This is a genomic window from Azospirillum sp. INR13 (genome assembly GCF_015390205.1).
In the GTDB taxonomy this organism is placed as follows: Bacteria; Pseudomonadota; Alphaproteobacteria; order Azospirillales; family Azospirillaceae; genus Azospirillum.
In genome coordinates, this window is record NZ_VUOI01000020.1 from 1 (window position 1) to 57,671 (window position 57,671).

The window sequence follows — 57,671 nt, forward strand, 5'->3', positions numbered from 1 at the left end:
GGCAAGCCGGACAGGATGACGGCCATCGTTTCCGACCCGTCGGTATCCATGAGGTTGGCCGACACGTTCAGAGCGATGGCCGTGTCCTCTGCGCCCGTCGTGTTCTGAACGTTAACGTCCGGCGCGTCGGCGACGGCGGTGTAGGTGACGTTGAGGGTCTTGGACGACCAGGCCTCCGCCGCCGTGCCGTCCTTGGCGGCAGCGTCGACCGTCAGCGTCACCGTGCCCGCGAAGTTGGCCGGCGGCGTCAGGGTCAGGGCGGAACGCTGCGCCGCGTTCAGGCCGGACAGGTCGTAGACGCCGTTGCCAAGCAACGTGCCCGCCGACAGGGTAAAGCCGGCCGGAACCGTCACCCTAAGCGCGGTGATCACCTCGCCGCCGCCGACCAGATCGGTGACTGCCGCGGAGATCGACAGGCTGGCGGCGTGGTCCTCCTGCGCCGTGACCGAGCTGGCGGAAATCGACGGGGCATCGCTGACCGGCGCCACATCGACGGTCAGGGTCTTGGTCGTGGTCGCCCGGTCGGCGTTGCTCGTTTCCCGCGCGACGGCGGTCACGGTCAGCTGGTAGGTGCCGCTGGCGTCTGCCGGCGGGGTGAATTTCAGCCCGGCGAGTTGGTTGGGGGTCAGCACCCAGCGGCCGGTGGTGGAGTCGAGATATCCGGCCGACAGCGTGGCACCCGCCGGCACCCCTTCGATGACGATGCTGGCCAGGATTTCCGAGTCGTCGGTGTCCTCCAGGGCGGCGGCGATGTTCAGCGCGATGGCCGTGTCCTCGTTGCCGGAGGCTGCCTGGACTGTCAATTTCGGGCTGTCGGCCACGGCGGTGACGGTCACGTCCTGCGTCAGCGTGGTGTGGGCGTTGGTGCCCGAGGTCACATCGAGGGTGATCCTGAAGTCGGCATCGCTGTTGGCAGCCGGCTTCAACGTCAAGCCGGCCAACTGCTCCTTGGACAGTGTGATGGAGCCGCCGGTGATGGTCAGCGTGTCACCGGCCGTATTGGTCAGGCTGGCGCCCGTCGGGATGCCCGACAGCGTGACGAAGGTCACATTCTGCCAGTTCGCCAACCCGGCCTCGATGCCCAGGGCAACCGCCGAATCCTCGGCGGTGGTCACGGCCGCCGGCCGGGCGCTGCCGACGCTGGGATCCAATGTGGGAGGGTTGGTGGTGCCGCCATCGCCGCCACTGCCACCATCGCCGCCACCATCGCCGCCGCCGGACGAGCCGCCGCCGTTGGAGCCGCCGCCAGTGGTGGTCGAGGTGGTCCAGCTCAGCACGAAGCTGTCGGACACGCTGGTGTTGCGGTCGCCCTCGCTTTCGATGCTGTAGGGGTTGACAGTCAGCGTCACGCTGGCCGTGTCGATGTTGGTGGTGGTGTTGACGCTGTGGGCGATCCCTGCGGCATTGACATCCTTGACGGTCAGCTTCAGACCGCCTTCAGCCAGCGCCGCGGCATAATCCTCTGCGGTCAGCGTCCAGGTGCCGTTGCCGTTGTCGAGGCCGCGCGACAGCACCGTGCCCTTCGGCATGCCGGAGATGGTGACCGCCAGCTTCTCCGACTCGTCCGTATCCTGCAGGAAGGCGTTCAGGTTCAGAACCAGATCGGTCGGCACGGCACCCGTCACCGTGTGGTCGTCGACGTGGTAGGCCTCGACCGCGTCGTTCGCCCCATGCGACACCGGCGCGTCGGCCACCGCGGTGATGGTGACGGTCGGGGTGTAGGTCTTGGTCAGGGAGTCGGTGCCGTCGACCACGGTCACCTTGACGGTGATGGTGAAATCGTCGGCCCGGTGCTCCGGCACGATCAGCCGCAGGTTGCCGAGCTTGGTCGGATCGACGGTCCAGCTGCCGTCGGCATTGGCGGTCAGCGCACCCGCGTCCGTGCTGGTCAGCGTCACCCAGGACGGCAGGCCGGAGATGACGATCGCGGAGATCTGCTCCGAATGGTCAAGGTCGCTGGTGAGCGCCGAGATGGTCAGAGGAATGCCGCCGACGGCGTCCTCCAGCGCGCTGGCGCTGATGGAGACCTTCGGTTCGTCGGCCGTGGGATCGACGGTGACGATCAGGTCGCGGGTGTCCTTCAGCGTTCCGCCGGAGGTCACGCCGTTGACGGTAATGATTGGCGCGCCGTTGCTGTCGGTGGTGATGACATCCACCTTCAACGAAACGGTGCCGGCGAAATCCTTCTTCGTGGTCAGGGTCAGCTCGTCGCGATAGGCGACATCCACCGACCAGCGGCCGTTGCCGAGATAGACCAGCCCGCTCTCGTGCCCCGTCGCCAGTGACAGCCAGGAGTCCGCCGGCAGGTTGCTGATGACCAGCGACAGGCGTTCCGACGTGTCGTTGTCGAGCATCACAAGATCGCCGAGGCGCAGGTTGATCGCCGTGTCCTCGTTGCCGCGGGCGCTGAGCGCGCCGTTCGGCGTCACGGCGTCGGCGACGCCCTGCACCTCGACATGGACGGTCACCGGGGTGGCATCGGCAATGCTGCTGTTGGAGGCTTCCGTCGCCCGGGCGGTGAAGGTCAGGTTGAAGCCGGTGTTGGAATTCTCCGGCGGAGTGATGGTCAGGCCAGTCAGGTCGGCCTGGGTAAGCACCCATTTGTCCAGCGCGGCATCGTAGCGGCCATGGTTCAGCGTAGCGCCGGTGGGCACGCCGCCGACCAGGATACTGAGGGTCTCCGACCCGTCGCGGTCGGTCAGGGCGGCGACCACCGACAGCGGAATGGCGGTATCCTCGCGCCCCACCGCGTCGGAGGCGGACAGCACGGGCGTATCGGCGACCGCGGTGACGGTCACCACAAGGGACACCGGTGCCGAGGTGGCGGTGGTGGTTCCCTCCACCGAGGTGGCGGCGATCTTCAGCGTCACCGCGCCGGAGTAGTTGGACGGCGGCGTGAAGGTCAGGTTGCTCAACTGGGCCGGCGTCAGCGTCCAGCTGCCGTCGGCGTTGTGGATGCCGGCGGACAGCTTCGCCCCTTCCGGAACGCCGGTGATGGTGATGTGGTCCAGCGTCTCCCCCGTCAGGTCGGACAGCCGGGCATCGATGGCCAGCGCGATGGCGCTGTCCTCGTTGCCGCTGGCCGGCTGGGGGGTGACGATGGGAGCGTCGGCCACGCCGGTGACGGTGATCGTCAGGTTCGCCTTGGCCGAGTTGGCTGTGGAGCTGTTCTCCCTCTCAGCGGAGGTGGCGACGACGCCCAGCGTGATGGTGCCGGAAAAGTCCTCCGGCGGGATCAGCCGCAGGCCCGCCAGCTGCGCCGGGGTCAGCGTCCAGGTGCTGCTGCCGTCCGGCTGGGTGCTCGCCACCGTGCCCGCGCTGAGGCTCGCGCCATCCGGCACGCCGCTGATCGTGATCAGGCTGATGGACTCCGACCCGTCGGTATCTTTCAGGGTCGGCTTGATGGTGAGAAGGACCGAGGTATCCTCAGCGGTCGAGGCCGGAGCGGCCGTGACCTTGGGAGCGTCGGCGACGGCATCCACGGTGATGGTGCCGGTCGCCGTCTGCACGCGGCTGCTCGCCGTGGCGCCGCTGCCGTCGATCGTCCCGACCCTCAGCGTGTAGTTGAGGTCGGCATCGGAATCGGGATCGGTGACGATCTTCAATCCCTGGATCTTCCAGACCCCGGCGGCGGTGCCGTCGGCCTGCAATGCCGCGGTCGGGATCGTCCAGCTGTAATTGCCGCCGGTGGGGTCGTTGGGCGGCAGAAGCGCGCCGTTGAGGTAGAGCTTGGCGCCGCCGGCATCCAGTTGGTTCGACGGGATCAGCAGGGTGATGCTCTCCACCTTCTCCGGGCTGGCGGCATCGACGTCGCTCAGCGTGATGGTGGGGGCGATGGCGATGCCGCCAGCCAAATCCTCGTTGCCGCGCGCGTCCAGCGTGGTGATCTGGAACGGGTCGGCGACCGGGGCGACCGTGATCGTCTGAACGGCGGTGGACGTGCCGCCGAAGGCGTCCGTTACCGTGAAGGTGAAGGTGTCCGTCCCGCTGAAATGGGCGTCGGGGGTGTAGGAGAAGCTGCCATCGGCATTCACCACCAGCGTGCCGTGCGTCAGGCGCACCGGCTGGCCATTGTCGCCCGGTCCCTTGTAGGTCAGCGTATCGTCGGTGCGGCCGTTGGCCGTGTCCTGGTCGGTCGCCCCCAAGGTGCCGGTGACGGCGGTGTCCTCGTTCGTCGAGGTGGTGGCCGCCGTTGCGGCCGGAGCATAGTTCAGTGCGGTGCGGACGCTGACCGGCTGGCCATCGACGTAGAGTTCCAGCTTTTCGAAATCCGCCACCTTGATGCCGAGCGCGGACAGGGTGGCGGCGTTGGCGACGTCGGTGTCGGTCGTCGCGGCGGTCGGACTGGCCGCCGCCGTCTCGATCCGGTCGCGCAGGGTGCGCAGGTCGGCCAGGATCGAGGGATTCGACAGCTGAGCCGTGGTCAACATGACCCGGAAGGTATCGATGCCGGTATCGCCGTCCTGAAGTTCGGGACTGGTCGAGGTGCCGCCGTCGGTGCCGACGGTGAAGATCGACAGGTCGTCACCCGCCCCGCCCCACACGCTGTCGACGCCGGCCCCGCCGATGATGGTGTCGTTGCCGGCGCCGCCGATCAGGATGTTGGCGACGCTGCTTCCGGTGATCACGTCGTCGAAGGCCGAGCCGGTGACGTTCTCCAGGTTGCGGAGAACGTCGGCGCCGTCGCCCGTGCCGACACCGGTCGTCAGATTGGCATTCACCGGACCCGCGGAGGAAGCGTAGGTCACCGTGTCGTTGCCCTCGCCGCCGTCGATGGTGTCGTTGCCGGGACCGCCGGCCAGCAGGTCGTCGTCGGTACCGCCGTCCAGGCTGTCGTCGCCCAAACCACCGAGCAGGGTATCCTTGCCGGCACCGCCGAAGATGGTGTCGTTGCCGGCGCCGCCCTCCAGGCTGTCGTCGCCCTTCGGGGTATTGGTGAAGCTGATGGTCAGCGTCTTGGCCGTACTGTCGGCGGTGCTGGTGTTTTCCTGCTCCTTCGACGTGGAGACGACGGTGAGGGTGATGGAGTTGTTGGCGTCACCTTCCGTGGCGGTCAGCGTCAGACCGGACAGCTGGGCCTCGGTCAGGGTCCAGGTCCCATCGGCATTCCGGGTGCCGGCGCTGAGCGTTGCGCCGGTCGGTACGCCGGAGATCGTCACCTTGGAAATGGACTCCGACCCGTCGGTGTCCTTCAAGGCGGCGGTGATGGACAGAGCCGTGGTGAAGGTTCCGGAACCGTCGCCATAGATGACGTCGTCGCCGCTGCCGCCCAGGATGGTGTCGTTGCCCGCACCGCCGGACAGCGTGTCGGCATTGTCGGTACCGGTCAGCATGCCGTTCTGGCCGACGGCCAGATCGTAGGTGACGGGCGTGACGGAGACCGTTGGCGTATCGGCAACCGCGACGACGGTGACGGCCAGCGTCTTTTGGACCGGAACAGGGGAAATCTCCCGGTCAAGGGCCGTTGCGGTGACGGTCAGGATGAAATCGTCGCCACTGTCCAGCTTCGGCTTGATCTTCAGGCCGGCCAACTGCTCCGCCGTCAGGGTGATCGAACCGTTGGTGACGGTCAGCGTGCCGTTCAGCGTATTGGACAGGGTGGCGCCGCTGGGAATGCCGCTGATGACGATGCTCAGCGTTTCCGACCCGTCCAGATCGGTCAGGGCGGAGGTGATGTCCAGCGCAATGGACGCATCTTCGTTGCCGCTCGCCGGGTTTACGTCAAGCGTCGGCGTATCGGTGACGGGATTGACGGTCACGACCAGGGATTCGGTCTTGGTCGCTTCCTGCGCGCTGCCGTCCTTGGAGACCGCGGTCACGCTGAGCGTGAAGTCCACATCGCTGTTCGGCGGCGGCGTGATCGTCAGCCCGGCAAGCTGTTCCGGCGTCAGGGTGATCGAGCCGTTGGTGACCGTCAGCGTGCCGTTCAGCGTGTTCGCGAGCGTGGCGCCGGGGGGGATACCGCTGATGCGGATGGTCAGCACCTCCGACCCATCGGTGTCGGTCAGGGCCGGGCTGATCGTCAGCGGGATCGCGCTGTCTTCGTTGCCGGTGACGGCCTGGACCGTCAGCGTCGGGGTGTCCGACACCGGGTTCACCGTCACCACAAGCGGTTCGCTCTTGGTCGCCTCGACGGCGCTGCCGTCCTTGGCGATAGCGGTGACGGTGAGCGTGAAGTCACGGTCGCTGTTCAGCGGCGGCGTGATGGTCAGGCCGGTCAGCTGATCCTTGGTCAGCGTCCAGGTGCTGGTGCCGTCCGTCTGGGTGCTCGTCCTGGTGCCGGCGCTGAGCGTCGCACCCGAAGGCACCCCGGCGATGGTGATGCTCAGCGTCTCGGACCCGTCCGTATCCGTCAGGGCCGGGCTGATCGTCAGCGGGATCGCGCTGTCTTCGTTGCCGGTGACGGCCTGGACCGTCAGCGTCGGGGTGTCCGACACCGGGTTCACCGTCACCACAAGCGGTTCGCTCTTGGTCGCCTCGACAGCGCTGCCGTCCTTGGCGATGGCGGTGACCGTCAGCGTGAAGTCGATGTCGCTGTTCAGCGGCGGCGTGATGGTCAGGCCGGTCAACTGTGCCGGAGTCAGAGTCCAGGTGGTGGTGCCATCCGGCTGGGTGACGGACGTTCCCGCGCTGAGGGTCGCGCCCGAAGGAACGCCGGCGATGGTGATGCTCAGCGTCTCGGACCCGTCGGTGTCGGTCAGGGCCGGGTTGATGACCAGCGGAATGGCGCTGTCTTCATTGCCCGTCGCAGCGGCGACGGTCAGCGTCGGGGTGTCCGACACCGGGTTCACCGTCACCACAAGCGGCTCGCTCTTGGTCGCCTCGACGGCGCTGCCGTCCTTGGCGATGGCGGTGACGGTGAGCGTGAAGTCACGGTCGCTGTTCAGCGGCGGCGTGATGGTCAGACCGGTCAACTGGTCCTTGGTCAGCGTCCAGGTGCTGGTGCCGTCCGTCTGCGTGCTCGTCCTGGTGCCGGCGCTGAGCGTCGCGCCCGAAGGAACACCGGAGACGGTGATGCTCAGCGTCTCGGACCCGTCCGTATCCGTCAGGGCCGGGTTGATGACCAGCGGGATCGCGCTGTCTTCGTTGCCCGTCGCAGCGGCGACGGTCAGCGTCGGGGTGTCCGACACCGGGTTCACCGTCACCACAAGCGGTTCGCTCTTGGTCGCCTCGACGGCGCTGCCGTCCGTGGCAATGGCGGTGACGGTGAGCGTGAAGTCACGGTCGCTGTTCAGCGGTGGCGTGATGGTCAGACCGGTCAACTGGTCCTTGGTCAGCGTCCAGGTGCTGGTGCCGTCCGTCTGCGTGCTCGTCCTGGTGCCGGCGCTGAGGGTTGCGCCCGAAGGCACCCCGACGATGGTGATGCTCAGCGTCTCGGACCCGTCCGTATCCGTCAGGGCCGGGTTGATGACCAGCGGGATCGCGCTGTCTTCGTTGCCCGTCGCAGCGGCGACGGTCAGCGTCGGGGTGTCCGACACCGGGTTCACCGTCACCACAAGCGGTTCGCTCTTGGTCGCCTCGACAGCGCTGCCGTCCTTGGCGATGGCGGTGACCGTCAGCGTGAAGTCGACGTCGCTGTTCAGCGACGGCGTGATGGTCAGGCCGGTCAGCTGATCCTTGGTCAGCGTCCAGGTGCTGGTGCCGTCCGTCTGCGTGCTCGTCCTGGTGCCGGCGCTGAGGGTTGCGCCCGAAGGCACACCGGCGATGGTGATGCTCAGCGTCTCGGACCCGTCCGTATCCGTCAGGGCCGGATTGATCGTCAGCGGGATGGCGCTGTCTTCATTGCCGGTGGCGGCCTGGACGGTCAGGGTCGGCGTATCGGTGACCGGATCGACTGTGACGCGCAGCGTCTCGCTCTTGGTCGCCTCTGTCGCCGAGCCGTCCTTGGCGATGGCGGTAACGGTCAAGGTGAAATCGACGTCGCTGTTCAGCGGCGGCGTGATGGTCAGGCCGGTCAGCTGAGCCGGAGTCAGAGTCCAGGTGGTGGTGCCGTCCGGCTGGGTGACGGACGTTCCGGCACTGAGCGTTGCGCCAGCCGGAACACCCGCGATGGTGATGCTCAGCGTCTCGGACCCGTCGGTGTCGGTCAGGGCCGGGTTGATGACCAGCGGAATGGCGCTGTCTTCATTGCCGGTGACGTCCTGGACCGTCAGCGTCGGTTTGTCGGTCACGGCGTCGACGGCGACCCGCAGGGTTTGGGAGACCGAAACCGGGGCCGCGACGCCGTCCTTGGCGGTGGCGGTCACCGTCAGGTCGAAATCGACGTCGCTGTTGGGCGGCGGCGTGATCTTCAGCCCGGCCAGCTGCGCCGGCGTCAGGGTGATCGACCCGTTGCCGATGACCAGCGCTTCACCGGCCGTGTTGGACAGGCTGGCGCCGACCGGAATGCCACTGATGGTGATCGTCAGCGTTTCCGACCCGTCCGTGTCCGTCAGGGACGGATTGATCGAGAGCGGGATGGCACTGTCTTCATCGCCGGTCGCAGCGCTGACGCTGAGGGTCGGCGTATCGGTCACCGGATCGACGGTGACGCGCAAGGTCTCGCTCTTGGTCGCCTCTGTCGCCGAGCCGTCCTTGGCGATGGCGGTGACGGTCAAGGTGAAATCGACGTCGCTGTTCAGCGGCGGCGTGACGGTCAGGCCGGCCAGCTGCGCCGGAGTCAGAGTCCAGGTGGTGGTGCCGTCCGGCTGGGTGACGGACGTTCCCGCGCTGAGCACTGCGCCCGAAGGAACACCGGCGATGGTGACGCTCAGCGTCTCCGACCCGTCGGTGTCCGTCAGGGCCGGGTTGATCGTCAGCGGAATGGCGCTGTCTTCATTGCCCGTGACGGCCTGGACCGTCAGTGTCGGAGTGTCGGATACGGGATCGACGGTGACGCGCAAGGTCCGGCTCACCGGCACGGCGGCGGCGACACCGTCCTTGGCAATGGCGGTGACGGTCAGGGTGAAGTCGACATCGCTGTTCGACGGCGGCGTGACGGTCAGCCCGGTCAGCTGGACCGGAGTCAAAGTCCAGGTGGTGGTGCCGTCCGGCTGGGTGACGGACGTTCCCGCGCTGAGGGTCGCGCCCGAAGGAACGCCGGCGATGGTGATGCTCAGCGTCTCGGACCCGTCCGTATCCGTCAGGGCCGGATTGATCGTCAGCGGAATGGCGCTGTCTTCATTGCCGGTGGCGGCCTGGACGGTCAGGGTCGGCGTATCGGTGACCGGATCGACGGTGACGCGCAGAGTCTCGCTCTTGGTCGCCTCTGTCGCCGAGCCGTCCTTGGCGATGGCGGTGACGGTCAGGGTGAAGTCGACATCGCTGTTCAGCGGCGGCGTGACGGTCAGGCCGGTCAGCTGGGCCGGAGTCAAAGTCCAGGTGGTGGTGCCGTCCGGCTGCGTGACGGAGATGCCGGCGCTGAGGGACGCCCCCGCCGGAACACCCGCAATGGTGATGCTCAGCGCCTCGGACCCGTCCGTATCCGTCAGGGCCGGGTTGATCGTCAGCGGAATGGCGGTGTCTTCGTTTCCGGTGACGTCCTGAACCGTCAGCGTCGGAGTATCCGACACCGGGTTCACCGTCACCTGCAGCGCTTCGGTCCTGGTCGCCGCAACCGCCGAGCCGTCCTTTCCGGTGGCGGTCACCGTCAGGGTGAAATCGACATCGCTGTTCAGCGGCGGCGTGATCTTCAGCCCGGCGAGCTGCTCCGGCGTCAGGGTGATGGAACCGCCGGTGACCGTCAGCACCCCGTTCAGATCGTTGGCGAGGGTAGCGCCGGACGGGATGCCGGCGATGGTGACGGTCAGCACCTCCGTGCCGTCGGTGTCGGTCAGAGCCGGGCTGATCGACAGCGGGATCGCCGTGTCTTCATTGCCCGCCGTGCCCTGGACGGTCAGCGTCGGAGTGTCCGACACGGGGTTGACGGTCACCGACAGCGTCTCGCTGACCGAGACCGGGGTGGCTACGCCGTCCTTGGCGGTGGCGGTCACCGTCAGGTCGAAATCGACATCGCTGTTCAGCGGAGGCGTGATCTTCAGCCCGGCCAACTGGCCCGGCGTCAGGGTGATCGACCCGTTGCCGATGACGAGCGCGTCGCCGGCCGTGTTGGACAGGCTCGCTCCGGCCGGAATGCCGCTGATGGTGATCGTCAGCGCCTCCGACCCGTCCAAGTCCGTCAGGGCGGGGGTGATCGTCAGCGGAATGCCGGTGTCTTCGCTGCCGGTCGCAGCTGTCACGCTCAGGGTCGGCGTGTCGGTGACCGGATTGACCGTGACCAGCAGCGGCGCGCTGGTGCTGGCGGGATCGGCTCCGCCATCCCGCGCGGTGGCGGTGACGGTCAGGGTGAAGTCGACATCGCTGTTCAGCGGCGGCGTGATCTTAAGGCCGGCCAACTGGGCGGGCGCCAGCGTGATGGTGCCGTTGCCGACCGTCAGGGTATCGCCGGCAGTGTTGCGCAGGCTGGCGCCGACCGGGATGCCGCTGATGGTGATGCTCAGCGATTCCGAACCGTCCGTATCGGTCAGGGCCGGATCGATGACCAGCGGAATGCCGGTGTCCTCGTTCCCGGTGGCGGCGGTGACGCTCAGCGTCGGCGTGTCGGACACCGGATTGACGGTGACGCGCAAGGGCGCGCTGGTGCTGACCGGCGTGGCGGATCCATCGGTGGCGGTGGCCGTGACGGTCAGGGTGAAGTCGGTATCGCTGTTGTTCGGCGGCGTGATCGACAGCCCGGCAAGCTGCGCCGGGGTCAGGGTCGCCGTGCCGTTCACCACCGCCAGCGCGCCGCCGGCATTGCGCAGCACCGCCCCGTCCGGAATGCCGGACAGGGTGATGGTCAGCGTTTCCGACCCGTCGGTGTCGGTCAGGGCCGGGCTGATCGTCAGCGGGATCGCCGTGTCCTCGCTGCCGCTCGCCGCCTGGACGGCCAGGGTCGGCATGTCGGAGACCGGATTGACCGTGACCAGCAGCGGGGCGCTGGTGCTGGCCGGAGCCGCGGTGCCGTCGGTGCTGGTCGCCGTCACCGTCAGGGTGAAATCGGCATCGCTGTTCGGCGGCGGCGTGATCGCCAACCCGGCGAGCTGGCCGGGCGCCAGCGTGATGGAGCCGTTGGCGATCGTCAGCGTCTCGCCGGCCGCATTGGTCAGGATCGCGCCGGTCGGGATGCCGCTGATGGTGACGCTCAGCGTCTCCGACCCGTCGGTGTCGGTCAGGGCCGGGCTGATGGTCAGCGGAATCGCCGTGTCTTCAGCCCCCGTGGTGGCGGCGACGCTCAGCGTCGGGGTGTCGGACACCGGATTGACGGTGACCGGCAGGGTGGCGGTGACGCTGGTCGGGGCTGCGGTGCCGTCGGTGCTGGTGGCGGTAACGGTCAGGGTGAAGCTGTCGCCGCTGTTCGGCGGCGGCGTCAGGGTCAGGCCGGCAACCTGCGAGGAGGTCAGCAGGATGGTGCCGTTCACCACCGTCAGGATGGTGCCGGAGGCGTCGCGCAGGACCGCTCCGTCCGGAATGCCGGACAGGGTGACGCTCAGCACCTCCGTTCCGCCGGTGTCGGTCAGGGCGGCGTCGATGTTCAGGGCGATGGCCGTGTCTTCGTCGCCGGACACGCCGTTCACCGTCAGGTTCGGCGTGTCGGACACCGGGGCCGGAGTCGCGGCGGCATCGTCGCCGGCGGTCGCCGCCACATCCTGGATAACGGGCGCCGCGATGTCGGAGAGGGCCCCGTCGTCGATCACCTGGTCGGGCGTCTCCGGCATCGGGATGTCGGACAGGGCGGCGGGCAGTTCGGTGAAGGCCGTGGTCGTGCGCGCGTTGGACAGCAGGTCCACCCGCTCAACCGTCGTGGCGGCCGTTTCGCGGCGCTCCTCCGTCGAGAGCCCCGACCCGTCCGGTCCCGACGGGCCGGAGCCCAGCGAACCTTCCGTGCGCAGCACGTCGCCGGCCAGCAGGGCAGCCACCGCCGCCTGATCGGTCGCCACCGCCACCGACTCGCCGACCACCTCGCCGGTCTGCACGACGCCGCCGATCATCAGATCCTCGGCGCCGCGATAGTCGGTCTGGACATAGCCGAGCGTGTCGTCCGGCCGCTGGAGTTCCACGGAACTGGCCTCGTGGATCACGCCGCTCAATCGGGTCGCGTCGACCTGCTGCAGGAGGGTCAGATCGTCCAGGATCTGACGGTCGTCGACCGCCGGGGTGTTGCCCTGAACCGCTTCCTCAGCCATCGGACCGCTCCATAAGTCGGGTGCAAATTCGCGCCGCGCTACTCGTCACGACCCTAGGTTCTAGCCCTCTTAGTTGCTTGTGATAAGAAACTTCCTGTGATGATTTTCAACAGCTTGGCTGACGCCACCCCCGCCGCCGCCCCGGCATCCATAGGTACACGACCGACTGAAAACCATTCTGGAGCAACGGTTTAGTGTCCCTTTCGCGCAGTTTCGAAAGGGTCGTGCGCAGGAAGCTTCGTCAGTCGGTTGCCTTTTGTTGCTATTCGTCGATTTACCTATCACTAGCAATTATGCTGTTGATTGGCTGCTAGGTTAACCCTGTGCCCAGGTTGGTCGTTTTGCAGCCCGCATCCCCGTCAGCCACCCGCATCGAACCGTCCGCCGCTTCTGCGTCGGCGAAGATTGCATCGGCGAAGTCCTCCGCCGCCCGTGACCGGGCGGCGGAGAAGGCCGCGCGCCGCCTGCTGTCCGGCATGCTGGGTCCGCGCCGGGACCGGGCGATGCTGGTGCTGGCCTCCTTCGCGCTGAACGTCTTCGGGCTGGCGCTGCCGGTGACGCTGCTGCATGTCTACGACCGCATCCTGCCCAACGAGTCCTACGGCACCATGCTGCTGCTCGGCCTCGGCTGCGGCGCTGCTGCGGTGATGGAGGCGATCCTGCGGGTGGCGCGCTCGGCGCTGACCACCTGGATGGGCGCGCGGATCGAACACCGGTCGAGCGCGTCGCTGATCGACCGGCTGATGCACATGCCGCTGAACGCCTTCTCCCAGCAGGGAATCGGCACCCATTTCGAAGTCTACCGTGCCATCAAGATGGTGCGCGAGTTCTATTCGGGCCAGGCACTGCAATCGGCGATCGACATCCCCTTCGCCGCGCTCTACCTGGGCCTGATCGCATTGCTGGCCGGCTGGCTGGTTCTGATCCCGCTGGGTGTACTGGCGCTGTTCCTGGTGGTCGGCGCCATCCTGGGCCGGCGGATGCGCCGGGCGCTGGAGAACCGCCATGTGCTTGAGGAACGGCGCCTGAACTTCATCAGCGAGGTGCTGAGCGGCGTCCACACGGTCAAGGGACTGGGGGCCGAGGCCGGCCTGCTGCGCCGCCACGAGCGACTTCAGCAGGGCTGCAGCGAGGAGGACTTCAACGTCGCCCGGCTGAGCGGTTCCGCCTCCGTCGTCGCCACCACCCTGTCGCAGGCGACGATGATGCTGGTGGTCATCCTGGGCAGCGTGTCGGTCATCGACGGGATGATGACGACCGGCGTTCTCACCGCCTGCTCGATGCTGGCCGGCCGCTGCGTCCAGCCGGTGCAGTCCCTGTTCGACCGCTGGGTGCGCTATCAGTCGGTGTCGCTGTCGCTGCGCCGCATCGGCCATGTCCTGTTGGAGGTCGGGTCCGACGGCAGTGCGACAGGGACCGGAGATGGGAGCGGGACCGCCGGCGCGGTGGCGGAACCGCTCGTCCCCGGCACGATCGAGATGGACAAGGTCCGTTTCGCCTACGACCGCGGGCCGGAGATCCTGACCGACCTGTCGCTGACCGTCGGACCGGGCGAGTTCCTGGGCGTAGTGGCGACCAATTCGACGGGCAAGACGACCCTGCTGCGCCTGATCCTGGGCGTGCTGCGGCCGAACTCCGGCGAGGTGCGGGTGGGTGTGCGCAGCACGACGGAAACCGACGCCATGATCGGCATCGGCGGCGTCGTCTATGTCGGCGAGCATCCGGAGCTTTTCAAAGGCACCATCCTGCAGAACCTGACGCTGTTCGACCCCGGCCGGGCCGATCTGGCGATGGAGGTCTGCCGGCGCCTCGGACTCGACCGCCGCATCGCCAGCCTGCCGCAGGGCTACGAGACCATCGTCGGCGATGCCTCGCAGGAAGCGCTGCCGCGCGGCGCCCGTCAGATGATCTGCCTCGCCCGCGCCCTGGTCCGCGAGCCGGCGGTGCTGCTGCTGGACGAACCGAACTCCTCTCTGGACACGGAGTCCGACAAACTGTTCCGCCGCGCGCTGGAGGAACTGCGCGGCAGCGTCACCATCCTGCTGGTCACCAGCCGCCCGTCGCTGCTGTCGCTGGCCGACCGGGTGGTGCAGATCGTCGACGGCCATGCGGTCAGCCGCGGCCCGTCCGGCAGCGAGACCATGGGCAGCCCCCCCGCTCTGGTCGCCACCAACCCCGGTACGCCGCCGGCCGGCGCGTCCGCCGCACCGGATGCCGAGCCCATCCGCGCCGCCCATGACGACGGCGACATCCTGCGCCGCCGGCTGGCGGAAGCCTCGGCGGTGGGCGCCTGCATGGTGCCGCTGCTGGATGCGCTCGGCTGGCGCGGCGCCCCGCAAACCCTGGCGGAGGCGCTGCCCCACTTCTCCGAGGTTCAGACGGTCGAGGAGCTGTGCGACGTCCTCCAGCGCCTGCATTTCGAGGGGCGCAGCCTGCGCATCGACCTCGCGCGGCCGGACCCGTCGCTGATGCCCTGCCTGTTCCGCGCCCGCGACGGCGGCGTCTACACGCTGCTGTCCGCCGATGCCGACGGAGTCGTCGCCTTCAGCGGCCAGTCGCGCGAGAGGGTGACGCTGAATTACGGCAAGGGCACCGCCTATGCCTTCACCGCGCTGGAAACCACGGCCGGCGCCGGGACGCAGAACTGGGTCGGCACGGTCATCCACGGCTATGTGCCGCTGCTGTGGGCGGTGCTCGGCTTGAGCGCCGTCATCAACCTGCTGTCGGTCGCCGCGCCGCTGTTCACCATGGCGATCTACGACAAGGTGATCGCCACCGGGTCCTTCGACACGCTCGCCACCATCGCGGTGGGGGCGGCGCTGGTGATCGGCGGCGATTTCGCCCTGCGCCAGATCCGTGGCCGGGCGTTGGCCCATGCCGGATCGCGCATCGCCCGGACCGTCAGCAACGCCACCATCGACCGCATCCTGATGCTGCCGGTGGGCATGAGCGAGCGCGCCGCCATCGGCACCCAGATCGCCCGGGTGAAGGATCTGGAATCGATCCGCGACTTCATCAGCCAGGGACAAGTTGCGGCGCTGTTCGACGTGCCCTTCGCCCTGTTCTACCTGGGCGTCATGGCGGTTCTGGGCGGTCCTCTGGCGCTGGTGCCGCTGGCCGCCGTCCTGATCACCGCCGCCATCGGCACCGCCGTCCATCCGCTGGTGCGCGCCCGTACCGGAACCACCGCCCGCGCCGACACCGAGCGGCAGGAATTCTTCGTGGAGATGGTCGCCAAGATGCCGGCGCTGCGCGCCATCGGCGGCTTGGCCCATTGGCGCGACCGCTACGACCGCCTCTCCGCCCGCACCGCCCGGTCGGGCCACACCGCCGCCAACCTGTCGGCCACCCATGCGGCGCTGGCCGGCCTCGTCGTGCCGGTCGCCGGTCTCGCCACCGTCGGCGTCGGCGCGCTTCAGGTTTTCACCGGCGCGATGACGCCGGGCGCGCTGATGGCGTCGATGATGCTGCTGTGGCGGGTGATGGTGCCGCTGCAGACCGCCGTCTCCATGCTGCCGCGCATCGAGCAGCTGCGCGCCAACGCCCGCCAGATCAACGGCCTGATGAGCATCCGGCCGGAACGCGAGCCGCGCTGCGCCACCCTGCAGCCGCGCAGGCTGAAGGGCGAGGTGTCCTTCTCCCGCGTCTCGCTGCGCTACCGCAACGATGCCGATCCGGCGCTGGTCGGCGTGTCCTTCACGGTCAAGCCGGGGCAGATCGTCGCCATCGTCGGGTCGGACGGCGCCGGCAAGTCGTCGCTGCTGAAGGTGATGCTGGGGCTCTACGCGCCGCAGGCCGGCAACGTGCGCATCGACGGCGTCGACATCCGCCAGATGGACCCGATCGACCTGCGCAAGTCGGTCGGCTATGTCCCGCAGGCCAGCGCCCTGTTCTACGGCACCATCGCCCAGAACCTCCGCTTCGCCGACCAGACCGCCGACGACTCCGAACTGCGCTGGGCGCTGTCGCTGGCCGGTGCCCTGGACGAGGTGGAAGCGCTGCCGCGCGGGCTCGACACCCGCATCGGCGACAACCAGTCGCTGCGCCTGTCGCCCAGCCTGACGCAGAAGATCTGCCTTGCCCGCGCCTACATCCGCCGGCCGCGCATCCTGCTGCTCGACGAGCCGGCCAGCCGGTTGGACTTCGAAGGCGACAAGGCGCTGCATGCGGCGCTGTCGGCGCTGCGCGGGCACAGCACCATCTTCCTGGTCACCCACCGGCCGAGCCACCTGACGCTGGCCGACACGGTGCTGACCATGGATGCCGGCATGATCGCCCCCGCCAGCCCGGCTGGCGGCCTGCCCGGCCCCCGGCCCATCGGTCCGGGCACGGGTCCCGGCGCCGGCCCGGCGGGTGGTCCGGCCGGCGGCGGCGGCAGCGTCGCCAACACCATCGCCGGAGCGCTGCTGGGCGGGATCGGGCTGCAACGCCCGCCCGGCGGCGTCGCCACGCGCCAGCACTGATCCGCCTACCTCCTTCCTCTCCGATCCCCATTCCTCTCCGATCCCATGTGAACGCAAGATGGCCGCTTCAGACCTCGCCCGCCCCACCGGCAAATCGCTCAGCGCCGACGATGCGACGCTGTCGCTGGTCCGCGCCACCATCCTCGTGCTGGTCCTGCTGATGGCGGCGCTGCTGGCCTGGGCCACGCTGATGCCGGTGAAGGAGGCCGTCGTCACCGCTGGACAGGTGGTGCCGTCCGGCAATGCCCAGGTGGTCCAGCATCTGGAAGGCGGCATCGTGTCCACCATTCTGGTCAAGGAAACCGATCTGGTGGAGGCCGGGCAGCCCCTGATCGTCTTCGATCCCAAGCAGGTCCAGGCGGAGCGGGAGCAGATGAACGCCCGCCTGCTGACGCTGGAACTGCGGGCGGAGCGGCTGCGCGCCTTCGCCGCCGGGCGGGAGCCGGATTTCGTGCGCGTCGCCGGCACCGACACGCCGCAGACGGACGCACAGATCGCCGACCAGCGCCTGATCTACGACACCCAGCGACAGGCCCGCGATACCGCCATCGCCGTGCTGCGCGCCCAGGTCTCGCAGCGCGAGGCGGAACTTGCGCTGTATGAAGGCCAGCTCGCCAGCATCAAGGACCAGATCACCTTCATCACCGGCTCGGTCGACATCCGCAACAAGCTGGAATCGATGGGACTGTCGTCGAAGCTGCAATCACTGGAGACCCAGCGCGAGCAGTCCCGCCTGATGGGCGAGCAGCGGCGGATCGAGGGGCAGATCATCGCCACGCATCAGGCGATCACCGAGGCCGGCAACCGCATCCTCGACCAGACGGCCAAGCTGGCGCAGGACGCGGTGAACGAGATGGGCACTGTCACCGCCGAGATCGCCCAGCTGCGCGAGGCCCGCGCCAAGTTGGACGACCGTTCCCAGCGGCTGACCGTGCTGTCGCCGGTGCGCGGGCTGGTGCAGGACCTGCGCGTCAACACCATCGGCGCCGTGGTGCCCGAGGGCGGCGTCCTGATGCAGATCGTCCCGGTCGACCATGAGATGACGGTGGAGGCCCATGTCACCCCGCGCGACGTCGGCCACCTTCATGTCGGGCAGGAGGCGACGGTCAAGGTGCTGACCTACGATTTCGCCCGCTATGGCGCCGTCACCGGCAAGCTGCTGCGCATCTCCGCTTCCACCTTCCTGGACGAGCAGCACCGTCCCTACTACAAGGCGGTCATCGCGCTCAGCCGCAACCATGTCGGCCGCGACGATGTCCAGCACCCGGTCCTGCCCGGCATGACCACCCAGGTGGAGATGACCACCGGCGAGCGGTCGCTGCTGGAATATCTGTTGAAACCGATCTACTTCGCCCTGTCCGACAGCTTCAACGAGCGGTGAGGATCGCCCTGCGCCGGCCCCGCCCGACAATTGGCCGGCGATTGTTCATCCCAGCCGAATTGTGTTGCCGCTGACCCGGTATTTATTCGCATGCCTATGGGAGCCACACTCCACCGCACTGCAATGCGGGAGGGGTGCCACGGCACCGGACGGCTATGGGACGGTCGACGAGGACAAAAACGACGGGTACGGAGCGCGGCAGCGCACAGGGCGTGGCGCCCTGCCCCTTCGCCGTCGATGACCGGACCATCGCCGGCCATGCCCAGGACATCCGGCTGCGGCTCTACCGGCCGCTGATCGGGCTCGCGGTCCCGGCGCTGCTCTACCTGCATGGCGGCGGCTTCACCTCCGGCTCGCTGGAGGAGGCGGATGAGACGGCCTCGGCCATCGCCGCCGGAACCCCGGCGCTGGTGGTGTCGGTCGGCTACTCCCTGGCCCCCGCCCACCCCTTTCCCACCGCCGCACAGGATGCCTACCGCGCGGCGCTGTGGACCGCAGAGACGGCGCCGTCCCTGGGCGTTGCCCACGGCGGGCTTGGCGTCGTCGGCTATGATGCCGGCGGCCACGTCGCCGCCTCCCTGACCTTCCTCGCCCGCGACCTGGGCGGGGTGAGCCTTGCGGCGCAGGCGCTGCTCGGCCCGATGCTGGACCCCAGCCTGACGCGGGCCAGCCGCGGCGGCATCGGCGATGCCGGCGGGAAGGACGGCGGGAAGGCCCGGCTGCTCGACAGCACCATCGCCGACTGCGCCCGCTGCTACCGCGCCTATCTGCCCGAGGCGGCGCAGCGGCTGCACCCCTACGCCGCGCCGCTGGAATCGCGCCGGCTGGGCGGGCTGCCGCCGGCCCTGATCGTCACCGCCCAGAACGACATGCTGCGCACCGAGGCCGAGCAGTATGCCGCCGGCCTGATCGCCGCCGGCGTGCCGACCGAGGTCACCCGCTTTTCCGCCATCTCCCACGACGCCCTGCCCGGCCATCGGCCGGCTTTGCAGGCCGTCACCGACTTCCTGCGCCGCCGGCTGCCCGCCGCGCGCGCCTGACATTTTCCTCCTGTTCCGGAGACAGACCCCATGACCAAGTCACGCTCCAAGTTCGCCCTTCTCCTGATCGCCGGGGTCGCCGCGGCGGGGGCCGCCGGCATCGTCGTCAGCCAGGGCCATGCCGACGCCCCGCAGACCGCGGCAGCCGCCCCGCCCCCGCCGGAGGTGGACGTCGCCCCCGTCGTGGTGCGCAAGATCACCGACTGGCAGTCCTATTCCGGCCGCCTCGAAGCGGTGGAGCGGGTGGACGTGCGGCCCCAGGTGGCCGGCGCCATCACCGCCGTGCATTTCCGCAACGGCGCATTGGTCCGCCAGGGCGACGTGCTGTTCACCATCGATCCGCGCCCCTTCGCGGCGGAGGTCGCCCGGCAGGAGGCGCAGGTCGCCGCCGCCCAGGCCCGCGTCCGCTTCACCGCCTCCGACCTGGAGCGCGCTCAGCGTCTGGTCCGCGACGACACCATTTCCCGCCAGTCGCTGGAGAGCAAGGAGAACGAGGCCCGCTCCGCCGCCGCCAACCTGAAGGCGGCCCAGGCGGCGCTGGAGATCGCCCGCATCGACCTTGAGCACAGCCAGGTCCGCGCCCCGGTCTCCGGCCGCGTGTCGCGCGCCGAGGTGACGGTCGGCAACGTGGTGGCGGCCGGGGCCGCAGCGGCGCCGCTGACCACGCTGGTCTCGGTCTCGCCGATCTACGCCTCCTTCGACGTGGATGAGCAGACCTACCTCACCCACATCGCCGGGGTGAAGGACGCGTCCGGCGTGCCGGTGCAGCTGGGTCTCGCCAACGAAGACGGCTATTCCCGCGACGGCGCGGTGGAGCATGTCGACAACCGCATGGACGCGGCGTCCGGCACCATCCGCGTGCGCGCCCGCTTCGACAATGCCGACGGGCTGCTGGTCCCCGGCCTCTACGCCCGCATCAAGGTCGGCGGCAGCAAACCGCACGATGCGCTGATGGTGGACGACCGCTCCATCGGCACCGACCAGGACAAGAAGTTCGTCCTGGTGGTGGCGGAGGACGGCACCGTCGCCTACCGCGCCATCGTCACCGGTGCCCATCAGGCCGGCTTGCGGGTGGTGAAGAGCGGGCTTGAGCCCGGCGAGCGCATCGTCGTCAACGGCCTGCAGCATGCCCGCCCCGGCAGCCGCGTCAGCCCGCGCACGGTCGCGATGAACGGCACGCCGGAGCCCATCCGCACCGCATCCACGGCGCCGTAATCCACGCCCGCCGGGAGAGCCGTCATGAACATCTCGAAATTCTTCATCGACCGCCCGATCTTCGCGGGCGTCCTGTCCGTGGCGCTGTTCCTGGCGGGTGCGATCTCGCTGTTCCAGCTGCCGATCTCGGAATATCCGGAGGTGGTCCCGCCCTCCGTCGTCGTCCGGGCGCAATATCCGGGCGCCAACCCCAAGGTCATCGCCGAGACCGTCGCCGCGCCGCTTGAGGAGCAGATCAACGGCGTCGAGAACATGCTGTACATGCAGTCGCAGGCCAACAGCGACGGCAACATGGCGCTGACCGTCACCTTCCGGCTCGGCACCGACCCGGACAAGGCGCAGCAGCTGGTGCAGAACCGCGTTTCCCAAGCCCTGCCCCGCCTGCCGGAGGATGTGCAGCGGCTGGGCGTGACGACGGTGAAGAGTTCGCCGACGCTGACCATGGTCGTGCATCTGCTGTCGCCCAACGACCGCTACGACATGACCTACCTGCGCAACTACGCCATCCTGAACGTCAAGGACCGGATCAGCCGAATCCAGGGCGTCGGCGAGGTGCAGGTCTGGGGTGCCGGCGACTATTCCATGCGCGTCTGGCTCGACCCCAACAGGGTGGCGGAACGCGGCCTGACCGCGTCCGACGTGGTGGCGGCGATCCGCGAGCAGAATGTCCAGGTCGCGGCCGGCGTCATCGGCGCCTCGCCCAGCCTGCCGACAACGCCGCTGCAGCTGTCGATCAACGCGCAGGGCCGCTTGAAGACGGTGGACGAGTTCGCCGGCATCGTCCTGAAGATCGGCAAGGACGGCGGCGTCACCTACCTGCGCGACGTGGCGCGGGTGGAGCTGGCGGCGGCGCAGTACGGCCTGCGCTCTCTGCTGGACAACAAGCCGGCGGTGGCGCTGGCGATCAATCAGGCGCCGGGCGCCAACGCGCTGAACATCGCCGACAATGTCCGGGCGACGATGGCGGAGCTGAAGGCCGACATGCCCGACGGCGTCGATTTCAGCATCGTCTACGACCCCACCCAGTTCGTGCGGTCGAGCATCGAGGCGGTGATCCACACCCTGCTGGAGGCGGTCGCCCTGGTGGTTCTGGTGGTGATCGTCTTCCTGCAGACCTGGCGGGCCTCGATCATCCCGCTGCTGGCCGTGCCGGTGTCGATCGTCGGCACCTTCTCCCTCATGCTTCTGCTGGGCTATTCGATCAACGCGCTGTCTCTGTTCGGCATGGTGCTGGCCATCGGCATCGTGGTGGACGACGCCATCGTCGTGGTCGAGAATGTCGAACGCAACATCGAGTCCGGCCTGTCGGCCAAGGAAGCCACCTACAAGGCGATGCGGGAGGTCAGCGGGCCGATCATCGCCATCGCGCTGACCCTGGTCGCCGTCTTCGTGCCGCTGGCGGCCATGACCGGCCTGTCGGGCGAGTTCTACAAGCAGTTCGCGATGACCATCGCGATCTCCACCGTCATCTCCGCCTTCAACTCGCTGACCCTGTCGCCGGCCCTGTCGGCGGTGCTGCTGCGCGGCCATGACCAGCCGCAGGATTGGCTGACCCGTGCCATGAACCGGGTGTTCGGCGGCTTCTTCCGCCTGTTCAACCGGGTGTTCCACCGCGCCTCCACCGGCTATGGCCGCGGCGTCGGCGGGGTGGTGCGGCACAAGGGCATGATGATGCTGGTCTATGTGCTGCTGCTGGGCGCCACCGTCCTGCTCGGCCGCGCGGTGCCGATGGGCTTCGTCCCGGCCCAGGACAAGGAATACCTGATCAGCTTCGCCCAGCTTCCCAACGGCGCCTCGCTCGACCGCACCGAGGCGGTGATCCGCGAGATGACCGACATCGCCCTCAAGCAACCGGGCGTGCAGAGCGCCGTCGCCTTCCCCGGCCTGTCGGTCAACGGCTTCACCAACAGCTCCAGCGCCGGCATCGTCTTCGTCACGCTGAAGCCCTTCGCCGAGCGCGGCGACGCCAGCCTGTCGGCCGATGCCATCGCCGGCACCCTGCAGAAGCGCTATGCCGGCCTGAAGGAGGCCTTCGTCGCCATCTTCCCACCGCCGCCGGTGATGGGCCTCGGCACGCTCGGCGGTTTCAAGATGCAGTTGGAGGACCGCGGTGCGCTGGGCTACGAGGCGCTGAACGCGGCGGTCAACGCCTTCGTCACCAAGGCGATGCAGACGCCGGAGCTGGGGCCGACCTTCTCCAGCTACCAGATCAACGTGCCGCAGTTGGACGTCGATCTCGACCGGGTGAAGGCCAAGCAGCAGGGCGTGTCGGTCGGCGAGGTGTTCGACACCATGCAGATCTATCTGGGTTCGCTCTACGTCAACGACTTCAACAGCTTCGGCCGCGTCTACCAGGTGCGGGTGCAGGCGGACGCCCCGTTCCGGGCGGAATCCGGCGACATCGGCCTCCTGAAGACCCGCAACGACCGCGGCGACATGGTGCCCTTGTCCTCGCTGGTGCGGGTGGCGCCCAGCTACGGGCCGGAGATGGTGGTGCGCTACAACGGCTACACCGCCGCCGACATCAACGGCGGGCCGGCGCCCGGCTTCTCCTCCGGCCAGGCGCAGGCGGCGGCCGAGCGCATCGCGGCGGAGACCCTGCCGCGCGGCGTGCGGTTCGAGTGGACCGACCTGACCTATCAGCAGATCCTGGCCGGCAACTCCGCGCTGTGGGTGTTCCCGATCAGCATCCTTCTGGTCTTCCTGGTGCTGGCGGCGCAGTACGAGAGCCTGACCCTGCGCTGGCGATCCTGATGATCGTGCCGATGAGCCTGATGTCGGCGCTGGCCGGCGTGTGGATCACCGGCGGCGACAACAACATCTTCACCCAGATCGGCTTCATGGTCCTGGTCGGCCTGTCCGCCAAGAACGCCATCCTGATCGTCGAGTTCGCCCGCGAACTGGAGGAGCAGGGCCGCAGCACCGTCCAGGCCGCCATCGAGGCCAGCCGCCTGCGCCTGCGCCCGATCCTGATGACCTCCATCGCCTTCATCATGGGCGTGGTGCCGCTGGTGACCTCCACCGGCGCCGGGTCGGAGATGCGGCACGCCATGGGTGTGGCGGTGTTCGCCGGCATGATCGGCGTCACCCTGTTCGGTCTGGTGCTGACCCCGGTCTTCTACGTCCTGCTGCGCCGGCTGGCCGGCGCGAAGGCGGAGCGGTCGGCGGACATCCCCTCCACCCCGGCGGGCGCGGTGACGCACCACTGACCGCTCGCCGCCCTATTGTTCAACGTCTAAAGACTTCCTCCGCCACGGCATCCAGCAGGGCCTCGTCGCTCTGCTGGATGCCGTTCGTCAGGAAGATCAGCGCGGTGCGGCGGCCGGGGTAATAGCGGACATCGGCCTCGAACCCGTCATAGCGGCCGTCATGGCCGACGCTACGCCCCCAGCGGTCCTTCGACAGCGCGACGCCCAGCCCCTGCCCCTCCTCGTTCTCCGACGGGGTCATCATCCGCCGGACCGTCTCGGGCTTCAGCAGCCGGTTGTCGCGGAACAGGGCGAAGACGAAGCGTTCCAGATCGCCGGCGGTGGTGACCAGCGGCCCGTCGCCGGTGGTCGCCGCCCAGGACCGGCGGCTGACGTCCCCCTCCTCGGTATAGCCATGGGCAAGGCTGCGGTCGCGCGGATCGGCGCCCACGGTGGTCGAGCCCATCCCGGCCCGCTCGATCACCCGGCTCCGCAGCACCTGCGCGAAGGGAACGCCGTCGCGCAGAGCCGCGATGTGGCCGAGCAGGACATAGTTGCTGTTGGAATACTCGTAATGCCCGCCGACCGGCCCGGTCGCCTCCTCCCCCGCCGCATAGGCGAGCAGAGCGCCGCTGCGCGGCAGCCGTTCCGGCTTGGCCGCCTCGTCCTCTTCATAGGCATCGGTGATGTAATCGGGAATGCCCGAGCTGTGGTCGAGCAGATGGACCAGCCGCGCCCGGTTGGCATTGGCGACCTTGCCCAGTGGCAAGTCCGGCGCCAATTCCCGCACCGGCCGATCGAGCGAGAGCAGCCCCTCCTCCACCTGCTGCATCACGGCGGCGGCGGTCGCCATCTTGCCGACGGAGGCGACGTAGAAGCGCGTCTCCTCCGTCACCGGCCGCTCGCCCCGCCGGTCGGCGATGCCGGAGACGACGACCCGCCGGAGGTCCGGCCCCAGACACCAGCAGGATGCCGCCGTCGAGTTCCTCATCGACGATGAAGCGGTCGAGGAGGCGCTGCAGGCGGTCGGCGTGGGCGGGGGTGGCCGTGACGCTGAGCATAATTGCCACGGCCAAGGTCAAATGGGGCAAGCGTCCAAACCAAGGCGAGAAGCGGTCCGGTCTGCCCTGTCTGCGCGCATGCATGCGACTACCCTTTTGACTATGTGAACTCTAAATAATTTACACTAGACTCAGAGACTTGCCTAAGAGGGTAAGCAGCGCTTCTGTGAATCCCCAAGAACTCCTAGACGATCCATTAGCTTACGAAAATGACTCGAGGACATCGCGCTCCAAAACAGCCACCTCCTTTTTTATCAAGCTAAAGAACTGCGACCTGATAGAATTGTCATCCATTTTTCCTATTTCAAACTTTGTTTTTCCTGACAGCTGAGACAACACATCCACCATATCATTAATGCCAATTTCGTCGAAGTTCGGAATATACTTGCTCATCTTGCCGTTATATCGAAGCTCGTGATAAGTTTTAATAAACGTCTTTTGCCTTCCAAGCAATTCGCTTTTGCCCTTTTTTTCCATAAATCTTGCGACAAATCTGTCGAGTCTGGAGAGTTGGCTGGTATCATCCGACTGAAGGAAGAAATACATCCATCCATATTTTTCTCCTTGAAATCGGCAACCTGTTATCCTCAGATTTAACAACCAAATAAGCTTTTGATCATTCCTCTTTCCTCTGTATTTAGAAAACATTGATATTATGCTATTTATCATTTTCTTCAATGAAGAATCTCTTACCGAAATTCTGTTTTTCTTTAATCGAAACCCGAGATAGTCTACCCCATCAATAACATTCGCAATGCAGGATTTACTACCATCACCTAGTTCATGACATTGCAGATGGCGCTGATGCTTAAGCCGCCACTTAACCTCGTTGAACGCTTCTTGCGCATGTGTTGTTGACTTACATATTATTAAAATATCATCAACGTACCTATAATAGGTGTAGCTTTTTCTGAGACAATCATCAATCTCCAAAAGATATATATTCGCAAGGATATTAGAGATACTAAGTCCTTGCGGAACTCCCCCGACGGAAAACTTAATCGTAGGTGTTCTCAGCGCACTTTCAATGAGAGATATCGCCTCGACTTTCCTGACCCTCTTTTTTATCAACTTTATAAGAAGTTCAATATTGATCGATGGATAATAATCCCGAACATCAACCCTCAGGAAAGCAGCATCTACGTCATTTTTAGCAAGATTCTCCTGTATGCTTTTTACATATGCATGAGGCTTTTGAGTAATAGCTTCTGGGTATACTTCAGCAAGAAACTCACAAAGTGCTCTCAATGTGAGCCGATCACGGACAGTTGGAATCGAGAGCAGTCTGGGAGCTTTAAACGGACCCTTAGAAATCAGCTTTTCGCGGTAGCGTGTAAACTTATAAGTACCATCAGAAACTTTTCTTGCAATTAGTGATAGCTCGTCTAATTGGCGATCAGCAAATTGGCTGACATGTGTACCATCCCTTCCAATCGCACGTGTCTGCGAAACTTTTTCCTTAAACAGCGCACGGAGATTATCTTCACGAAATTTTTGGAGGAATATCTTATAAGGCTTTGCCATATTGTTCAGCCGACGAGAGAGAGGATAGAAATTGCCAGAGTTCCGATAGGAAGTGCATAACAAAAACCAAGAAAAGCTGCCCTTCTTAGAAAGTAGATGCATACTATTGATTTGCTTGGGATTATCTTATTCTCTGTCCCTGGAGAACATATAGGGTTATTCTGCACGTTGCAACGCTCAAATATTAGATCAAAGTAATCTCTGCTGGCGTGATTGGGGTAGCATTCCATTATCGCGCTATATTTTTCAGCCATTTGATGATGAGGCATCTCGTGCTCAATTAGATCTTGTAGTTTTAGATAGCATTCCCTATGCCGCGCCGCCTTTTCGCCAAACTTGAAACCGTAAACTATCAATGATATTGCAAACAACAGAATAGAACATGCGACATTTATTTTTGAAAACCCCGGAATGATTGATCCAATCTCCTGCGGATATATTGACGCAAGCAACATAACCGCAGAGAGTGTATTTATCATTAAATGAGCAGCAAGGTCATATGATAAATACCTCCTCTCGGAGATCATTCTTGTTTTTGATGTTATCCATATGCGATCATAGAGAGCCGTCATCTCACACCTTTTTAAGAAAAGTGCGGGCGCAAATTACTGAATAGCTATTTCCTAAAAAGGAAAGCGCATAGGCTAGAGTTTCCCCTGGTCACTAAGCAAGGCCCTCAAAAAAGAGAGCCAGCAGCATCGCTCTGATACTGCTCCGCCCGCACTCTCTTATCCTATCGTTAGAGGTATGATGGCGCAAGTGGTTCGCGAGCACGACAACAGATATTCCAATCGCCATGGGGATAGATACCCATCACCTCCGGCTTTCCTGTTCCCTCCATACGGTCCGTGTAATATGGCGTACACTGCGTAAGAGTACTCTGTTTTGTGTACACTTCCGATGAAAGCCAAGTCTAAAAGCTAAACGATGGATCGAAGCCGTTCAGTTATCTGAGACGTGGCCACCCTCAATGCGCCTCCTCCCAATTGTCCCCGATCCCCGCCTCCGCCACCAGCGGCACGCCGAGATGCGCGGCGCCCTCCATCACCCCGCGCACGATGCGCGCCGCGTCCTCGGCCTCCGCTTCCGGCACCTCGAACAGCAGTTCGTCGTGCACCTGCAGCAGCATCCGCGCGCTGCTCCCCGCTGCCGCCAAGGCTGCGGGCATGCGGTTCATGGCGCGCTTCATGATGTCGGCGGCGGTGCCCTGGATGGGGGCGTTGATGGCCTGGCGCTCGGCGAAGGCGCGGCGGGCGGCGTTCTTGTCCTGGATGCCGGGCATGTAGCAGCGGCGGCCGAACAGCGTCACCACATAGCCGTGCTGGCGGGCGAAGCTCTTGATCGACTCCATCCACACCTTCAGCTCGTGGAAGCGCTCCAGATAGGTCTTGATGAAGGCGTTGGCCTCGCCGGGCGCGATGCCCAGCTGGCGGCCCAGGCCGAAGCCGGAAATGCCGTAGATGATGCCGAAGTTGATCGCCTTGGCCTTGCGGCGGATGTCCGGCGTCATCTGATCCAGCGGGATGCCGAACACCTGGGCGGCGGTGGCGGCGTGAATGTCCAGCCCGTCGCGGAAGGCGTCCTTCAGCGCCTGGATGTTCGCCATCTCCGCCACCAGACGCAGCTCAATCTGCGAGTAGTCGACGCTCAGCAGCTTGTAACCGGGTGAGGCGACGAAGGCGCGGCGGATCTTCTTGCCCTCCTCCGTCCGGACCGGGATGTTCTGCAGGTTGGGATCGGTGGAGGACAGGCGGCCGGTGTTGGTCGCCGCCAGCGCGAAGGCGGTGTGGACCCGGCCGGTGACGGGGGAGATCTTCTCCTGCAGCGCGTCGGTGTAGGTGCTCTTCAGCTTGGCGAGCTGGCGCCAGTCCAGAACGCGCTGGGCGATGGTGTGGCCCTGCTCCGACAGCTCCTCCAGCACGCTGCTGTCGGTGGAATAGGCACCGGTCTTGCCCTTCTTGCCGGTGCCGAGCTTGAGATTGTCGAACAGGATCTCGCCCAGTTGCTTGGGCGAGCCGATGTTGAAGCTCTGGCCGGCAAGGGCGTGGACGTCCTTCTCGATCTCGGCGAGGCGGACGGACAGGCTCTGCGACAGGTCGGACAGCGCCTTCTTGTCGATGCGCACGCCGGCCCGTTCCATGTCCGCCACCACCGGGACCAGCGGGCGGTCCAGCGTCTCATAGACGGTGACCATGCGGTCGTCGACCAGCCGCGGCTTCAGCAGAGTCCACAGGCGCAGCGTGATGTCTGCGTCCTCCGCGGCATAGGCCAGCGCCTTGTCCAGCGGCACGCGGTCGAAGGTGATCTGGTTCTTGCCGGTGCCGCAGACCTCCTTGAAGGGGATCGGCGTGTAGGCGAGATGCATCTCCGCCAGCTCGTCCATGCCGTGGCCGTGGGCGCCGCCGTCCAGCACGTAGGAGATCAGCATGCTGTCGTCCACCGGCGACACCGCGATGCCGTTGCGGGCGAACAGCTGGTGGTCGAACTTGAAGTTGTGGCCGATCTTCAGGACCGACGGGTCTTCCAGCACGTCCTTCAGGATCGCCATCGCCTCGGCCGTCGGGATCTGCACCGGCGGCGGCGGGGCGTCGAAGTCCAGCTGCCCGGCGGCGGCGGCGGACGCGCCATGGGCCAGCGGGATGTAGCAGGCGATGCCGGGCTCGGTCGACAGCGACACGCCGACCAGCGTGGCGGTGGCCGGGGTCAGGCTGTCGGTCTCGGTATCCACCGCCAGCACGCCGGTCTCCCGCGCCCGCTCGACCCAGCGGCGCAGCGCGTCGGCATCCTGCACCAGCTCGTAGCGCACCTCCGGCACATTCAGCACCGTCTTGCGGGCCGGGTGGCCTTCGTCAGCCGGTGTATCGGTGGGCGCGGGGGACTTCGCGGCGGGCGTGGGCACCGAACCGGGGGACGGGAGCCCACCGCCGGCGCCGTCGGCGATGCGGCCGTCCTTCTGCATCTCCATCTCGACGCGCGAGACGATCGTGCGGAAACCCTGGGCCTTCAGGAAGTCGATCAGGCGCTGGTGATCGGGCTCGCGCACGCGCAGCTCGTCCAGGGGCTTGGGCGGCGGCACGTTCTCGTCCAGCAGGACCAGACGGCGGGAGATTCGGGCCTGCTCGGCGAACTCGATCAGCTTCTGGCGGCGGGCCGGCTGCTTGATCTTCTCCGCATTGGCCAGCAGCGCTTCCAGGTCGCCATATTCGGTGATCAGCTGGGCGGCGGTCTTCACGCCGATGCCGGGCACGCCGGGGACGTTGTCGACGCTGTCGCCGGCCAGCGCCTGGACGTCCACCACCTTCTCCGGTGGCACGCCGAACTTCTCGAACACCTCGTCGGGGCCGATGGCCTTGTTCTTCATCGGGTCGAACATGCCGACGCCGGGGCGGACCAGCTGCATCAGGTCCTTGTCCGACGACACGATGGTGACCGGGCGACCGGCCTCCTGCGCCAGACGGGCGTAGGTGGCGATCAGGTCGTCGGCCTCGAAGCCCTCCAGTTCCAGGCAGGGCAGGCAGAAGGCCTCCGTCGCCTCGCGGATCAGGGCGAACTGGGGCTTCAGCTCCTCCGGCGGTTCCGGGCGGTGAGCCTTGTAGTCGGGATAGAACTCGTTGCGGAAATTCAGACGCTTGCTGTCGAAGACGACCGCCACGGCTTCCGCCCTGGCGTCGGCCAGCAGCTTCAGCAGCATGTTGGAGAAGCCCAGCACCGCGTTCACCGGCGTGCCGTCCGGCCGCGTCAGCATCGGCAGCGCATGGAAGGCGCGGAAGATGAAGCCGGAGCCGTCGACCAGATACAGCCCGCTGCCGTCACCGTTGGAGGCGGCGGGGAGCCCGGCGGCGTCGTTCTGGGAGGCAGCGGTGGCGTCGGTCATGATGGTCTCTCGTCCCTTCCTTGCGGGCGCTACCATCGCCGAAGGAGGCCCGTGAGTCGAGTGCCGAGACCGGATATCCGGGAGCGGGGATCAGGCCCCGGGCATCAGGGCGTGCTGTCCTCGGCCACGCTGCTGACCACGGGGCCGACGAAGGCGTATCCGACGCCGTGCACCGCCTGGACCGGCAGGGCGCAGCCGCTGCGCTCCTCCACCTTGATGCGCAGGCGGCGGACCAGCGAATCGATGGAGCGGCTGTAGGGATCCCAGTCGCGCCCCGTCAGCGCCACGGAGATGTCCTGCCGGGTCACCGGCTCGCCGGGGGCGGTGACCAGCAGGGAGAGGAACTTGTACTCGGTCGCGGTCAGCGGCACCGCGGCGCCGGTCGGCGGCTGGATGCGCCATTCGATGTCGTCGAACACCCAGGCCTTGCGCGCGTCGGGCGCGGCGGCCGGTGCGGCGGACGGCGGCTCGGGTGCTGCCAGCGGGGCGGCTCCCTTCTGCATCCGGCGCATCAGAGCCTTGACCTGCGCCTCGACCTCGCGGAAATCGACCGGCTTGACCAGATAGACGTCGGCGCCCAGTTCCAGCCCGATGACCCGGTCGATCAGGCTGGACCGCGCCGTCAGCATGATGATGGCGGCATGGGACGAGGCGCGGATGCGCCGCGCGACCGAGAATCCATCCTCATCGGGCAGGTTGATGTCGAGAACGATGACGTCGGCCGGAGCGCTTTCGAGCAGCCGGTCCAGTTCCGCACCACGCGACGCCCCCCGCACCTCGAAACCGGAGCGGTCGAGATATTCGACGAGATCGTCACGAAGGTCGGCTTCGTCTTCGACCACAATGATCCGGGCCACGACGCCTATGCCCCCATTCACATTCGTATGAGGTTATATTAAACACCCAATCGGGTTACGCAAACCCAATCCGTTCGACCGGACCAAACCGGCATCGCGCAAGATCGGTTCCACAGCCTTACCTAAGGGATAGGTATTGGTCGCCCACGGTAGCGGAGTAGCGCTCGACCGCGGCCTTGTCGATGGCGTCGATCCGGCCCCTCCCCTTCAGCTCCGCAAGGCAGCGGTCGAAGTCGCCGCGCAGCGACTCGTCGCGGAATACCATGCTGTAGGGTGTCGGCGGAAAGATGGCGGTGAACTGCACCGGCTGGGCCGGGTCGAAGGGCAGACCGCCGCCGGCCTTCGCCTTGTCCTGAAGCTGGCGGTTGTATTCGGCGAAGATCAGGCCGTCGGCAAGAACCGCGTCGACCCGGCCGGCGAACAGCAGGTTGGAATGCACCATCTGGTCGGCGCGCTCGCGGAAGTCGCCGAAGCTCGGGATCGCAGCCCGCAGGCCGGGCAGGACATCGGGCGCGCCGGAGAAGGTGATCACCCGCTTGCCCGCGAGATCGGCCAGCGACTTCACGGTCAGGCCACTGCTCTTCAGAACCGACGCGCCGTTCTGGTACAGGATGTAGGGGGCGGAGCGCGCGCCCGGCATCTCCATGCCGGCCGGCACGGTGGTGACGGCGTCGACCTGGGCGCCGTCGCGGAAGTCGTTCCAATGGCGGCCGAACGGTACGACCTTGAAGCGCGCCTCATGCCCGCAGGCCGCCAGCGTCTCGGCGATGATGGAGGCCTCCCGCCCGGTGCCGTCGACGGTCATCATCGGCGGAAGTTCCGGCGCCAGCACCGTCACCGGACGGGCCGCGGCGGGTGACGCCGCCATATGAAGGGCTGCGGCGAGCGTGGCGGAAAAGATCCCTGCGGCACCGAATGCACGAACACCGAACGCCATCCTTCGCCCTCCACCATTGCGGTACAGGCCGCGACCGTCCTGCCGGGATGCGGCGGGCCGGGAAGCGGCGGGCCGGGAAGCGGCGGGCCGGGAAGCGGCGGGCGGGAAGGTAGCATGGGCAACTGTGCGGCCGTCCACCGAAAATCCCATTCCGGGCAACGGCTTCGCCCCACCCAACCACTATTCGGTCGATGTCCGTTACAGTTCGTTGCAATTGGACGACATTGGTCGCCCCCGGTTGCCGGTCGTTCCCATTTTCCTGGGCTTTCCGACAATGAAGCGAGCCATTGCCGAATGTTATTTCACGACTGGCTAAAACGATCGTGCTATGGATAGGCTCATCCGCCACACGCATCATGCCCGCCGGCCCTTTCGATGACTGTCGGCGCGTTGCACGCAGGGGTGGATTTACTGATGGGCGTGGGACTACCGCAGCCCCGGTCGACCGGACCGGGGCTGCCATGAAGACCGTCATGAACGAACGCGCCCCGGCCGGCCGGGTCAGGAGGATGTGGATGAGCGTCACGGGATGGGACGACACCGAATCCTATACGCTTCGCGGCTCCGGCCCCCGCGGCACGGATGAGGACGCCGCCCGCGTCGGCGGATCGTCGCTGCTGACCCGCGTCATCCTGATGATCGTCGGCTGCACCCTGCTGGTCGGAATGGTCGCGATGGGCGTTTCGTCCGTCCTGGTCGGCCGCCAGCAGCGCGAGGCGGTGACACACCGCGCCATGCTGGTCGGCACGCTCCAGGCCTCGGCCATGGGCCAGGCGGTGTGGGAGTTCGACACCCGCGCGGTGGAAGGGATGATCCGCGGCCTGATGGCCGAGGATGCCGCGGTGCGCAGCGTCAAGGTGTGGGCGGCATCGGGCGGCCGCGGCGGCCATGGCGAGCCGCTGGTGGCGCTGGAACGTCCCGCCGGGCGGGCAGAGCTGACGACCGTCGAACGGCAGATCGCAATCTCCGGCAGCGGCGGCGAGCGCACCATGGTCGGCCTGCTGCGCCTGACCTATTCGCTGGAAGAGGCGGAAAGCGCCACCATGACCGCGCTGGCCCCGATGGCCGGGCTGGTCTTCTTCTCGCTGCTGGCCGTCATCGGCATGATCAGCATCCTGCTGAACCGGCTGGTGCTGGCGCCGCTCGCCCGGCTGACCCGCTCGGCCGGCGCCATCGCGGCCGGCGACTACCGGGTCCGGCTGCGCAACCGCCGCGCCGACGAGATCGGTCAGCTGACCGTCGCCTTCAACCACATGGCGGAAACCGTCCACGACTATACCGAACGGCTGGAACAGCGCGTCGCCGAACGGACGGAGGAGCTGCGGCAGTCCAACGAACAGCTGGCCGTGGTGAACCGTCAGGTCATGGACAGCATCCAGTATGCCAGCCTGCTGCAGTCGGCCATCCTGCCGGACGAGCGCGAGATGGCGCGGCGGCTGGACGGTGTCTGCGTGCTGTGGCGCCCGCGCGACGTCGTGGGCGGCGATTTCCACATCTTCCGCGAGTTGGAGGACGGCCGCTTCCTGATCGGTGTCGCCGACTGTTCCGGCCACGGCGTGCCGGGCGCCTTCATGACGATGACGGTGTCGGCCATCCTCGACCATGTGCTCTCCGACACGCCCGACAGCGACCCCGCGGCGATCCTGGGCCGGCTGAACCGCATGGTGCGCTCGGCGCTGGCCCGCGGGCGGGACAACCCGCGCTTCGACAACGGGCTGGACATCGGGCTCTGCCTGGTGCGGCCGGACCGCGGTGACCTGCTGTTCGCCGGCGGCCGGATCGGGCTGCACATCGTCGATACCCAAGGGGTCGATACCCAAGGGGTCGATGACCAGGTCGGCGGCACCGCATCGGTCAGCGAGGTGAAGGGCGACGCCCAAAGCCTGGGCTACCGCCGGTCGGACATCGGTCACCGCTTCACCACCCACCGCGTGGAACTGGCGCGGGGCCGCAGCTTCTACCTGACCACCGACGGATTCCTCGACCAGGCCGGCGGTGCCCGCGGTTTCGGGTTCGGCAACCGGCGCTTCAACGCCATGCTGCTGGAACACGAAGGCATCCCCATGGCAGACCGCAAGGCCGCCTTCGCGCAGGCTCTGGCCGACCACCAGGGCGACCGCGCCCAGCGCGACGACATCACGCTGATCGGCTTCTCGCCGTCGCCGGAATTGGCCGCAGCGGCTTCCAGGGCCGCCGGCCCCTCCCCCCAGTTCATCCACCCGTAAGGCAGGTCGTCAAAGTACGATGAAAGGCAACGAACTCTTCAACCTGCAGGAGCTGCTGTCACGGCAGAAGCTGCTGATCTGCTTCAGCGGACCCTTCAGCCACAGCGTCATCGAAGAGCTGGGCAAGGCGGTCCGCAACCACCTTGAAAATGAGCAGATCGAGAAATCGGCGATCATGGACGTCTTCTCCGTCTATGTGGAGCAGGCACAGAATGTCCGCAACTATACCGCGTCCCGCGAAGCGCTGGGCCGGCCGATCCCCGCCAACAGCGGCATCGTCGTGATCGGCAAGGAGGACGAACATTACGTCGTCAGCTCCGGCAATCTGGTCGAGGCGGACGACGTTCCCGACCTGTCGGCGATGCTGGAGAAGATGCGCGGCCTGGACAAGGCGGGGCTGAAGGCCGCCTACAAGGAACAGTCGCGCAAGCCGCGCGAAGCGGGCGCCAGCGGCGCCGGCCTGGGCCTGATCGACATGGCGCGCAAGGCCACCAGGCCGCTGGAATATTCGCTGCGCGCGGTCGACGAGCGCTATTTCTTCTTCAGCCTTGAAGTCCAGCTATAAGAAATCACGGAACACGCATAATGGACAGTCTGCGGATCGAGGCAACCTCCTGCTCGCCCCTGATCGATTTCGATCCGGCGGCCGGGCTCCTGCGCATCGAGGGGGAGTCCTACCCGGAAAACTCCTTCGATTTCTATGCGCCGGTGTTCAGCTGGCTGGAGGAGTATTTGAAGGAACCGGCGCCGGCAGTGGTGCTGGACATCGGGCTGAGCTATCTCAACACCAGCAGCATCAAATGCATGATCGACGTGCTGGAGATGCTGGACCTTGCCCATCAGAAGGGCCGGACCGTATCGGTGCGCTGGCATTACGACAGCGACAACGACCGCGCTCTCGACATGGCGGAGGAGTTCGCGGAAGACGTCTCCCTGCCCTTCGAGATCCTCGCCCATTGATGACACGTCCATCAGCCGAAATGAACTGAGCACCCGAGATGACGATGCGGTCGCAGGAACAGGAGCTTCGTCAGTGGATCGAGCGGCTGGCCCAGGATCCGGCCAATGCCGACAATCCCCTGCTGGCGGAATTCCAGAAGCTGGCGGAACGGCATGGCAAGCTGTTGCACCAGTTCCGCAAGATCGCCAAGATCAGCGACCGGCTGCAGACCGAAACCAAGGAGATGGCGCTCCAGCAGCGCCAGTTCGTTCTGATGGTCAGCCACGAGTTCCGCACGCCGCTGGCCATCATCGACAGCGCCTCGCAATTGCTGGAACTGGAACCGAAGCTGCCGGTCTCGGCAATGCCGCGGGTGGGAAAGATCCGCAACGCGGTGCAGCGGATGCTTCACCTGATCGAGCGCTGCCTGACCGATGAACGGCTGGGAACCGCCGCCGCCCGGCCGATGGCCTTCGACCTCGCCGCCATGCTGACGGGGCTGGTGAGGGACATGGGGGCGTCGGCGGCCGGCCACAGGTTCGAACTGCAGGGCGTCGATCGCCCGGTGCCGATTCCCGGCGACCGCGACCTTTTGACCGTTGTGTTTTCCAACCTGCTGGAAAACGCTGTGAAGTACTCGCCGAAGGGAGGGACGATCCGCCTCGACCTCTCCACCGGCGAGGGGCAGGTGACGGTGCGGGTGGCGGACGAGGGAATCGGCGTCAATGCGGCCGACGCGGCGCGGCTGTTCGACAAGTATTTCCGGGCGTCCAACGCCGCCGGCACCACCGGCGCCGGGCTGGGGCTCCATCTCGCCCGCTGCATCGTGGAGACCCACGGCGGCGGGATCGCGGTGGCGAGCCAGCTGGGTCAAGGTGCCGCCTTCACGGTCCGCCTGCCGCTCGCCCGCACCGCTCCCACTCAGGCGGCTTCGGCTGCGGTTGCGACGGAGCCGCCCGTGGCGGAGCCGCACATGACGGAGCCGGCGTCATGAGCGGCGGCGCGAAGTCCGGTGACGCGAGGGTAACGGGCCTGCCCAGGCGCTGGGCACTGCGGCGGGGAACGGTGGGGATGATGCTGCAGGAACAGAAGCTCCAGGACTGGCTCGCCCGCCTCGCCGAGAACGAGGATTATGCCGCCCACCCGCTGATGACCGAATTTCGCGCCCTGGCGGACGAACACCTGAAGCTGATGCGCCAGCTGACGAAAATCGCCAAGATCAGCGACCGCATGCAGACCGACACGCGGCAGATGGCCCAGGCGCTGCACGCAGCCGCCCAGACCGATCCGCTGACCGAGTTGCCCAACCGCCGCCATATGGTCGACCGCCTGGAAGCCGAGCTGTGCCGCGTCGGCCGGATTGGCGGCGGTAGCGGCAGCGGTAGCAATAGCGGCGGCTTCGCCCTGATCATGCTGGACATCGACCATTTCAAGGAGGTCAACGACGCCTTCGGCCATGCCGCGGGCGATCACGTGCTGGTGGAGGCCGCAGGTCTGTTGCGCCGGAACCTGCGCGGGCATGATCTGTGCGCCCGCTGGGGCGGCGAGGAATTCCTGATCCTTCTGCCGGACACCGATCAGGTGCAGGCGGAAGCAGTGGCGGAAAAGCTGCGCGGGCTGATCGCCCACCAACCCATCGCACATCAGGGGCACAGCATCGCCGTCACGCTCAGCCTGGGCGTGGCCGCCTATCGGCCGGGGCGGACCGCCGACGACTGCATCCAGGCCGCCGACGATGCGCTCTACATCGCCAAGCGCGCCGGACGAAACAGGTGGGCCACGGCGGCATAAGCTACCGTGATGCCGGCCTTTCTCGATCCGCCCTTTCTCACTCCGCATCCACCTGCGGCTCGGCGGCTACCGGCGCCGTAACGCCGATTTGCAGGTCCTCCAGTTCCGCCAGGGCGCCGGCCATCCCGGTGGCGACCAGGTTGGCATCGGTCTCGGCGCTGGCGCGTTCCGGGACTTCGGCTTCGGGGTGAGCACTCCACAGGCAGAGCAGGATCGGCACGCGGGGGCCGAAATGCAGGCGCAGCCGGCGCAGCAGCCGGCGCGAATGACCGAGCGACGAGGGGTTGAGGGAGGACAGAACCACCGCGTCGATGCCCGCGGTGCCGAGGCTGGCGATGGCGCGGGCGGATACCTTCTCGCACGGGATCACATCGGTGCGGATGCCGCGGCCGGTCAGCAGATAGGCGAGCAGCCCGGCCGCCGCCTCGTCCAGGTTGTTGCGGGCGCCGATGCAGAGCACCCGTGGCGCATCCTCCGGCAGAGTGCCGGTTTCGGACAGTTCGTCCAGCAGGCTCGCCATCCCGTCCGCCACCGCCTGACGGCCCTCCAGGTTCAGGGTCCCGCGCTGGCGGTCCTGCTCGGCCAGCGACAAGGCGGGCAGCAGCAAGCCGTCCGCCATTTCCACCGGGGTTCCCTTGCCGAGCCGTTCCTCCGCGATCTCGGTCGCCTCGACGGGATCGCGGGCCAGCAGGCGCTGGTAAACCTTCGCCTCGTCGGGCAGGACGGGGCGGTCGCCCAGCATCACCTCCAGGAAATGCAGCTGCGGCACGTGGCGGCCCAGCACCACGAGGCAGACGGTCAGCGGCGTCGCCAACAGAAGGCCGACCGGACCCCACAAGGTCGTCCACACCACCGCCGCGACGATGATGGCGAGGGAGGACAGGCCGGTCGCCGTCCCGTAGAGCCAGGGCTCCACCACATTGTTGGAAAACAGCTCCACCGCCACGAACAGTGCGATGCACAGCAGCGGCAGGGTCCAACCGGTGTCGACCGCGAAGGACAGCAGGATGGGAAAGGCCGAGGCGATCACCGGCCCCAGGAAGGGGATGAAGCGCAGCACCGTCGCCAGCAGCCCCCAAAGCAGAGGATTCGGCACGCCGAGCAGCCACAGGCCGATGCCGATCGGAATGCCGTAGGTGACATTGACCACCACCTGCATCAGCAGATAGCGGCTGACCCGCTCGCCCGCATCGTTCATCGCCTCCGTGGTGCGGCTGAGGTCGCCGGACCCGACCAGCCGGATCAGGCGGTCGCGCAAATCCTCGCGCTGCAACAGCATGAAAATGGTGAAGACCAGAACCAGGCCGGCCATGGCAATCGGCGTCATCGCCGGGCCGAGGACCCGTTGGACGAGGTCGAAGACGCCGGCATCGGATTGGTCGAGGCGAACCGGCACCGGCTCCCGGCGCGGCGGGCTGGTGGTCGTGCCGGAGGTCGTGCCGGATGGTGGCGCGGCCGGAGCGGCACCGGCCGCGGGTGGCGCCGGCTGCTCGCCGGCAGTCGCCTTTTCCAACTCCTGCTGAAGGTCGCGGAAGGCGTCGGTCGCCTGCTTCAGCGCGCCGCGGTCCCCGGACGACGAGGTGGCGGTGCGCAGGGTCTGGATCTTGGTGTGGATGTTGCGCTGGTAGGTCGGCAGATTCTCCGCCAGATCGCCGAGTTGGCTACCCACCACCGCGCCGAAGCCGATGATGGCCATGAACAGCAGGACCACCACCGCCAGCACCGACGGCACCCGTCCCAGATGCCAGCGCTCCAGCCGGCTGACGATGGGCGTCAGCACGAAGCCGAGCAGCACCGCCAGCGCGATCGGTATCAGGATGTCCGCCGCCAGATAGAGCGTCACCACGATCAGCGTGATGATCAGCAGGATCGTCTGGGTAGAGGCGGGAGGAGCGGCCTTGGTCACCGCGATGGGGCGTGCCTGCAGCCGGCGGGCGGTGTCCTCGGCCATGATCGTCGGGCTTTCCGGAAGGGAGAATGCCCCACAGGAACACCGGCCATACCGACGCGTTCCCTCGCCCGCCCAATGGCGGAGGCGGAGAGGAAAGCGCCGTCAGGAACCCGCCGTCAGGGAAGCGGCTGCTGCTGGGTGATGCAGTGGATGCCGCCGCCGCCGCGCACGATGTCCATGGCGGCGATCTGCACCACCTCGCGGTCGGGGAAGGCCTTGCGGACGACGCGGTAGGCCTCGTCGTCGGCCGGATCCTCGAAGGCGGGCATGACGATGCCGCCGTTGGCGATGTAGAGGTTGGTGTAGGACAGGGTCAGACGCACGCCATTCATGTCGCGGCGTGCGGGCTGCTGGATCGGGATGACCTCCAGTTCGCGGCCCTTGGCATCGCGGGCGCGCTTCAGCCGGTCGAGGTTGTCCTGGAAGATCTTGAAATTGGGGTCGCCGGGATCGTCGGTGGTGATCGCCATCACCACGCCGGGACGCACGAACAGCGCGATCTCGTCGATATGGCCGTCGGTCTCGTCGTCCTGATAGCCCTCGCCCAGCCAGATGACCGTCTCGATGCCGAGATGGTCCTTCAGGTTCCGCTCGATCTCCTCCTTCGACAGGCCGGGATTGCGGTTGGGGTTCAGAAGGCATTGTTCGGTGGTGATCAGCGTCCCCTCCCCGTCCACATGGAACGAGCCGCCCTCCATCACCAGCGGGGCGGGAAAGCAGGGGAGCTTGAGGTGGTCGAGGATCAGGCGGCCGACCTGCCGGTCCTTGTCGCAGCCGTCGTAATTGCCGCCCCAGGCGTTGAAGCCCCAATGGACGCCGGCCAACCCGCCCTTGCCGTCGACGACGAAGCTGGGACCGGTATCGCGAATCCAGGAATCGCTGATCGGCAGCGGCAGGATCTGGACGCCGGGACCGCAGGCGAGCGAGGCTTCGGCCACATCCGCCGGGTCGCAGACCATCGTCACCGGCTCGAACCGGGAAATGGCCTGCGCGACCTCGGCGTAGGCGTCGCATGCCGCGTCGAATGCGCCCTCCGGCCAGGTTTCCGGCCGGCACGGCCACGCCATCCAGCAACCGCTGTGGCGAGCCCATTCGCCGGGCATGTGGAAGCCTTGACCCGTCGGCGCCGGGGCGTTCGGTGTCGTCATGCGTCGATCCCTCTACGCTTTTAAAAGTCCCAGCCTGCCCTTCGCAGCCGCAACACCAATAGGATGGTCGGCGAACCACGTGGGACCGGGACGTTTTTCATCCCAATCCACCCTAACCACGGGAGCGCGCGTTTGGCAATCGCATCCACCGCAGCTGGCACTTGGCCTTATGGCAGAGGAACTTCTCAAAGGACGCGATCGAGGTGTCGCGTCGGCATGCCGGGAGAGGGAGCCGGCAAGGGCGCGGTCAGCGGCCGGACGGCGGGCGCAGGGCGCGACGGGCGGTAACCGTACGGGTGGTCGAATAAGCAGTGGAAACAGGATTGAAGAATCCGAGCCTCAACAAAGGGAACCACAGGAGCGCGCGCATGGCACAGCCTCTTTCGCTGTTGACGATGGCATCAACATAGCAAAAGAAACGGGCAATTGCCATCCGTAGCGGCACGGGTCTGCCGCGCGCGGATGGGAGAGCTTGCGGACCCATGGCTCAACGACTCAGCAAATTTTCCGGGTCCAGCCATTCGTGAGCGGAGCTCGGAAGCCCTGCTTAGGGTTCGGACCGCCAAAGAGACCGTTCTGGGATGGAACCATTGTGTTTCCCCCACCTGAAAAGGGGCTTGCGACGAGCAACCGTCAGTTCCGGGCGACGGTGGAGCAGTTTGGGCAGATCGAGCCACACCTTCCGCACGGCATCCGTGGCAAACCCTGCGTCAATGCGGAGAGACCTTTCCAAGGATTCGGAAGCGGTGCCCCACACGAAAGCCAATGCTCGTCCACCGCAGCGGCGATTGCGCACCACCCTCAAGTCATACAAAACAAAAACACACATCAGTATGGATACATACATTGCATAGATGAAATCCATACGACTGCTAATATCAATTGACGTAGTGATTTTTATCAATTTATCTTTAAAAAAAGAAAAGCAGCTATAGGACACCTTCCGAAACGGAAGATCATCCGATTCCAGAAGGTCGATTACCTATTGTCGTCGCTATTCCCCGATATGGATCGCAAGGGATAATATTGCCATGATTGAAAATACCAACCGCCCCCAGCGCAATGGTTCTCGGCCCAACATCCTTCTGATCTCCGTCGATCAATACCGCTATCCACGCTTCTCCTATGGCCCCAAAGGCGGACTGGCGGAACCGTTGAAGCGGATCCTGGGATTCCGGGGCGAGGCGGATGTGAGCGGGAACGAATACGCTCCCTATTTCCCCGGCCTGACCCGGCTGCGCAGGAATGCGGTGGCGCTGCACAACCACACCATCGCGTCCAGCGCCTGCACCCCCAGCCGTGCGGTGATGTTCACCGGCCAGTACGGCAACCGCACCGGCGTGACCCAGACCGACGGCATGTTCAAGGACGGCAACGCGGCCCAATTCCCGTGGTTGGAGGCCGACGGCCATCCCACCATGGGCCATTGGATGCAGGCCATCGGCTATTCCTCCCATTATTTCGGCAAATGGCATGTCAGCGACCCGGCCGGCCATTCGCTCCAGCGTTACGGCTTCTCCGATTGGGAGCTGTCCTATCCGGAGCCCCATGGGGCGGCCATCAACAACCTGGGCATCTACCGCGACGCCGGTTTCGCCGACAACGCCTGCCTGTTCCTGCGCCGCCGCGGACTGGCGCTGCCCTACAATTACGGGGTTTCCGCCGACGAGGCGCGGCCCGGCCCCAACACCCCCGCCACCGACGCCGCCCAGCGCCCGTGGTTTGCGGTGGTGTCCTTCACCAATCCGCACGACATCGCCACATATCCCACGGTGGTTTCCCAGGCCCTGCCGCCGACCGATGGAAGCGCGGCAAAGACCCAACCGGTGTTCGGCCCGCTCGACGTGCCTCTCCAGGGTCAGTCGTCGCTCCCGCCGACCGAGGGCACCATGTCGATGCCGCTCAACCCGCAGGGCTTCCCGCAGGATTGCGCTGGCAAGATCCCCACCTGGAACGAGGATCTGTCGACCAAGCCGTCCTGCCAGTTCGACGCCGCCTACAAGATCGGACTGGCCCTGTCCGCCAAGGCGAGCCACGGCGCCGTCAGCGCCGCCGGCAACGTGGCCGGGACCGCCGACTGGCAAGCCGCGGTGGCCTTGGCCCTGAAATTCACCATCCCGTTCCAGCTTTCCGAGGATCCTGAGGGGTACAGCATCCAGCTCCTGCAATTCTACGCCTGGCTGCATTCCCAGGTCGATCCCCAGATCAACCGCGTGCTCCAGGCCCTGGAGGATTCAGGGCAGGCCGAAAACACCATCGTCATCTTCGTGGCCGACCACGGCGAGTTGGGAGCGGCCCACAACATGATGCTGGAGAAGTGGCACGTCGCCTATGAGGAGGCCGTGCATGTGCCGATGGTGGTCCGGTTCCCGACCTCGATGGGCGGCGACGGGAACACGCTGAGGCATGTGGATACCGTGACCAGCCATGCCGACCTCGTGCCCACCGTGCTGGGCCTGACCGGCGTCGGCCAGGAGGCCCTGGACGAGGCGGCGGCCAAGCTGGCCGAACGCCACACCATGGCACCGTTTCCCGGCGTCGATCTGACCCCGGTGCTGAAGAGCCCCGACACGCCGGTGACCTACCCCGATGGCCAGCCGCGCGAAGGCGTGCTGTTCATGACCGACGACGAGGTGACCCAGCCCGCCGAGGGAGGCCGGCTCACCCAGCCGGACTATTACGGCGCGTACGAGGTATACTGCCAGACCGTCGAGGCCGTACGCACCGGCGGATTCAGCGTCAAGAGCGTGCCTGAACTGTCCCCCGGCCCGGTGCGCCAGCCCAACCACATCCGGTGCGTGCGCACCGATAACGCCAAGCTGGCCCGCTATTTCGACCCGGCGAACCCGCTCCTGCTGGAATGGGAGATGTACGATCTGACCCGGGATCCAAACGAAGAGACCAATCTCGTGCAGGTGAAGGGACAGGCCCCCACGGCGCGCACGGACCTGGAGAATCTGCCCGGCTGGTACGACGTCGCGACGGTCCAGGCCGAAGCCGACCGCCTCGCCGCCTTGCTGGCGGATGTGGAGAAGCGTGCGGGGCTGGACGTGCAGCCTTCCGTTCCGGTGGAAGAGACGGTGCCGGCATAAGGTGAAGGCGGGGGCCTTGGAAACGAGGGTCCCCGCCCCATACCGTACTAAAAAACAAAAGGCTGGAACCCCTCCGGTGCGTCAATACGCACCGGACGGCCTCCAAACCCACAGCTCTGCGCTCAGCCGTTCTGGATCGCCATCTGCTCGTCGCGTTTGCGCTGACGCTCCTGGCGGGCCATGACGATGCTGGCGACAAAGATGCCGGTCGCCACCACCAGAACCATCAGAGTTGCCAGCGCGTTGATCTGCGGGCTGATGCCGAACTTCACGCTGGAGAAGATCACCATCGGCAGAGTCGTCGATCCGGGACCGGACACGAAGCTCGCCACCACCACGTCGTCCAGCGACAGGGTGAAGGCCAGCAGCCATCCGGCGACCAGCGCCGGGGCGATCAGCGGCAGGGTGATGACGAAGAACACCTTGGCCGGGCGGGCGCCCAGATCCATCGCCGCCTCCTCCAGGCTGCCGTCCATGCCGGCAAGCCGCGACTGGATGACCACCGCGACGTAGGACATGGTGAAGGTGGTGTGGGCGATGGTGATTGTGGTGATGCCGCGCCCATCGGGCCAGCCCAGCCACTGCTCCATCGCCACGAACAGCAGCAGAAGCGACAGGCCGGTGATGACCTCCGGCATGACCAGCGGCGCGGTGATCATGCCGCCGAACAGCGTCCGGCCGCGGAACCGCCCGAACCGGACCAGCGCCAGCCCGGCGCAGGTGCCCAGCAGCACCGACAGCGTCGCCGATACCGCGGCCACCTGGAAGGACAACAGGGCCGCGTCCAGGAGCGTGTCGTTGCGGATCAGCTCCCCATACCATTTGGTCGAGAAGCCGCTCCACACCGTCACCAGCCGCGACTCGTTGAAGCTGTAGACGATCAGCAGCGCGATGGGCACGTAGAGGAAGGCATAGCCGAACCACAGCGCCCAGGACAGGAAGCCGAACCGTTTCATCGCCCGGCCTCCGCCTGTTTGCCCTGCACATGCTGGAAGATCATGATCGGCACCACCAGCACCAGCAGCAGCGCGATGGCGACGGCCGACGCCACCGGCCAGTCGCGGTTGGCGAAGAACTCGTTCCACAGCACGCGGCCGATCATCAGCGTGTCGGGACCGCCCAGCAGTTCCGGCGTCACGAACTCGCCCACCGCCGGGATGAAGACCAGCAGCGAACCGGCGACGATGCCCGGCAGCGACAGCGGCAGCGTGATCGACAGGAAGGACTTGAAGGGCCGCGAGCCGAGATCGGCCGCCGCCTCCAGCAGACTGGGGTCCATCTTCTCCAGCGTCGAATAGAGCGGCAGCACCATGAAGGGCAGGTAGCAGTAGGTCATGCCGATATAGACCGCCCAGTCGGAATAGAGGATCTCCACCGGACCGCTGGTGATGCCCGTCCATTCCAACAGGTTGCTGATGACGCCGTTGCCCTTGAGGATGCCGATCCAGGCATAGATACGGATCAGGAAGCTGGTCCAGAAGGGCAGGATCACCAGCATCATCAGCGGCCCGCGCCGCGACGGCTCGGCCTTGGCGATGGCATAGGCCATGGGATAGCCGATCGCCAGGCACAGCAGCGTGGTGACCGCCGCGATCCGCAGCGAGTTCAGGTAGGCCAGGATGTAGAGGTCGTCCCCGCCCAGCCGGAAGTAATTGCTGATGTTCAGCAGGATCTGCAGCTTCGAGGTGCCGGCATCCTCGTCCGTCATCCATTCGACCAGCGACGAATAGGGCGGCTGGGCGATGATCGATTCGGAAAAGCTGATGCCGAAGACGATCAGGAAGGGCACCATGAAGAACAGCAGCAGCCACAGATAGGGGACGGCGACGACCACGCCGCGCCCCCACAGCCCGATCCGGCTGAGCCCGGAAACGAGGACGGAGACGACCGTCCTCATTGGGTCAGCACCACGCCGGCGAAGGGGCGCCAGGTCAGGGTCACCTCGTCCTCCCAGGTGATCGGCATTTCGGTGCGGCGGGTGACGTTGGGGGCGGTGACGCGCACCGTCTTTCCGGTCGGCAGCTGCACCAGATAGATCGACACGTCGCCGAGATAGGCGATCTCCCGCACGATGCCGGTGGTCCGGTTGCGGCCGTCCCCTTCCGTGACCGGCTCCTTCGACAGGGCGATCTTCTCCGGCCGGATGGCGACGGAGACCGGAGAGCCGGCCGGCGCCGGGGTGGCGTGGGAGATCAGCAGTTCGCAGCCGGCCTCCTCCGAGGCGACGATCACCTGATCGCCGTCGGTCTCCACGACGCGGCCGTCGAACATGTTGATGGAGCCGATGAACTCCGCCACGAAGCGGTTGTGCGGATATTCGTAAATCTCGGTCGGCGTGCCCACCTGGGCGATGACGCCGTGGTTCATCACGGCAATGCGCGAAGACATGGTCATCGCCTCTTCCTGGTCGTGGGTCACGACGATGAAGGTGACGCCCAGCTTTTCCTGGATGTTGACCAGTTCGAACTGCGTGCGTTCGCGCAGCTTCTTGTCCAATGCGCCCAGCGGTTCGTCCAGCAGCAGCAGCTTCGGCCGCTTGACCAGGGAGCGGGCGAGCGCCACGCGCTGGCGCTGGCCGCCGGACAGCTGGTGCGGGCGGCGCTTGCCGAAGGCCGACAGCTGGACCATCCCCAGCATCTCCGCCACGCGGTCGCGGATCTCCGCCTTCGCCACCCCGTCCTGTTTCAGGCCGAAGGCGACGTTCTGCTCCACCGTCATATGCGGGAACAGGGCGTAGGACTGGAACATCATGTTGACCGGCCGCTCATAGGGCGGAATGCCGGCCATATCGACCCCGTCGATGAAGATCCTGCCCTCGGTCGGCTGTTCGAACCCCGCCAGCATGCGCAACAGCGTCGTCTTGCCGGAGCCCGAGCCGCCGAGCAGGGCGAAGAACTCGTTGCGGTAGATCGACAGGCTGACCTCGTCCACCGCGACGAAGTCGCCGAAGGTCTTCGTCACCTTCTCGATTCGGACATACGGCGTCTGGCCCGCGTCCTGCCACGGTTCCAGACGGGTGGGTTTGCGAATCGGCTGACCGGCCATCCGGGTTCCTCTTTCATGACGACGCCCCGGCCGCTCCCCATCGCTGGGGGTCGGCCGGGGCGGGTCGGTGCATCACGGTAAGCGGCTTACTTGCCGGTCTTGACCTTGGTCCATACGCGGGTGCGGGCGCGGTCGGTGGCCTGCTTGATCTGCTTCAGCGAGAACAGCTTCAGAGTTCCGTCGGCCGGCAGGAAGATGCCCGGGTTCGACTTGATGTCGTCGGCGACCGTCGCCAGCGACCCCGGCACCGCGTTGGCGTAGCTGACCTTGTTGGAGATGTTCGCCATGTTGGCCGGGTCGAGCACGAAGTTGATGAACTCGTGCGCACCGTCCTTGTTCGGCGCATCGGCCGGGACCGCCAGGGTATCCCACCAGACCTGCACGCCTTCCTTCGGCGTGATGTACTCCACCTTGGCGCTCTTGGCTTCCTCGGCGCGGGCGGCACCCTGGATGGCGTCGCCGTTGTAGGCCATCACGACGCAGGCGTCGCCGCCGGCCAGGATGTTGATGTTCTCACCCGTGACGAAACGCTTGATGTAGGGGCGGACCGCCATCAGCGTCTTTTCGACCTTCTCCAGATCCTCCTTCTTCTCGGAGTTCGGGTCGAGGCCGAGGTAGTTCAGCACCGACGGGATGACGTCGATGGCCGAATCCATCACGGTGATGCCGCAGGCCGAGACCTTCTTCGCCACTTCCGGCTTGAAGATCAGGTCCCAGCTGTCCAGCGCAACGTCGGGGGCGACGGCCTTGATCTTTTCCGGGATGATGGCGATGCCGACGGTCCCGCCGAGATAGGGCACGGCGAACTTGTTGCCGGGATCGGAATTCTCCAGCAGCTTCAGGACCTTCGGGTCGATGTTCTTGTAGTTGGGGATCTTCGACTTGTCGAGCGGCCCCACCACCTTCGCCTGGATCAGACGCGACAGGGTCGGCTCCGCGGTCGGCACGATCACGTCATAGCCGGACTTGCCGACCAGCACCTTCTGCTCCAGCAGTTCCAGGCTGTCGTACAGGTCGACCTTCGTCTCAGCGCCCGTGGCCTTGGTGAAGTCGGCGAGGGTCGTTTCACCCAGATAGTCGTTCCAGATGTAGATGTTGACCGGCTTCTTGGCCTGGGCCATCGCCGGGCCGGCGACGGCAATCGCCGCGACCGCGCCGATGAGGCTGAGAGCGAATTTTTTCATGGTTTGCCCCGACCTGTTCGTCTGTGTTGCGGGCGCCGCCACATCCCAACGGCACACCCGGCTCGCGGGCGCTATTGCACCCAGGCGTGGGTGTGTTGTCAACGGTTTGGGTCGAGTTTGCAGATGCCTGCGGCTCACGCCTGCGGAGTTGGGGCGTGCCGAAAAGAAGGTGGCGGCCGGCCGCGCTGCCCAAGGGCCGAAAAGCCCGTATGGCAGGTATCGCGGCCGGCAAGGCAAAGCCTCTCCCCGTTCGATGGCCTGACGGCCGGCAACCGGGTCGCCCACGCTGAAATTGCATACGCCAGTATTTTCGCTCGCGACTATGCGGTCAGTTATATCCCCAGCAACTTTCGGGTCAACGCCACAATTGTCGCGGTTTGTTTCCGCACTGAAAGACGAGACGACACAAGGCGTTTCCGGACAATCGCATGCATTTCGACGGGTGCGGATGGAGCCGGCAGCCTCCCTGCCACCTCCCTCAACTCTGCGCCGTCAGCACCACGCCAAGCACGACCAGCAGCGTGCCGATCAGGCGGGTCAGGCTCATGCTTTCGCCCAGCAGCAGGACTCCGAGCGCCAGCGTGACCAGGAAGCCCAGCCCGACGAAGGGATAGGCCATTGTGACCTCTACCTTCGCCAGAACGGCCAGCCACACCACCATGCCCAGCCCGTAGCAGGCGAGGCCGGTCAGGATATGCGGCGTGGCGACGACCGACAGGGCGATCCGCCCGGCCTCCCCTGCGCCAGGGCGGTCGATACCGCCGGGCTGGACATGCCGATCTTCAAGGAAATCTGAGCGATGGCGGACAGCGTGACGCTCAGCAGGATCAATCCGACGACAGCGATGGGCATGGGAACTCCGGCAGGATGGCGGAAGGCGGGGGACCGGCTGTTCAGGTCCGGCCGAAGACGAGCACGACGGCGCAGACCAGACCGATGGCGAGGCTCCACTTGTCGCGGGCGGCGAACACCACCGGATCGTCGTGCATCAGCCCGCGGTGGGTCTGCAGCCACACCCGCCCGATCCAGAAAAGCAGAAGCGGGCAGATGATCCACAGCGCCTGCGGCTGGTCATAGATGCGTCCGACTTCCGGGCTGTTGATGTAGAGCGCCATCACCAGCACCGAGAGAAAGCCGGCGGAAACGCCGATGGACTGCAGGACCGGCATGTCGGCAGTCAGGTAGCCGCGCCCCTCCGCCTGCCCGAGCCCGAGCTTCACCATGCTGTCCATCTCCGAATAGCGCTTCACCATCGCGAGGCTGAGGAAGAGGAACATCGAGAAGGCCAGCAGCCAGAAGGACGGGACGATGGCCGTCGCCGTGGCGCCACCCAGCACCCGCAGCGAATAGAGCCCGGCCAGCAGCATCACGTCCCAGATCACCCGGTTCTTGGCGAACAGGTTGTAGAACAGCGACGAGGCGGCATAGGTCGCCAGCGCGGCCAGGAACAGCGGCGGCAGGGTCAGCACCGACAGGACGAGGCTCGCCAGCAGCAGGCCGGGGATCAGCGACAGGCCGAGGTCGAGCGGCAGGTCACCCGCGGCGAAGGGCCGCCGACGCTTGCGCGGGTGGCGCCGGTCGGCCGGCAGGTCGAGCAGGTCGTTCAGCACATAGATGCTCGACGCGCACAGCCCGAAGGCAAGGAAGGCCGCCGCCGCCTGCAGGGCCGGCCCGATCTCTCCCAGCTTCGGCCCGGCCAGCAGTGGCACGAACACAAGGAGGTTCTTCAGCCACTGGTGCAGGCGCAGCGCCCGCAGGATCAGAAGCAGGCGCGGCCGGCGCGGCGTGGCGATCGTTTCCATCGGGCACAGCGTCGCGGCATGCCGCACCACCGCGGCGGACGCATCCGCCGCGATGCCGCGGCGTGCGGCGCGCCAGACGGCATAGTCGGCCTCGTCATTGCCGATGTAGTCGAAGACGCCGGACGGCACCTGCGCCCGGATTGCCGCCAGTTTGCGCTCGCTCTTCAGGTTGACGGCGTCGCTGCTGGCGAGGACCTGATCGAACAGGCCCAGATGGCGGGCGATCGCATCGGCGTAGCGGTGGTGTGCCGCGGTGGCCAGCACCAGCCGGCGGCCGCGTTCGCGCTCCGCCTGCAACCGCTCCAGAACGGCTTGGTTGTAGACCAGACCCGCCGGATCGATGTCCACCCGCCGGGCCAGTTCCGCCTTCAGCCGCGCCTTGCCCCCGGCCAGCCAGACCGGCACCAGCAGCGCGGTCCAGGGCCGCGCCTTGATCAACCCGAACAGCGATTCGTAGAGCAGGTCGGTCCGCAGCAGCGTGCCGTCCAGGTCGACGAACAGCGGGGGCTCCGCGGCCACCGGTGATGCCGGCCGCTCGGCCGCGGCAGCGGGAGCAAAGGCAGCGACATCGGATGCCGCAGCAACCGGGGCGGCAATTGGTTCAGCCGCCTCCCCCCGGCCCGGTCCGGGCGTCGCGGTGCGGTCATGCCGCCCGGTCAGCACGCACACCAGCCCCAGCAGCATCAGCGTGGCGAAGAACAGGTAGGACTGCAGGACGTTCAGCGGCGTCGCGGCCAGCGCATTGACCGGCCAGAACAGCAGGTTGCCGGCCAGGAAATAGGCGGTCGCCAGCAACGCGAAGGCTCCCGCCGGACGCCTCACGCCCGGCACCTGCAGGAAAAGGAAGGCCAGCGCGAAGGCCGGAAGCAGGATCCCGTAATGATGAACCCAGGCGACCGGAGACCCGGTGGTGAAGCAGACGCCGGCGACGGTGAAGGCGGCGATCCGGTCCGTGCCGCGGTCGCGGCGGCGCCACAGCAGGCCGAAAGCGAAGAAGGCGATGCCGGAAAGCTGCGTGGCGATATGCACCACGGGGTGGTAGGGGGCGAAGGACTCCGCCGACCAGTCCAGATTGTTGCCGTTGTGCAGCAGGCGATTGACCAGCCGTTGACGGTCTGGTTGACGTGATAGCTCTCGCCGTGACGGCCGATGAACAGCAACACGTCGAGGTAATCGATCATCGGCGCGAAGCCGTAGAGCAGGGTCGCCACCGCCACGCCGGGGACCACCACGGCCGCCCAACCGGCCGCCATGCGCCAGTCCCCCCGCAGGACCGCCCAGGCCAGGAACAGCGACATCTGCGGCTTCATCAGCGTCGATGCGCCGAGCAGCGCGCCGCACAGCGCCCGGCGGTCGCGCAGCAGGGCGATGCAGGCGAAAACGAAGGCGGCATTCAGCCAGACCTGCACCTGCCCCAGCGAAAAGGCTTTCAGCACCGGATAGAAGCACAGGGTCGCGGCGAAGCCGAACCCGCCCAACAACACCTGGGTCAGCCGGTCGTCCCGTTGGTCCGGGCGCACACCAGGCAGGCGCAGCCATGCCGCCATCTCCAGCATCAGGATCGCCATGCCGGCCGCCGTCGCCAGCACGAACATCAGGTTTGATGCGTGAGAACGCCGCGAGATTCAGGATACCGGACGCCTGCATCGCCTCCAGCGGCAGAAGCGAGGTCACGGGATACTGGAACTTGATGCGCTGCTGGAAGAACACGCCTTCATAGACGTTTTCGCCGGGGCGGTCGTGCAGCCAGTTCAGCGCCGCGATCATCGGATCCCAGGAATCGACCGGAACCAGATCCTGGTTTTCCAACACGAACAGATTCTGGATGTCGGTCAGGTTGCTGGCATGGCCGCCACGGTGAAGCGCCAGCCCGAGCAGACCGGTGGTCAGCACGACGAACAACAGCGCCAGGACGACGACGCGCTGGATCCGCCCGGCTCGATGGACACCTGTCGGAAGGGATGTGATCGCGGGCTGCATGCTCATACTTGGCCATCCATCGGTTGCGTCGAGACGATGCGTTTCCGCCGGTTCGAGAAGCCGGCAGAGCAAAGAGGGCGCACACCACGGCGACGCGGCGCGCAATGCCCACGGCAAATGCGGTCGAAAGGATTGACTGTTCTCAAAGTAGATAACAAATTGGCCACCGCGGCATCACCGGGTGGCGCCGGCGCTTCCTTTTTCAGACCGACCGTATGGCTGAAAAATACATCACTGTTTTATTTTGAAAGTCTTCGATTTCGTGTGCGGCTGCCCATAATCGAGATATCGGCAACCTCGCATTTTTCCGCTTTCTGCCCACGACCGGTCAGCGCGGACGTGGAAAGCCGCGGCACCGGGCGCCTGGATGGGGTGGGAATGCCTCCCCACCGGGTTAAGACTTGGGCCGGGATGGGCCGGGATGCGCCTGCAGGGTGGAGCGTTCCGCCGGATGTCGGGGAAATCCGGGAGGATGGGCTCACGAAAGGAGAAATGGCCTGCGCGAAGCGGCAGACGGCGGTCGCCCTCGGCCAACGCGGAGATGCGCAGGAAACGGGTTTCGGATACGTAGAGGGGCGGCCCGCGGGAACCCCCGGCGGCCGCCCCTCTCGTCTACCGGGGCCCTGTCGTCTACCGATAGGTTCGGATCAGACGTTCAGCAGCAGGTTCTCGCGCTCCCACGAGCTGATGACGCGGTTGTAGGCCTCGTACTCCGCCTCCTTCACGCAGGTGACGGCGTCGATGAAGCGTTCGCCGAGGATTTCCTTCAGCGGCTTGCAGGCGTTGAACTTGGTCAGAGCCTCCGACTGGTGGCGCGGCAAGGTGAAGGCGAGGCGATAGGCGGACCCCTTGATCGGGTCGTTCGGCTCCAGCCCCTGGGTCATGCCGATATAGCCGCAGGCCAGCGACGCGGCGATGGCGAGGTAGGGGTTGGCGTCGGCGCCGGCCACCCGGTTCTCCACCCGGCGGGAATCGGGCTGCGACACCGGCACGCGCAGGCCGGTGGTGCGGTTGTCGCGGCCCCAATGCACGTTGATCGGCGCGTCGGAGTTCGGGACCAGCCGGCGGTAGCTGTTGACGTTGGGCGCCAGCAGCGGCATCGCGTAGGGCAGGTATTTCTGCAGGCCGGCGACATGCGACATGAACAGGTCGCTGTCGGTGCCGTCGGGGTTGGCGAACAGGTTGCGGCCGCTGTCGGTATCCACCACCGACTGGTGGATGTGCATGGCGCTGCCGGGTTCGCCCTGCATCGGCTTGGCCATGAAGGTGGCATAGATCTGGTGGCGGATCGCCGCCTCGCGCGCCGTGCGCTTGAACAGGAAGGCCTGGTCGGCCAGTTCCAGCGCGTCGCCGTGGTTGAAGTTGATCTCGATCTGGGCGGCGCCGGCCTCGTGGGTCAGCGTGTCGATGTCGATGTCCTGCTTCTCGCAGAAATCGTAGACCGCCTCGAAGATAGGATCGAATTCGTTGACGGCGTCGATGCCGAAGGCCTGCCGCCCGCTTTCCATCCGGCCGTTGCGCCCGACCGGCGGCACCAGCGGGTAATCGGGGTCCTTGTTGACCTGGACCAGGAAGAATTCCAGTTCGGGCGCCACGATCGGCTTCCAGCCGCGCTCCTCGTACAGCGCCAGGACGCGCTTCAGAACATGGCGGGGCGAAACGTCCACCGGACGGCCGTCGGCATAGACGCAGTCGGTGATCACCTGCGCCGTCGGCTCGTTGTACCAGGGAACGAAGCGGATCGTGCGTTCGTCCGGGATCATGTAGATGTCGGAATTCTCGTCCGACGTGATGTCCTCGTCGTCGGGGAACTCTCCGGTCACGGTCTGGACGAAGATCGCCTCTGGCAGGCGCAGGCCGCGGTCGCGCAGGATGCGGAGGAACTTCTCGGCGGGAACGATCTTTCCCCGCGCGATGCCCGACATGTCGGGCACCAGGCATTCGACTTCGGTAATGCGGTTCTTCTTGATGAAGTCTTCCATAAAACCCATGGGTATGGCGGACCGCTCCGGGCGATGGGCAGCCCCCTCCGTGCTGTGGACGACAGCGACACTATGACGCCGTTCCGGCAGGCCGCGCCAGAGGGTTCAGCATGACCCTTCGGTGAAACATCCGCCTTTCCGTTGACCTCCCCCATCGGCTGGGACTTAACTGCGGCCATGCCGAAAGCCTCATACCTGAACAGCTGGTACGCGGCCTCCGCCGCTCCCCGAGCCGACCGCCCGATCCTGGAGGGGGAGGTCGGCTGCGACGTCTGCATCGTCGGCGGCGGCTATACCGGCCTGACCGCGGCGCTGGAACTGGCGGACCGCGGCTTCGACGTCGTGCTGCTGGAGGCGGAACGCTGCGGCTGGGGCGCTTCGGGCCGCAACGGCGGGCAGATCATCACCGGCTACAACAAGCCGATGGCAACCATCGAAAGCTGGGTCGGCAAGGAGGATGCGCGCCGCCTGTGGGAGTTCGGGGAGGAGGCGAAGACCCAGCTGGCCCAGCGGGTGGAGCGCCACGCCATCGCCTGCGACCTGACCTGGGGCTTCGCCTATGCCGCGCTGAAGCCCCGCCACATGCAGGACGTGGCCGCACTGGAGCGCGAGATGCGCGACGGCTACGGCTATGACCGGGTGCGGCGGCTGGACGGCGCCGGCATCCGCGAGCATGTCGGCAGCGAGGCCTATATCGGCGGGTTGCTGGACGAGGGCAGCGGCCATCTGCACCCGCTGAACTACGCGCTCGGCCTCGCCCGCGCCGCCGACGCCGCCGGGGTGCGCATCTTCGAGAACAGCCGCGCCACCGCCATGGACACCGGGTCCAAGCCCTGGGTGAGCACCGGACGCGGGCGGGTGACGGCGAAGCACCTGATTCTGGCCGGCAACGCCTATCTCGGCGGGCTGGCCCCGGCGCTGGAGCGGACCATCATGCCGGTCGCGACCTACATGATCGCCACCGAACCGCTGGGCGAAGAGCGAGCGCTCGCTCTATTGCCGACCAACATCGCGGTTTCGGACATGAAGTTCTCGCTCGATTACTTTCGCCGTTCCGCCGACCACCGGCTGCTGTTCGGCGGCGGCGTCAGCTATTCCGGAGTGGACGCGCCGGGGCTGAAGCAGGCGATGCGGCTGAAGATGCTGGCGATCTATCCGGAGCTGAAGGACGCCCGCATCGATCACTTCTGGGGCGGGCGGGTCGCCATCACCATGAACCGCATGCCGCATTTGGGCCGGCTGTCGCCGACGACGCTGTACGCCCACGGCTATTCCGGCCATGGCGTGGCGCTGGCCGGCATGGCCGGGCGGGTGATGGCGGAGGCGGTCGGCGGCAACGCCGGGCGCTTCGACGTGTTCGCCCGCATTCCCCACACGCCCTTCCCCGGCGGGCGGCGGTTCCGCACCCCCGCGCTGGTGCTCGCAATGATGTGGTTCCGTCTGCGCGATCTGCTGTAGTCTGCGGGGGCAATTCGCAGTCTCCCCGCTCCCCCGCCTCTTCATACCGCCGAGTACCGCCCCCGCCCATGACCGACACCTCCAGCAGCGACGAGACCATCCCCTCTTCGGAGACCGCCCCGGCCGCGGATGCCGCCCCGGACGATGCCGTCGCCGAAAAGGCCGCGCAGGAGAATGTGCTGGTCCAGCCGATGCGGGACACGCATTTCGATTTCCAGCACAAGGTGTTCGGCCTGCCCGGCGCCTTCTTCTGCCAGGAGCCGAACAGCAAGGAGCCGGTGCTGAACATCCTGCTGGGCGATCTGAAGGCGACGCTGGCCTTTCCCACCCTGCTCGAGTCCTTCCAGATCGAGGACGGCACCCACGACGCCCGCCTGCTGGAGATCATCGAACAGGGTCTGGCCTTCGTGAAGCTGATCCGGCCGGGTGAGGAAATCCCGGGCGAGTTGCTGGACGGCCGCGCCTCCTGGTCGGTGGAGGACAAGCACCGCGTCATCGCCAAGGGCCGGCTGACCGTGCAGATCGTCTCGTCCTTCACCGGCAACGAGCTGATCGTGTCGGACATCGACGAGCTGGAGCAGTTGGTCGAGGATCCGCAGACGAAGGAACGGATGAAGGCCGCCTTCGCCAAGATCGCCGAGCGGCTGAAGCTGACCAACGACTATGAACAGTACCTCACCGACCGCATTGACGATCTGGCGCAGGAGTTGTCCTACATCGAGGCGCTGCGCGATCGTTTCAAGCACATCCGCCGCATCGATCAGGCGATGGCGAAGCTCGCCACCATCTACCGCACCGACCGCACCTTCTGCAGCGAGTTGAACCGGATGCAGGGGCTGATCCGCAAGCCCTTGCGCGAGTACGACCTGATCTTCGACCAGGCCGACGCCCAGACCGGCGACATCGTCGGCGCGCTGCGCAACTTCCACCCCACCATCCAGTTCATCCGCAAGATCCGCGACGACCTGCGCGCCAAGCTGCTGGAGTGGGAGGAACTGCTGCAGGGCTGGAACGACATCACGATGGAACGCTCGCCGAAGGTGGAGGCGCTGCAGAAGCAGACCTACCGTTTCCTGGCGAGCCGCTATATCGAGACGACGGTGTGGAAGCGGGGGGGATGAGTAACGATACTCCCGTGCAGGTCTTACTGCTGCTCCGCGTTGCTTTCACTCGCGCCATGATGGACGTTTCATGCTTCGCTCCTTGAAAACGACCAACATCGGTCCCGCCCCCCTCTTCGAGATGGATTTGGGTGATCGGTTGACAGTGCTCACCGGCGACAACGGCCTGGGCAAGACCCTGCTGCTGGACGTGGCATGGTGGGTCTGCGCCCGCGACTGGCCGGACGGTCCTGCAATTCCCAATCGCTTCATCCTGCCGATCGCAAGCCGTGAAGCGAAAAAGAAAAAGACCGCCGAAAGCACGATCAGCGCCGTGACCTGCGGCCGTTCAGGAAAGGATGTATCGCAGGACTTTTCCTTTGATCCGACAATCGCCGACTGGAGACGGAACGCACGGACGCGCCCGCCTATTCCCGGACTGGTAATCTATGCCCGTCTCGACGGCGGTTTCTCCGTCTGGGATCCCGCCCGCCATTATTACCGGGTGGCTCCCTCACAGGGAATCGACGATCCGGACCGTGCGCCGGCCTTCCACTTCACCAAGGATGAGGTGTGGAACGGCAAGCGCGTTCCCGACGCATTCAAGGGCGAGGTAACGGTCTGCGAAGGGCTGGAACGCGACTGGCTTGAATGGGAAAAGCGCGAACCGGCCCTGTTCGACGCCTTCGTTGCAGTTCTGGCGCACCTCTCGCCCCGGACGAGCCGATCCGGCCCGCGACATCCCCGGTCCGGATGCCAGGCCCCGACGTGTCAAGCGTTCCGGCGCTTCAAACGCCTTATGGCATCGTACCATTGCGTCACGCGTCGGCTGCGATCCGTCGCATCCTGGCGCTGGCCTATTTCCTGGTCTGGACATGGCACCAGCACGACCTGCAGTCCGATGTCATCGGCTCCCAGCGGGAAAAACGGATCATCCTGATCCTTGACGAGATCGAAGCCCATCTCCACCCGAAATGGCAACGCCGCATCCTGCCGTCGCTGCTGACGGTAGCCAAGCTTCTGGACAAGAAGGTTGCGGTGCAGATCCTCGTCTCCACCCATTCTCCGCTGGTTCTGGCATCGCTTGAACCGGAATTCGATGAGACACGGGATCGCCTGTTCCATCTGCAACTTGTGGATGATAAGGCGCAACTCACTCAGGAGGTCTGGCAGCGGCGTGGGGAGGTTGGCCGCTGGCTGACCTCCGACATATTCGACCTTGATGAGGCCCGTTCACTGGACGCGGAACAGGCAATCAACCAGGCAACGGCATTGATGCGCTACCAGGCAAAGGATGTGCGTCCGATTGAGGCCGACATCAAACGGATCGACGGTCTTCTGACGAAGTTGCTTCCCAGCGTAGATCCGATTTGGGCTGAATGGACACTATTCAAGCATTCCTTGTCCGGCAGAAAGATTGGTTCATGAGGCGTTTTGACCTACGGGATGAACCGGATGGGTTCGAGGAAAACGTAAGAGTTCGCGGTAACGAATGGCTTGCCAAAAATCCTGGCAAGAAGGCTTCCGAGTATCCCGACTATTGGAACGATTATCGTTTAGCGGTTCAGGAAGCTTTCAATGGATGCTGTGCCTATATGGGTTTCGCCATAGCATCGGGCCAGGTGGACCATTTCGTCGCCAAAGATGTGGATCCGACACGCACATATGAGTGGCGGAATTACCGTTATGCAGAACCACGGGTCAATCTTTTGAAGAGGAAGAAGGCGTTTCTTGATCCGTTCGAGGCTGAACCGGGATGGTTACAAATCAATCCTATGACTCTGGAATATTCCATAGGCCCGAATCTTCCGCCCCCTATGCGGACCATCGCAGAAGATATGTTGTCGGTTCTCAATGACCGAGAGCTGGTGGCTGGCCGCCGGCACATGTTCCGTTTGTATAGGTCGGAAGACGGAAGTTGGGATATTGGTAAGCTTCGAATTCTGTTTCCGCTTCTTGCAGAAGCGGCAGAGAGGCTTCAAGAAGTCTCCTCGCCATCGGCGGTCGAACAGACGCAAGATACCGTCGGTTGACCCGCAAGGCCATCGTCACGCCACCCCCCGAAGCTCCTCCGCCGCACTCAAATCCACGCTGACCAGCTGCGACACGCCGCGCTCCACCATCGTCACGCCGAACAGGCGGTCGACGCGGGCCATGGTCAGGCGGTGGTGGGTGATGATGAGGAAGCGGGTGTCGCCCTGCCGCGCGATGTCCTCCACCAGATCGCAGA

34 protein-coding genes and 1 pseudogene (1 of these 35 running past the window's edge) are annotated in these 57,671 nt (G+C 66.0%); 16 read left to right on the forward strand and 19 right to left on the reverse strand.

The genetic code is table 11. The features are described 5' to 3' along the window. Window positions 1–12,203: S-layer family protein (locus tag F1643_RS14910; RefSeq protein ID WP_194913975.1), on the reverse strand; the 12,203-nt coding region annotated here is incomplete at its 3' end. A 341-nt stretch (window positions 12,204–12,544) separates the two neighbouring features. Between F1643_RS14910 and F1643_RS14915 the strand changes: the two genes are divergently transcribed. From F1643_RS14915 to F1643_RS14935, 5 genes and pseudogenes are all read left to right on the forward strand, one after another. Beyond that, window positions 12,545–16,666, forward strand: coding sequence for a peptidase domain-containing ABC transporter (locus F1643_RS14915; protein WP_255542831.1), 4,122 nt, complete (start codon window positions 12,545–12,547; stop codon window positions 16,664–16,666). Between the two features lie 58 nt (window positions 16,667–16,724). Next, the gene (locus F1643_RS14920) at window positions 16,725–18,047 is read left to right on the forward strand and encodes an HlyD family type I secretion periplasmic adaptor subunit (RefSeq protein ID WP_194913976.1); all 1,323 of its coding nucleotides are present in this window, start codon (window positions 16,725–16,727) and stop codon (window positions 18,045–18,047) included. Window positions 18,048–18,202: 155 nt separating this feature from the next. Further along, entirely contained in the window at window positions 18,203–19,087 is an 885-nt protein-coding gene (locus tag F1643_RS14925) for an alpha/beta hydrolase (RefSeq protein ID WP_194913977.1), read from the forward strand. A 30-nt stretch (window positions 19,088–19,117) separates the two neighbouring features. Continuing rightward, a complete protein-coding gene (locus F1643_RS14930) occupies window positions 19,118–20,302 on the forward strand; it encodes an efflux RND transporter periplasmic adaptor subunit (protein WP_194913978.1) in 1,185 nt (394 codons plus the stop codon). A gap of 24 nt (window positions 20,303–20,326) precedes the next feature. Beyond that, a pseudogene (locus tag F1643_RS14935) lies at window positions 20,327–23,511 on the forward strand (efflux RND transporter permease subunit). A gap of 19 nt (window positions 23,512–23,530) precedes the next feature. Here the strand turns inward: F1643_RS14935 and F1643_RS14940 are convergent. The 6 genes from F1643_RS14940 to F1643_RS14965 all read right to left on the reverse strand — a co-directional run bounded on the left by F1643_RS14940 (window position 23,531) and on the right by F1643_RS14965 (window position 31,743). Next, complete coding sequence (locus F1643_RS14940) at window positions 23,531–24,481, reverse strand: serine hydrolase (protein ID WP_194913979.1); 951 nt, start codon at window positions 24,479–24,481, stop codon at window positions 23,531–23,533. A gap of 271 nt (window positions 24,482–24,752) precedes the next feature. After that, window positions 24,753–26,075: a reverse transcriptase domain-containing protein gene (locus F1643_RS14945; RefSeq protein ID WP_194913980.1), complete on the reverse strand. Its 1,323-nt coding sequence runs from the start codon at window positions 26,073–26,075 to the stop codon at window positions 24,753–24,755. 5 nt (window positions 26,076–26,080) lie between these two features. Further along, window positions 26,081–26,647, reverse strand: a complete 567-nt coding sequence (locus tag F1643_RS14950; RefSeq protein WP_194913981.1) for an SLATT domain-containing protein — start codon at window positions 26,645–26,647, stop codon at window positions 26,081–26,083. 395 nt (window positions 26,648–27,042) lie between these two features. Beyond that, the gene (gene polA / locus F1643_RS14955; protein ID WP_194913983.1) at window positions 27,043–29,949 is read right to left on the reverse strand and encodes a DNA polymerase I; all 2,907 of its coding nucleotides are present in this window, start codon (window positions 29,947–29,949) and stop codon (window positions 27,043–27,045) included. A 104-nt stretch (window positions 29,950–30,053) separates the two neighbouring features. Next, window positions 30,054–30,806, reverse strand: coding sequence for a response regulator transcription factor (locus F1643_RS14960; RefSeq protein ID WP_194913985.1), 753 nt, complete (start codon window positions 30,804–30,806; stop codon window positions 30,054–30,056). 118 nt (window positions 30,807–30,924) lie between these two features. Then, window positions 30,925–31,743, reverse strand: a complete 819-nt coding sequence (locus tag F1643_RS14965; protein WP_255542832.1) for an ABC transporter substrate-binding protein — start codon at window positions 31,741–31,743, stop codon at window positions 30,925–30,927. Between the two features lie 461 nt (window positions 31,744–32,204). Between F1643_RS14965 and F1643_RS14970 the strand changes: the two genes are divergently transcribed. From F1643_RS14970 to F1643_RS14990, 5 genes are read left to right on the forward strand one after another with little or no spacing between them, the layout of a single operon-like run. Further along, a complete protein-coding gene (locus F1643_RS14970; RefSeq protein WP_255542833.1) occupies window positions 32,205–33,968 on the forward strand; it encodes a SpoIIE family protein phosphatase in 1,764 nt (587 codons plus the stop codon). Between the two features lie 19 nt (window positions 33,969–33,987). Further along, the gene (locus F1643_RS14975; RefSeq protein ID WP_194913986.1) at window positions 33,988–34,533 is read left to right on the forward strand and encodes a SiaB family protein kinase; all 546 of its coding nucleotides are present in this window, start codon (window positions 33,988–33,990) and stop codon (window positions 34,531–34,533) included. 20 nt (window positions 34,534–34,553) lie between these two features. Beyond that, window positions 34,554–34,928: a biofilm regulation phosphoprotein SiaC gene (gene siaC, locus F1643_RS14980; RefSeq protein WP_194913987.1), complete on the forward strand. Its 375-nt coding sequence runs from the start codon at window positions 34,554–34,556 to the stop codon at window positions 34,926–34,928. A gap of 38 nt (window positions 34,929–34,966) precedes the next feature. Beyond that, window positions 34,967–35,902, forward strand: coding sequence for a sensor histidine kinase KdpD (locus F1643_RS14985; protein ID WP_194913988.1), 936 nt, complete (start codon window positions 34,967–34,969; stop codon window positions 35,900–35,902). Beyond that, window positions 35,899–36,699 (forward strand): GGDEF domain-containing protein, encoded by an 801-nt coding sequence (locus tag F1643_RS14990; protein ID WP_194913989.1) that lies wholly within the window; start codon window positions 35,899–35,901, stop codon window positions 36,697–36,699. The genes F1643_RS14985 and F1643_RS14990 overlap by 4 nt, the downstream gene beginning before the upstream one ends. A 37-nt stretch (window positions 36,700–36,736) precedes the next feature. Here the strand turns inward: F1643_RS14990 and F1643_RS14995 are convergent, their stop codons facing one another. Together F1643_RS14995 and F1643_RS15000 are read right to left on the reverse strand one after the other, a co-directional pair. Continuing rightward, window positions 36,737–38,650, reverse strand: coding sequence for an AI-2E family transporter (locus F1643_RS14995; protein ID WP_194913990.1), 1,914 nt, complete (start codon window positions 38,648–38,650; stop codon window positions 36,737–36,739). Between the two features lie 116 nt (window positions 38,651–38,766). Further along, window positions 38,767–39,798, reverse strand: coding sequence for an agmatine/peptidylarginine deiminase (locus F1643_RS15000; protein WP_194913991.1), 1,032 nt, complete (start codon window positions 39,796–39,798; stop codon window positions 38,767–38,769). Between the two features lie 1,031 nt (window positions 39,799–40,829). Here F1643_RS15000 and F1643_RS15005 point away from each other — a divergent pair. Next, a complete protein-coding gene (locus tag F1643_RS15005) occupies window positions 40,830–42,890 on the forward strand; it encodes a sulfatase-like hydrolase/transferase (RefSeq protein WP_194913992.1) in 2,061 nt (686 codons plus the stop codon). Between the two features lie 122 nt (window positions 42,891–43,012). Here F1643_RS15005 and F1643_RS15010 read toward each other — a convergent pair whose 3' ends face one another. The 9 genes from F1643_RS15010 to F1643_RS15050 form a co-directional block, all read right to left on the reverse strand. Then, window positions 43,013–43,846, reverse strand: coding sequence for an ABC transporter permease subunit (locus F1643_RS15010; RefSeq protein ID WP_194913993.1), 834 nt, complete (start codon window positions 43,844–43,846; stop codon window positions 43,013–43,015). Next, window positions 43,843–44,787, reverse strand: a complete 945-nt coding sequence (locus F1643_RS15015; protein WP_194913994.1) for an ABC transporter permease subunit — start codon at window positions 44,785–44,787, stop codon at window positions 43,843–43,845. Before F1643_RS15015 ends, F1643_RS15010 begins: the two co-directional genes overlap by 4 nt. Continuing rightward, entirely contained in the window at window positions 44,784–45,935 is a 1,152-nt protein-coding gene (locus F1643_RS15020) for an ABC transporter ATP-binding protein (RefSeq protein WP_194913995.1), read from the reverse strand. The genes F1643_RS15015 and F1643_RS15020 overlap by 4 nt, the downstream gene beginning before the upstream one ends. Before the next feature lie 86 nt (window positions 45,936–46,021). Next, complete coding sequence (locus tag F1643_RS15025; protein ID WP_194913996.1) at window positions 46,022–47,119, reverse strand: extracellular solute-binding protein; 1,098 nt, start codon at window positions 47,117–47,119, stop codon at window positions 46,022–46,024. A 478-nt stretch (window positions 47,120–47,597) separates the two neighbouring features. Continuing rightward, window positions 47,598–47,780 (reverse strand): EamA family transporter, encoded by a 183-nt coding sequence (locus F1643_RS15030; protein WP_194913998.1) that lies wholly within the window; start codon window positions 47,778–47,780, stop codon window positions 47,598–47,600. A gap of 26 nt (window positions 47,781–47,806) precedes the next feature. Further along, window positions 47,807–47,971, reverse strand: coding sequence for a hypothetical protein (locus F1643_RS15035; protein ID WP_194913999.1), 165 nt, complete (start codon window positions 47,969–47,971; stop codon window positions 47,807–47,809). Window positions 47,972–48,012: 41 nt separating this feature from the next. Beyond that, window positions 48,013–49,605 carry a UbiA family prenyltransferase gene (locus F1643_RS15040; RefSeq protein WP_194914033.1) on the reverse strand — a complete coding sequence of 531 codons (1,593 nt, stop codon included), beginning with the start codon at window positions 49,603–49,605 and terminating at the stop codon, window positions 48,013–48,015. A gap of 134 nt (window positions 49,606–49,739) precedes the next feature. After that, complete coding sequence (locus F1643_RS23395) at window positions 49,740–50,516, reverse strand: glycosyltransferase family 87 protein (RefSeq protein WP_194914000.1); 777 nt, start codon at window positions 50,514–50,516, stop codon at window positions 49,740–49,742. Window positions 50,517–51,548: 1,032 nt separating this feature from the next. After that, the gene (locus F1643_RS15050) at window positions 51,549–52,892 is read right to left on the reverse strand and encodes a glutamine synthetase family protein (protein ID WP_194914002.1); all 1,344 of its coding nucleotides are present in this window, start codon (window positions 52,890–52,892) and stop codon (window positions 51,549–51,551) included. Window positions 52,893–53,060: 168 nt separating this feature from the next. Between F1643_RS15050 and F1643_RS15055 the strand changes: the two genes are divergently transcribed. The 5 genes from F1643_RS15055 (at window position 53,061) to F1643_RS15070 (ending at window position 57,474) form a co-directional block, all read left to right on the forward strand. Then, the gene (locus F1643_RS15055; RefSeq protein ID WP_194914004.1) at window positions 53,061–54,341 is read left to right on the forward strand and encodes an FAD-binding oxidoreductase; all 1,281 of its coding nucleotides are present in this window, start codon (window positions 53,061–53,063) and stop codon (window positions 54,339–54,341) included. Between the two features lie 68 nt (window positions 54,342–54,409). Further along, complete coding sequence (locus F1643_RS15060) at window positions 54,410–55,462, forward strand: hypothetical protein (RefSeq protein ID WP_194914006.1); 1,053 nt, start codon at window positions 54,410–54,412, stop codon at window positions 55,460–55,462. A gap of 70 nt (window positions 55,463–55,532) precedes the next feature. Continuing rightward, a complete protein-coding gene (locus F1643_RS23400) occupies window positions 55,533–56,381 on the forward strand; it encodes a hypothetical protein (protein ID WP_255542834.1) in 849 nt (282 codons plus the stop codon). Continuing rightward, on the forward strand, window positions 56,306–56,869 hold the full coding sequence (locus F1643_RS15065) for an AAA family ATPase (protein WP_370540625.1): 564 nt from the start codon (window positions 56,306–56,308) through the stop codon (window positions 56,867–56,869). The genes F1643_RS23400 and F1643_RS15065 overlap by 76 nt, the downstream gene beginning before the upstream one ends. Beyond that, window positions 56,866–57,474 (forward strand): hypothetical protein, encoded by a 609-nt coding sequence (locus F1643_RS15070; RefSeq protein WP_194914009.1) that lies wholly within the window; start codon window positions 56,866–56,868, stop codon window positions 57,472–57,474. The genes F1643_RS15065 and F1643_RS15070 overlap by 4 nt, the downstream gene beginning before the upstream one ends. Before the next feature lie 15 nt (window positions 57,475–57,489). On the opposite strand, the gene smc is transcribed toward F1643_RS15070, so the two are convergent. After that, window positions 57,490–57,671 carry the 3' end of a chromosome segregation protein SMC gene (smc, locus tag F1643_RS15075; RefSeq protein ID WP_194914011.1) on the reverse strand. It continues 3,280 nt past the right edge of the window, so the window shows 182 of its 3,462 coding nt (coding positions 3,281–3,462); its start codon lies off the right edge, out of view; the stop codon is at window positions 57,490–57,492.

Bases quoted from the DNA above. Each gene is read 5' to 3' on its own strand.
- F1643_RS15035 (WP_194913999.1), bottom strand. From the start codon at position 47,971: ATGCCCATCGCTGTCGTCGGATTGATCCTGCTGAGCGTCACGCTGTCC.
- F1643_RS15040 (WP_194914033.1), bottom strand. From the start codon at position 49,605: ATGCTGCTGGGGCTGGTGTGCGTGCTGACCGGGCGGCATGACCGCACC.
- F1643_RS14970 (WP_255542833.1), top strand. From the start codon at position 32,205: ATGAAGACCGTCATGAACGAACGCGCCCCGGCCGGCCGGGTCAGGAGG.
- F1643_RS14945 (WP_194913980.1), bottom strand. From the start codon at position 26,075: ATGGCAAAGCCTTATAAGATATTCCTCCAAAAATTTCGTGAAGATAAT.
- F1643_RS23395 (WP_194914000.1), bottom strand. From the start codon at position 50,516: ATGTTCGTGCTGGCGACGGCGGCCGGCATGGCGATCCTGATGCTGGAG.
- siaC (WP_194913987.1), top strand. From the start codon at position 34,554: ATGGACAGTCTGCGGATCGAGGCAACCTCCTGCTCGCCCCTGATCGAT.
- F1643_RS14985 (WP_194913988.1), top strand. From the start codon at position 34,967: ATGACGATGCGGTCGCAGGAACAGGAGCTTCGTCAGTGGATCGAGCGG.
- F1643_RS14950 (WP_194913981.1), bottom strand. From the start codon at position 26,647: ATGACGGCTCTCTATGATCGCATATGGATAACATCAAAAACAAGAATG.
- F1643_RS14965 (WP_255542832.1), bottom strand. From the start codon at position 31,743: ATGGCGTTCGGTGTTCGTGCATTCGGTGCCGCAGGGATCTTTTCCGCC.
- F1643_RS15015 (WP_194913994.1), bottom strand. From the start codon at position 44,787: ATGAGGACGGTCGTCTCCGTCCTCGTTTCCGGGCTCAGCCGGATCGGG.
- F1643_RS15050 (WP_194914002.1), bottom strand. From the start codon at position 52,892: ATGGGTTTTATGGAAGACTTCATCAAGAAGAACCGCATTACCGAAGTC.
- F1643_RS15055 (WP_194914004.1), top strand. From the start codon at position 53,061: ATGCCGAAAGCCTCATACCTGAACAGCTGGTACGCGGCCTCCGCCGCT.
- F1643_RS15020 (WP_194913995.1), bottom strand. From the start codon at position 45,935: ATGGCCGGTCAGCCGATTCGCAAACCCACCCGTCTGGAACCGTGGCAG.
- F1643_RS15005 (WP_194913992.1), top strand. From the start codon at position 40,830: ATGATTGAAAATACCAACCGCCCCCAGCGCAATGGTTCTCGGCCCAAC.
- F1643_RS15000 (WP_194913991.1), bottom strand. From the start codon at position 39,798: ATGACGACACCGAACGCCCCGGCGCCGACGGGTCAAGGCTTCCACATG.
- F1643_RS23400 (WP_255542834.1), top strand. From the start codon at position 55,533: ATGCTTCGCTCCTTGAAAACGACCAACATCGGTCCCGCCCCCCTCTTC.
- F1643_RS14990 (WP_194913989.1), top strand. From the start codon at position 35,899: ATGAGCGGCGGCGCGAAGTCCGGTGACGCGAGGGTAACGGGCCTGCCC.
- F1643_RS14930 (WP_194913978.1), top strand. From the start codon at position 19,118: ATGACCAAGTCACGCTCCAAGTTCGCCCTTCTCCTGATCGCCGGGGTC.
- F1643_RS14925 (WP_194913977.1), top strand. From the start codon at position 18,203: ATGGGACGGTCGACGAGGACAAAAACGACGGGTACGGAGCGCGGCAGC.
- F1643_RS15070 (WP_194914009.1), top strand. From the start codon at position 56,866: ATGAGGCGTTTTGACCTACGGGATGAACCGGATGGGTTCGAGGAAAAC.
- polA (WP_194913983.1), bottom strand. From the start codon at position 29,949: ATGACCGACGCCACCGCTGCCTCCCAGAACGACGCCGCCGGGCTCCCC.
- F1643_RS15010 (WP_194913993.1), bottom strand. From the start codon at position 43,846: ATGAAACGGTTCGGCTTCCTGTCCTGGGCGCTGTGGTTCGGCTATGCC.
- F1643_RS14995 (WP_194913990.1), bottom strand. From the start codon at position 38,650: ATGGCCGAGGACACCGCCCGCCGGCTGCAGGCACGCCCCATCGCGGTG.
- F1643_RS15030 (WP_194913998.1), bottom strand. From the start codon at position 47,780: ATGGTGGTGTGGCTGGCCGTTCTGGCGAAGGTAGAGGTCACAATGGCC.
- F1643_RS15060 (WP_194914006.1), top strand. From the start codon at position 54,410: ATGACCGACACCTCCAGCAGCGACGAGACCATCCCCTCTTCGGAGACC.
- F1643_RS14975 (WP_194913986.1), top strand. From the start codon at position 33,988: ATGAAAGGCAACGAACTCTTCAACCTGCAGGAGCTGCTGTCACGGCAG.
- F1643_RS14920 (WP_194913976.1), top strand. From the start codon at position 16,725: ATGGCCGCTTCAGACCTCGCCCGCCCCACCGGCAAATCGCTCAGCGCC.
- F1643_RS14940 (WP_194913979.1), bottom strand. From the start codon at position 24,481: ATGAGGAACTCGACGGCGGCATCCTGCTGGTGTCTGGGGCCGGACCTC.
- F1643_RS15025 (WP_194913996.1), bottom strand. From the start codon at position 47,119: ATGAAAAAATTCGCTCTCAGCCTCATCGGCGCGGTCGCGGCGATTGCC.